Annotated in this window: 32 protein-coding genes, 1 tRNA gene and 1 riboswitch (1 of these 34 running past the window's edge); of the genes, 27 read left to right on the top strand and 6 right to left on the bottom strand. The window is 43.4% G+C overall.

The annotated features are described in order from the left end of the window. Nucleotides 1-47: 47 nt before the first annotated feature. A tRNA-Trp gene (locus tag AB4180_RS17885) sits at nucleotides 48-124 on the top strand. Between the two features lie 722 nt (nucleotides 125-846). Here the strand turns inward: AB4180_RS17885 and AB4180_RS17880 are convergent. Further along, nucleotides 847-2,127, bottom strand: coding sequence for a sodium:proton antiporter (locus tag AB4180_RS17880; RefSeq protein ID WP_102250481.1), 1,281 nt, complete (start codon nucleotides 2,125-2,127; stop codon nucleotides 847-849). A gap of 169 nt (nucleotides 2,128-2,296) precedes the next feature. Here AB4180_RS17880 and metH point away from each other — a divergent pair, with 169 nt between their 5' ends. Next, nucleotides 2,297-5,974 carry a methionine synthase gene (metH, locus tag AB4180_RS17875; RefSeq protein ID WP_102250482.1) on the top strand — a complete coding sequence of 1,226 codons (3,678 nt, stop codon included), beginning with the start codon at nucleotides 2,297-2,299 and terminating at the stop codon, nucleotides 5,972-5,974. Nucleotides 5,975-6,089: 115 nt separating this feature from the next. Here the strand turns inward: metH and lysC are convergent, their stop codons facing one another. Continuing rightward, nucleotides 6,090-7,457: a lysine-sensitive aspartokinase 3 gene (gene lysC / locus AB4180_RS17870; protein WP_102250483.1), complete on the bottom strand. Its 1,368-nt coding sequence runs from the start codon at nucleotides 7,455-7,457 to the stop codon at nucleotides 6,090-6,092. Nucleotides 7,458-7,566: 109 nt separating this feature from the next. Further along, a riboswitch (Lysine riboswitch) is annotated at nucleotides 7,567-7,744 on the bottom strand. A 176-nt stretch (nucleotides 7,745-7,920) separates the two neighbouring features. Here lysC and AB4180_RS17865 point away from each other — a divergent pair. Next, entirely contained in the window at nucleotides 7,921-9,060 is a 1,140-nt protein-coding gene (locus AB4180_RS17865; RefSeq protein WP_017098877.1) for an alanine--glyoxylate aminotransferase family protein, read from the top strand. A gap of 104 nt (nucleotides 9,061-9,164) precedes the next feature. Here the strand turns inward: AB4180_RS17865 and AB4180_RS17860 are convergent, their stop codons facing one another. The 4 genes from AB4180_RS17860 to AB4180_RS17845 form a co-directional block, all read right to left on the bottom strand. Continuing rightward, nucleotides 9,165-10,928: a PglL family O-oligosaccharyltransferase gene (locus AB4180_RS17860; protein ID WP_102250484.1), complete on the bottom strand. Its 1,764-nt coding sequence runs from the start codon at nucleotides 10,926-10,928 to the stop codon at nucleotides 9,165-9,167. A gap of 96 nt (nucleotides 10,929-11,024) precedes the next feature. Continuing rightward, nucleotides 11,025-13,856 (bottom strand): excinuclease ABC subunit UvrA, encoded by a 2,832-nt coding sequence (uvrA, locus tag AB4180_RS17855; RefSeq protein ID WP_017098879.1) that lies wholly within the window; start codon nucleotides 13,854-13,856, stop codon nucleotides 11,025-11,027. A 180-nt stretch (nucleotides 13,857-14,036) separates the two neighbouring features. Further along, nucleotides 14,037-14,909, bottom strand: a complete 873-nt coding sequence (gene galU / locus AB4180_RS17850) for a UTP--glucose-1-phosphate uridylyltransferase GalU (RefSeq protein ID WP_009847870.1) — start codon at nucleotides 14,907-14,909, stop codon at nucleotides 14,037-14,039. 154 nt (nucleotides 14,910-15,063) lie between these two features. After that, entirely contained in the window at nucleotides 15,064-15,711 is a 648-nt protein-coding gene (locus tag AB4180_RS17845; protein WP_009847869.1) for a LuxR C-terminal-related transcriptional regulator, read from the bottom strand. Nucleotides 15,712-15,989: 278 nt separating this feature from the next. On the opposite strand from AB4180_RS17845, the gene AB4180_RS17840 reads away from it, so the two are divergent. The 24 genes from AB4180_RS17840 to AB4180_RS17725 all read left to right on the top strand — a co-directional run. Beyond that, entirely contained in the window at nucleotides 15,990-16,547 is a 558-nt protein-coding gene (locus AB4180_RS17840; protein ID WP_009847868.1) for a single-stranded DNA-binding protein, read from the top strand. A gap of 161 nt (nucleotides 16,548-16,708) precedes the next feature. Further along, complete coding sequence (gene csrD, locus AB4180_RS17835; RefSeq protein ID WP_102250485.1) at nucleotides 16,709-18,724, top strand: RNase E specificity factor CsrD; 2,016 nt, start codon at nucleotides 16,709-16,711, stop codon at nucleotides 18,722-18,724. 2 nt (nucleotides 18,725-18,726) lie between these two features. Continuing rightward, nucleotides 18,727-20,169 (top strand): MSHA biogenesis protein MshI, encoded by a 1,443-nt coding sequence (locus tag AB4180_RS17830; protein WP_102250486.1) that lies wholly within the window; start codon nucleotides 18,727-18,729, stop codon nucleotides 20,167-20,169. Further along, nucleotides 20,169-20,816, top strand: coding sequence for a type 4a pilus biogenesis protein PilO (gene pilO, locus AB4180_RS17825; RefSeq protein ID WP_009847865.1), 648 nt, complete (start codon nucleotides 20,169-20,171; stop codon nucleotides 20,814-20,816). The genes AB4180_RS17830 and pilO overlap by 1 nt, the downstream gene beginning before the upstream one ends. Then, complete coding sequence (locus tag AB4180_RS17820) at nucleotides 20,809-21,141, top strand: hypothetical protein (RefSeq protein ID WP_009847864.1); 333 nt, start codon at nucleotides 20,809-20,811, stop codon at nucleotides 21,139-21,141. The genes pilO and AB4180_RS17820 overlap by 8 nt, the downstream gene beginning before the upstream one ends. A gap of 15 nt (nucleotides 21,142-21,156) precedes the next feature. Continuing rightward, complete coding sequence (gene mshL, locus AB4180_RS17815; RefSeq protein ID WP_017102912.1) at nucleotides 21,157-22,833, top strand: pilus (MSHA type) biogenesis protein MshL; 1,677 nt, start codon at nucleotides 21,157-21,159, stop codon at nucleotides 22,831-22,833. A 56-nt stretch (nucleotides 22,834-22,889) separates the two neighbouring features. Continuing rightward, nucleotides 22,890-23,729, top strand: a complete 840-nt coding sequence (locus tag AB4180_RS17810) for an ExeA family protein (RefSeq protein WP_102250487.1) — start codon at nucleotides 22,890-22,892, stop codon at nucleotides 23,727-23,729. Between the two features lie 2 nt (nucleotides 23,730-23,731). Beyond that, on the top strand, nucleotides 23,732-24,907 hold the full coding sequence (locus tag AB4180_RS17805; protein WP_102250488.1) for a lipopolysaccharide assembly protein LapB: 1,176 nt from the start codon (nucleotides 23,732-23,734) through the stop codon (nucleotides 24,905-24,907). Further along, nucleotides 24,897-26,621, top strand: coding sequence for a GspE/PulE family protein (locus AB4180_RS17800; protein WP_102250489.1), 1,725 nt, complete (start codon nucleotides 24,897-24,899; stop codon nucleotides 26,619-26,621). Before AB4180_RS17805 ends, AB4180_RS17800 begins: the two co-directional genes overlap by 11 nt. A gap of 12 nt (nucleotides 26,622-26,633) precedes the next feature. Beyond that, nucleotides 26,634-27,857 carry a type II secretion system F family protein gene (locus tag AB4180_RS17795; RefSeq protein WP_009847859.1) on the top strand — a complete coding sequence of 408 codons (1,224 nt, stop codon included), beginning with the start codon at nucleotides 26,634-26,636 and terminating at the stop codon, nucleotides 27,855-27,857. 3 nt (nucleotides 27,858-27,860) lie between these two features. Next, complete coding sequence (locus AB4180_RS17790) at nucleotides 27,861-28,316, top strand: MSHA biogenesis protein MshF (protein WP_102250490.1); 456 nt, start codon at nucleotides 27,861-27,863, stop codon at nucleotides 28,314-28,316. Between the two features lie 79 nt (nucleotides 28,317-28,395). Then, nucleotides 28,396-28,971, top strand: coding sequence for a prepilin-type N-terminal cleavage/methylation domain-containing protein (locus tag AB4180_RS17785; RefSeq protein WP_009847857.1), 576 nt, complete (start codon nucleotides 28,396-28,398; stop codon nucleotides 28,969-28,971). Nucleotides 28,972-29,005: 34 nt separating this feature from the next. After that, nucleotides 29,006-29,563, top strand: coding sequence for a type II secretion system protein (locus tag AB4180_RS17780; RefSeq protein WP_017098889.1), 558 nt, complete (start codon nucleotides 29,006-29,008; stop codon nucleotides 29,561-29,563). Nucleotides 29,564-29,702: 139 nt separating this feature from the next. Continuing rightward, nucleotides 29,703-30,254: a prepilin-type N-terminal cleavage/methylation domain-containing protein gene (locus AB4180_RS17775; RefSeq protein WP_102250491.1), complete on the top strand. Its 552-nt coding sequence runs from the start codon at nucleotides 29,703-29,705 to the stop codon at nucleotides 30,252-30,254. Continuing rightward, on the top strand, nucleotides 30,245-30,796 hold the full coding sequence (locus AB4180_RS17770; RefSeq protein ID WP_102250492.1) for a prepilin-type N-terminal cleavage/methylation domain-containing protein: 552 nt from the start codon (nucleotides 30,245-30,247) through the stop codon (nucleotides 30,794-30,796). The genes AB4180_RS17775 and AB4180_RS17770 overlap by 10 nt, the downstream gene beginning before the upstream one ends. Continuing rightward, nucleotides 30,796-31,518 (top strand): PilW family protein, encoded by a 723-nt coding sequence (locus AB4180_RS17765; protein ID WP_102250493.1) that lies wholly within the window; start codon nucleotides 30,796-30,798, stop codon nucleotides 31,516-31,518. Before AB4180_RS17770 ends, AB4180_RS17765 begins: the two co-directional genes overlap by 1 nt. Beyond that, a complete protein-coding gene (locus AB4180_RS17760; RefSeq protein WP_017098893.1) occupies nucleotides 31,508-31,945 on the top strand; it encodes a hypothetical protein in 438 nt (145 codons plus the stop codon). The genes AB4180_RS17765 and AB4180_RS17760 overlap by 11 nt, the downstream gene beginning before the upstream one ends. Beyond that, entirely contained in the window at nucleotides 31,946-36,310 is a 4,365-nt protein-coding gene (locus AB4180_RS17755) for a DUF6701 domain-containing protein (protein ID WP_241909293.1), read from the top strand. Between the two features lie 148 nt (nucleotides 36,311-36,458). Then, nucleotides 36,459-37,502: a rod shape-determining protein gene (locus AB4180_RS17750; RefSeq protein ID WP_009847850.1), complete on the top strand. Its 1,044-nt coding sequence runs from the start codon at nucleotides 36,459-36,461 to the stop codon at nucleotides 37,500-37,502. Nucleotides 37,503-37,596: 94 nt separating this feature from the next. Then, nucleotides 37,597-38,484: a rod shape-determining protein MreC gene (mreC, locus tag AB4180_RS17745; protein ID WP_012603147.1), complete on the top strand. Its 888-nt coding sequence runs from the start codon at nucleotides 37,597-37,599 to the stop codon at nucleotides 38,482-38,484. Then, a complete protein-coding gene (gene mreD, locus AB4180_RS17740; RefSeq protein WP_009847848.1) occupies nucleotides 38,474-38,962 on the top strand; it encodes a rod shape-determining protein MreD in 489 nt (162 codons plus the stop codon). Before mreC ends, mreD begins: the two co-directional genes overlap by 11 nt. 7 nt (nucleotides 38,963-38,969) lie before the next feature. Next, nucleotides 38,970-39,602 carry a nucleoside triphosphate pyrophosphatase gene (locus AB4180_RS17735; protein ID WP_017098896.1) on the top strand — a complete coding sequence of 211 codons (633 nt, stop codon included), beginning with the start codon at nucleotides 38,970-38,972 and terminating at the stop codon, nucleotides 39,600-39,602. Between the two features lie 20 nt (nucleotides 39,603-39,622). Then, the gene (rng, locus tag AB4180_RS17730) at nucleotides 39,623-41,092 is read left to right on the top strand and encodes a ribonuclease G (protein WP_009847846.1); all 1,470 of its coding nucleotides are present in this window, start codon (nucleotides 39,623-39,625) and stop codon (nucleotides 41,090-41,092) included. Nucleotides 41,093-41,102: 10 nt separating this feature from the next. Then, nucleotides 41,103-42,946, top strand: the 5' end (the start) of a protein-coding gene (locus AB4180_RS17725) for a YhdP family protein (protein ID WP_102250496.1). The gene runs 2,029 nt beyond the window's last position; the window shows 1,844 of its 3,873 coding nt (coding positions 1-1,844); the start codon lies at nucleotides 41,103-41,105; its stop codon lies beyond the right edge, outside the window.

Raw genomic sequence — 42,946 nt, 5'->3', positions numbered from 1 at the left:
GTCCACTCCGCCACTTATTCAGAGGTTCAGCTCTTTAAAACTGAAATAGGGGTGTAGCTCCAATTGGCAGAGCAGCGGATTCCAAATCCGCGTGTTGGGAGTTCGAATCTCTCCACCCCTGCCATATTTAAGGCTCTAGCAGAAATGCTAGAGCCTTTTTGCTTTCTGAAGCTAATTATGCGCCATTAGCAAAGCAGCGGATTCTCCGGTTTGCCAAAATAGCGCGTGTTGGGAGTCTAAACTTTCACTCCTGCCACATACAAAGCCTCAGCAGAAATGCTAGGGCTTTTTACGTCTGTTGCTTCTTCGAAGCAATGTTGGGAGAACTAGGCGTCCTCCTAACTTACCAATCTGGTTGAATCTCCGGAGTGCCGACTCAGTCCTCCTCTGGCATATTTAAGGATCTAGACTGCACGCCCCGGTAGAAAGACTAGACCCTTCTTGCTACTGCATCAGATGTTCTATAGAGAAGTTTCGGTTCTAGAACATTGGTGTGCGAAGCTTTAACTCTAATTACAATTCCTCTTCGATCGTGGTTCTCTTTCTACACTTTATTATGCTTTCAATACTTCACTTGAAAAGAAGGCCATGTATCTTTACTTAATTTATTTCCGTAAATGCTTTGTGTTTATCTTCGCTCGAATGCACTCAAACTGGTGGTTGCTTGTTGGCCTGTTTGGAAGCGTTAGGTACGACCAAGAGTCGTGATTGCAGATAGCAATCATGACTAAAGTAGTGGTCAGAGATAAGGGAGCAACTTGTAGGCTAGAGAGGCGTGCTTGTTGATGGACACAGGTACAAAAAAGGCCGCTTCTACTAAGCGACCTTCGTTTATATTTTTAGGTATTAATCCAATTCTTTCTCAGCTTGTTTCGCTTTTTCTATCATTGGAGTGATTGTTGATCCTTGAACCAGAATAGAGAACACAACAACAGCATAGGTCATAACGAGGATTATCTCTTTAACATCTATTGCTTTGTCTTCAATCACCCAGATACCTGAAGGGATTGAAAGTGCCATAGCTAGAGCTAAGCCTCCGCGTAGACCACCCCAAGTTAGAATCTTAGTCGACCATGGGTTGTAAGTTCTAAAGCGTTTAAATCCAATATAAGACAAGAAAACACTTAGATAGCGTGCACTCAATACTAGAGGGACTGCGAACGCCATCAAAATCCAATCTTCTTGGTGGAACTTGAATAGCAGCATAGACATACCAATCAATAAGAATAGTACGCCATTTAAGAACTCATCTATTAATTCCCAGAAATGGTCTAGGTGCTCCTCACTTTCCTTAGAAAATCCGATGAAGCGTGTCCAGTTGCCTATCATGATACCAGATACCACCATTGCTAATGGTCCAGATACATGCAGAACCTCTGCAAAAGCATAACCAGCTGTAGGAATACCGATGGTTAATAGCAACTCCATCGAGTGGTCATCTGTGTTGCTGATTAGATAGTGGAATATCAAACCTAGAACAAATCCGTAGACGATACCGCCAATAGCCTCTTGGACGAATAACATGGTCACGCTACCTACAGTCGGAGCTTCTGTGCCGAACGCAATGGTAAATAGGGTTACGAAGATAACTAGGCCAAAACCATCGTTGAATAGAGATTCTCCCTCGATTTGAGTAGAGATTCGTCTGGGAGCATCGAGCTTCTTCACTATTGCTAATACAGCTATTGGATCGGTTGGAGATATTAGAGAACCAAACAGTAAGCAATAAATTAGGTCAAATTGAATACCGATAAATTGACAGAACCCATAAAGTACAAAGCCAATAAAGAATGTCGAAAATAGCGTAGCACCAAGAGCGAGTACCGTTATTTCCCATTTCTGATCTTTTAGATTAGGTAACTTAATTCCCAAACCACCTGCAAAAAGTAAGAATCCCAGTATTCCTTTTAGGAGGAAGTCTTCAAAGTTGATACTGGCAACGGTTTCTGAGGCGATGTCAGCCAATTGGAACCAATTGTTTTGTCCCGCAATGATAATCAATAGAGATAGCATCATTGAGCCAGCTGTGATGGCGATGGTTGTCTGCATTTTACCAATTTTGGTATTAACGAAAGCAATAAGCATGGCTGCAGCGGACAAGAAGCATAAGGTGTAATAGACCGACATTGGGATTCCAATATGTAACAAAATATGAATTTTAATTCTCGTTCTCTCATGCTCAAATAGCAAACATTTTTTTGTCATGACTTGGTCATTTACTTCATGTTTTAGACGTCTAGACTCCTTTTAAATGTGTGGTAGGATGGAGAGATAATTAAAGGAATGAGGTTGTATCGTGGGAAGTAATGTAAGGCAAAAGATTGACGCTTTGTTGAAGCAACGAATTTTACTGATTGATGGTGGCATGGGTACCATGATTCAGGATTATAAATTGGAAGAGCAAGACTATCGCGGTGAGCGATTTGCTGATTGGCATAGTGACTTAAAAGGTAACAATGACCTTTTGGTACTTACGCAGTCTAAGCTTATCAAAGATATCCATATGGAGTATTTGGAAGCTGGTGCTGATATCCTCGAGACCAATACCTTTAACGCTACAACCATCGCTATGGCCGACTATGATATGGAAAGTCTTAGCGAAGAAATTAACTATGCTGCTGCTAAGTTGGCTCGTGAAGCGGCAGATGAATGGACAGTGAAGACTCCTGATAAACCCCGTTTCGTGGCGGGTGTGTTAGGTCCAACTAACCGAACTTGTTCTCTCTCCCCAGATGTTAATGATCCGGGCTATCGTAATGTGAGTTTTGATGAACTTGTAGTGGCGTATTCTGAGTCGACTCGTGCTCTTATCAAAGGCGGCTCAGACCTTATTCTTATCGAGACTATCTTCGATACACTCAACGCGAAGGCATGCTCTTTTGCTGTTGAATCAGTCTTTGAAGAAATGGGTATCATTTTACCTGTTATGATCTCCGGTACTATCACCGATGCATCTGGTCGGACGCTTTCCGGACAAACAACAGAAGCATTCTATAATGCCCTTCGTCATGTAAAACCTATCTCATTTGGATTGAACTGTGCATTAGGCCCAGATGAATTGCGCGAATATGTCGGTGAGATGTCTCGTATCTCTGAATGTCATGTTTCTGCACACCCTAACGCGGGTTTACCTAATGCATTTGGTGAGTATGACCTTTCTCCCGAAGATATGGCTGAACACGTCAAGGAATGGGCTGAAAGTGGTTTCTTGAACTTAATTGGTGGTTGTTGTGGTACGACGCCAGAACATATACGCCAAATGGCAGAAGCTGTTGAAGGTGTAACTCCGCGCCAATTACCAGATTTACCCGTCTCTTGTCGTCTCTCTGGTTTAGAGCCATTGACGATATCCAAGGAATCTCTATTTGTTAACGTGGGTGAGCGAACTAACGTCACGGGCTCTGCTCGCTTTAAGCGCCTTATCAAAGAAGAGCTATATGATGAAGCTTTGAGTGTGGCTCGAGAGCAAGTTGAGAATGGCGCTCAAATTATCGATATCAACATGGATGAAGGGATGCTAGACGCTGAGGCGTGTATGGTTAAATTCCTTAATCTATGTGCGTCTGAGCCAGAGATCTCGAAAGTACCAGTCATGGTCGACTCTTCAAAATGGGAAGTTATCGAAGCAGGTCTGAAATGTATTCAGGGTAAAGGTATCGTTAACTCGATCTCATTGAAGGAAGGGAAAGAGAAGTTTGTCGAGCAAGCTAAATTAGTTCGTCGTTATGGTGCTGCAGTCATTGTGATGGCATTCGATGAAGTCGGCCAAGCTGATACTCGAGAGCGCAAAGTCGAGATCTGTACTAATGCCTACAATATTCTTGTTGATGAAGTTGGTTTCCCGCCAGAAGATATTATTTTTGACCCGAACATTTTCGCAGTGGCTACTGGTATTGATGAGCATAACAACTATGCGGTCGATTTCATTGAAGCAGTAGGGGACATCAAACGAGACTTACCTCATGCAATGATCTCTGGTGGTGTATCGAATGTTTCATTCTCATTCCGAGGTAATAACTACGTTCGTGAGGCTATCCACGCAGTATTCCTATATCACTGTTTTAAAAACGGTATGGATATGGGTATCGTAAATGCTGGGCAATTAGAGATTTACGATAATGTGCCTGAGGATTTACGTGAAGCCGTAGAAGATGTGGTTCTAAACCGCCGAGATGATTCCACTGAGCGCTTGCTAGATATCGCAACTGAATATCTAGAGCGTGCAGTTGGAAAAGTTGAAGATAAATCTGCTTTAGAGTGGCGTACCTGGCCAGTAGAAAAACGCTTAGAGCATTCCTTAGTTAAAGGTATTACCGACTTTATTGTTGAAGATACCGAAGAAGCACGTGTTAATGCCTCTCGCCCTATCGAGGTGATAGAAGGCCCATTAATGGATGGTATGAATGTAGTTGGTGACCTCTTTGGTGAAGGTAAGATGTTCCTTCCTCAAGTGGTGAAATCTGCACGTGTTATGAAGCAAGCGGTAGCCCATCTAGAGCCATTTATCAATGCAACCAAAGACGTAGGTGCAACTAACGGAAAAATCTTACTTGCGACCGTAAAAGGCGATGTTCACGATATTGGAAAAAATATTGTGGGCGTTGTCTTGCAGTGTAATAACTACGAAATTATCGATTTAGGCGTGATGGTTTCATGTGAAAAAATCCTTAAGGTCGCTAAGGAAGAAAACGTCGATATCATTGGCCTTTCGGGTTTGATCACTCCTTCCCTGGATGAGATGGTGCATGTTGCGAAAGAAATGGAAAGACAAGGCTTTAAACTGCCTCTTCTCATCGGTGGAGCAACCACATCTAAAGCGCATACAGCCGTTAAGATTGAACAGAACTACTCTGAGCCTGTGGTCTACGTAAACAATGCTTCACGTGCGGTGGGTGTGTGTACTTCGTTGCTATCTAACGAATTGAAACCTGCATTTGTTGAGAAGTTGAATATTGATTACGATCGCGTTCGCGATCAGCATAATCGTAAGAAGCCTCGTACTAAACCGGTCACTCTTGAAAGAGCACGTGCTAATAAAGTAGCTATCGATTGGGATGCTTACACGCCACCGGCACCCGCTAAACCGGGAGTTCACATCTTTAATGATTTTGATGTGGCAACTTTGCGTCAGTACATCGACTGGACTCCATTCTTTATGACATGGTCATTGGTCGGTAAATACCCTGCAATTCTTAGTCATGAAGAAGTGGGCGAGGAAGCGAAACGCTTATTCAAAGATGCCAACGATTTATTGGATCGAGTACAGAAAGAGAAATTACTTGAAGCTCGTGGGATGTGTGCGATGTTCCCTGCTAACAGCGTTGGCGATGATATCGAAGTGTATACCGATGAATCTCGTACTGAAGTGTTAAAGGTTTTACACAACCTTCGTCAACAAACCGAGAAGCCAAAAGGTTTTAACTACTGTTTGTCTGATTACATTGCGCCGAAAGATAGCGGTAAAGCGGACTGGATTGGTAGCTTTGCAGTGACTGGTGGTATCGGCGAGCGTGAGCTTGCTGATGAATACAAAGCCAACGGTGATGACTACAACGCGATTATGATTCAGGCGGTTGCTGACCGATTGGCTGAAGCGTTCGCTGAATACCTGCATAAAGAAGTGAGAAAGGACATTTGGGGCTACTCGCCGGACGAGGATCTGTCTAATGACGATTTGATTCGTGAGAAGTACCAAGGTATTCGTCCAGCTCCAGGTTACCCTGCTTGCCCAGAACATACAGAAAAAGGAACGTTGTGGGAGTTGATGGACGTTGAAAAAGCGATCGACATGTCACTAACCACGAGCTACGCGATGTGGCCTGGTGCTTCAGTGTCTGGTATGTATTTTTCACATCCTGATGCCCGATACTTTGCGATTGCACAGATTCAACAGGATCAAGTGGATAGCTATGCCGACCGTAAAGGTTGGGATATGTTGGAAGCTGAGAAGTGGCTAGGCCCAAACATTAACTAGTTTGAATCTATAACGAGCTTTGATTCGTAACGTAAAAAAGAGAAAGGGTTGCTTAATAGCAACCCTTTTTGTATCTGTAATTTAGTTATTTATCTGTCGATGATAAACGGACTATCTACTCAAATAACTCTTGATGAAGTTTTTGAATCGCCAACTTAGACACAGATTCATTTAGTAAGAAGCATAGGTTGTGTGGGCTTGCTCCGTAACAAATCATACGTAGGTTGAAATCTTCTAGAGTGCCGAATACCTGCTTTGCATAGCCTTTGCTTTCGCTCATGTTGTTACCAATAAGAGCAACAAGGCATAGGTCGTGCTCAATATCTACGGAACACAACTCTTCAAGCTCAAGGCGAGCGGCTTCAGGTAACTCAGGAGCACCACCAGAGGTATCGGTTTGATCGAGAGTAAGTGAGACACTGATCTCTGAGGTCGTAATTAGATCGACTGAGATCTTATGTTTAGCCAGGATCTCGAATACCTTTGCCAAAAAACCATAGGCATGGAACATGTTAGCGCTGCGTAGCGTAACCATGGTTTGGTTGCAGCGTAGGGCAAGCGCTCTGAACAGAGGAGAGCTTTCAACTTGTTGACGAATCCATGTTCCACCAAGCTCTGGTGCTTTTGATGAGCCGACAAAAACAGGGATTTGATGGCGTAGTGCAGGAACCAGAGTTGAAGGGTGTAATATTTTCGCGCCAAAGTTTGCCATCTCAGATGCCTCACTGAAGCTGATCTCTGGGATAGGAGATGCTTTCGATGCGATGCGTGGATCTGTGGTGTAGATGCCTGGAACATCAGTCCAAATTTCTAAGCCAATCGCTTGTACCGACTCCGCAATCAGTGCAGCTGAATAATCACTGCCGCCACGACCTAACGTTGTGGTGTTACCTTCGCTGTCGGCACCGATAAAACCTTGGGTAACGACAACTTGTTCTTCGCAAAGTGGAATCAGTTTCTGCTGTGCAAGGGCTGCAATATCTTCCAGTTGTGGTTCTGCTTTACCGAAATCATCATTGGTGCGCATCACTTCTCTGATATCAAAACGAGTCGCTGGTGTACCACGTTCGCGAATGATTTGAGCGAGGATATGTGTCGACATCAGTTCGCCACATGCCACTAGGTGATCGGTGAGTTTGGTACTGGCTTGGAATGATGCAGCTTCTGCAGCGCTCGCAATATCATCCAGAATACAGTGCACATCTTTTTCAATGCTAATTGGGTCAGCTAGCTGAGCAAGAATCGTATTATGAATGTCGGTTAACTGTGTCACTAGTTCTTGGCGACGAGTTTTATCTTGAACACCATTCGCGAGTTCAACAAGCAGGTTAGTCACGCCAGAGCATGCGCTACTCACGACCAGTTTCGTATTTGAGTTGTTTTCAATAATGGCAGCACAACGGCTCATTGCTTCAAAGTTGGCAACACTTGTTCCACCAAACTTAGCGACATTAAAAGAACCAGCTACATTAGATGCACTCACGATATATCTCCCACGATTTCCTAAAATAAAATTACTGTTGGGTAATCCAACGTCCGATGTTTTTCGAAGAGAGTTTTAGAGCAAAAAAGAGAGGAATTATTAGAATAGTAACCTCAGAAGCTCTTCACCATATAGAAATGGCGACAGTTAACGGGATTCAGCCCGCTCAACCGATAATAAAGGTCCTGCATCCTTTTATTATCTCGGCACTGCTCCCCATGAATGTTTTGTATTGGAAATGCGGTTCCACAAAACACCTGCCTGGGCAGTGCTCCTCTTCTGCTAGATAGCCATTTCATTGAACGTGTTTGCGCAAATAATGTCAATCCGTAACGTGAGATAATTGAAAAATAATTTTAACAATTATGTGACACTGGTTTGACCTCAATACTTATGGCTAATTGCTGAGGTAATCAATTTGCTTTAGGGTGGACTGTTCACAACATTAACGTAAGGGATATACATGTCTAATTTAACACTCACTGCTGCTATCGATAGTTTTTATCCGCCACACCGAACGTTAATGGGGCCGGGGCCTTCAGACATTTCTCCTCAAGTTTTACAGGCCTTAAGCCGTCCAACCATTGGTCACCTCGACCCGCTATTTATTGCGATGATGGATGAGCTTAAACAACTTCTTAAGTATGCATTCCAAACAGAGAATGAATTTACGATTGCTGTTTCTGCTCCAGGCAGTGCGGGCATGGAAACCTGTTTTGTTAATTTGATTGAGCCTGGTGAAAAGGTCATTGTTTGTCGTAACGGTGTTTTTGGTGAGCGTATGCGCGAGAATGTTGTTCGCTGCGGTGGTGAAGCGATCCTTGTTGATGACGAGTGGGGTAAGCCCGTTTCAGTTGAAAAGGTAGAAAAGGCATTGGCTGAAAACCCCGATGCTGTTGCTGTCGCATTTGTGCATGCCGAGACGTCTACTGGCGCGTTATCGGATGCTCAAGCTATTTCCGCAGTCGCTCGCCAGTTTGATGCATTGTCGATTGTGGATGCGGTGACATCATTAGGTGGTGTGCCATTGTTGGTTGATGAATGGCAACTCGATGCGGTTTATTCAGGCAGTCAGAAGTGTCTGTCTTGTGTACCTGGTTTATCTCCCGTGACGTTCTCTCAACGTGCTGTCGATAAAATGAAAGCACGTCAAGCTCCCGTACAAAGCTGGTTCTTGGATCAGAGCTTGGTATTAGGTTATTGGAGTGGAGAAGGTAAGCGTAGCTATCACCACACTGCGCCTGTGAACAGCCTATATGCTCTGCATGAGTCGTTGGTTTTATTGAAAAATGAAGGCCTGGATAATGCGTGGTCACGTCACCATGCGATGCACCAAGAGCTTAAAGAAGGCGTAGAAGCACTAGGATTAAAGTTTGTGGTTGATGAAGAGAGTCGCCTACCTCAATTGAATGCGCTTTACTTCCCTGAAGGGATTGATGAAGCCAAAATAAGAACGCAGCTGTTAGAAGAATATAATCTTGAAATCGGTGCAGGCCTTGGCTCTTTAGCTGGCAAGGCTTGGCGTATTGGTTTAATGGGTTATGGCGCTCGAAAAGAGAATGTAGCCTTATGCTTAAAAGCGTTGCAAGACGTTCTAAAATAGTAGCTATAAGCTGAAGTTCAAAAGAAAAGCGCACGAGAGATCGTGCGCTTTTTTGTGCCTAACCGAAAGGTCAGAAATGGTGCTTTAGTTCCGAGATCTAAACATCACTCAGCAGACGACAGGTTATCTTCTTCTTGTGATACTCTTTTATACTGAATCTTGGAAAAGTCTCGATTTGGGAACAAGAAGCTCGCTTCACTGCGAATTTGTTCTGCCTTGCTGTGATCACCTAATCCTTGATACGCGAGAATCAGGTTGCTGTAGAAAGCAGGCCTTGGCTTACTCTTTATGATCTCTAACGACCAATCTATATAAGGCTGGATCAGGCTAGGATCGGCTTTGTAGAGGCCGATATTTAGATAGGTACTGTACACGTCCCAATCATAGCGATCTTTCCATACTACGGGGTTCGTTACCTGCTTAAGAATGTCCGGGTTTTTCGGCTTAGACATTTCAAATTTAGTGAGTACATAATTGGTGTGTAAGGCACTCAGCATGTAAAAACTCACCAAGATAGGAACGACTAAGCTTGACACTCTGAATAGGGTTTTACTGACGATACTAAACGGCTGCTGATAGTGGCGAGAAGTCCGTTGATCGACCCAGTAAATCAAAATGATAAAGGTTATCCAGTGAATCGCCGAGTGGTAAAAAGGATACTCAAGCTGAGAATGTAAGAGTATTGGTATGAACAGCGCAAGTAGTGCTAGACGTGTTCCCTTCGCTGAGTTTGCTATACGTGACATGACTAAGAACGCAGCAATCAATATCCCGATGATTGGTACTATTCCGCCTTCAACCCCCCAAAACAGGAATTCATTGTGCGGGTGATCCATTGAAGGAAGGCCGGGATGATAATTTGGGTTGAGTTGATGCTGGCGAGCTGTGTATAGCGTGTACTCGGATTCGAACTTCCCGTAGCCATACCCTGTAAATGGCTTTTCGATCATCATATCGAGAGCTTGCGGAAAGGTATAAGCTCGTGGGCTTTCTAAGTTAGCCCTTTTGCTTGCGAGGCTATCAGTTGTACTGAGGCTGATCACCGAAAAAGCGACGACGATACCGACTACCACTGATACACACCATCCGTAGAAGCGCTTCTTGGTCGAGAACTTGTAAAGGTAAGGCAGAATGCAGACAAACCCGATTACGGCAGCCAACCATCCTGTACGTGATGCAATGATGATCAGCAAAGGTACGGTTAAGGTTGGTGTCAGGTATAGTAAGAATGACTCGCTAATTTTGCGATTATATTTAGCAGGCTGTCTCGCTAAAAGATAAGCTGAAAGCACAAAACCGGTAGCTAAAAAGCTGGCCATAACATTCGGTTGTTGAAATATCCCATAAGGTCTATTGGCCGCAGTGTTATAACCAAATAGGTTGCCAGGTTCCAGTAAGAAATATTGCACATAGCCAAAAAGTGCTTGTAGGACGACAGCAAGAACAATGAACCACAACATGCGTTGTTTGTGTTTGTTACTGAATTTAAATTGCTGAAGCACCACGAATAAAGCGAAGCCCGCCCACAATCCCAGTAGTCGGCCTGATGCGGCTTGAGGAGAGGCGTTGCTGTAAATAATGGGCAACGTCAGTATCACGCAGCTTATTAGCAAGCCAACGGTTAACTTTGAATATTTGAGTGCTCGGTTAGTGGCAAGCTGGTAGAAGCCAATCGCCAACGTAAAGCTAAGAGCTAACCAAGTGGTTGGATTAAAGGATAAAGCGAGGCCTGAGCCTCCAGGATTGGGCATGAAAAAGTGCATGGCTAATAAGAATATAACAGCTAAAGAGGCAAGGAATGCCTTGTTAAGCGGAAGCTGAGTTCTCTGATTTTCTAGCTGGGTACCGCTAGTATGTATTGTTGCCATAAATCCCTAACCTTATAAAAACAGAGCTTGTTCCTTCTGAAACAAGCTCTGTTACTTTAACATTTTTCTGTCTGATCGCAGGGCGCTATTTTACACCTACTTCAAATTTAACATAGGCTTAAGGAAGCGAGCAGTGTGCGAACCTTCGACTAACGCCACATCTTCAGGTGTACCTTCTGCAACAATTTCACCGCCTCCTTGACCACCTTCAGGGCCAAGATCTAGGATCCAGTCCGCTGTTTTGACGACGTCTAGGTTATGCTCAATCACGACAACCGTATTACCGTGATCACGTAATCTATGTAATACCGTTAACAGTTGCTGGATATCGTGGAAATGTAGGCCTGTTGTTGGCTCATCGAGAATGTATAAGGTTTTCCCCGTGTCTCTTTTAGACAATTCACGCGCTAATTTAACGCGTTGCGCTTCACCACCAGATAAGGTTGTCGCTGCTTGTCCGAGGCGAATGTAGGAAAGGCCAACATCCATTAAGGTTTGCAGCTTACGAGCGATAACGGGCACTGGGCTGAAGTATTCACGAGCATCTTCGACAGTCATATCTAGAACTTCGTCAATGGTTTTACCCTTGTATCGGACCTCTAGGGTCTCACGGTTATAACGCTTACCTTTACACACATCACACGGTACATACACATCTGGCAAGAAATGCATCTCTACTTTGATGACACCGTCTCCCTGACACGCTTCACAGCGACCACCACGAACGTTAAAACTGAATCGACCTGGCTTGTAGCCACGAGATCGTGATTCTTGTGTACCTGCAAATAACTCTCGAATTGGTGTAAAAATACCAGTGTAGGTTGCAGGATTCGATCTTGGTGTTCGACCGATAGGGCTTTGATCAATATCGATTACTTTGTCGAAATGCTCTAAGCCTTTTATCTTTTTGTGTTGCGCCGGAACTGCAGTTGTTGCACCGTTTAATTGAGTGTGGGCGACTTTAAAGAAGGTATCATTGATTAGCGTAGATTTACCTGACCCTGATACACCCGTAATGCAGCTGAACAAGCCAACAGGAATCGTCGCAGTGACATTCTTTAGGTTGTTCCCTGTCGCGCCAACGATCTCGACGACCTTTTTCTTGTTGATAGGCGTTCTTTGTTTTGGTATCGCAATTTCTTTGGCGCCGCTCAGGTATTGCCCAGTTAAAGAGTTCGGATTTTCGATGATGTCTCGCATGGTACCTTCTGCCACCACGTGGCCACCATGAACACCTGCGCCTGGGCCGATATCGATAACATGGTCAGCGCAACGAATCGCATCTTCGTCATGCTCAACAACAAGCACAGTATTTCCTAAATCTCTTAGGTGAACCAGAGTTTGTAGTAGACGTTCATTATCACGCTGGTGGAGGCCAATTGATGGCTCATCTAGCACATACATGACGCCAACTAAACCGGCACCAATTTGACTTGCGAGACGAATCCTTTGCGCTTCACCACCAGACAGTGTTTCTGCACTGCGTGATAGGTTCAGATAATTCAAGCCTACGTTAACCAAGAAGTGCAGTCGGTCATTGATCTCTTTCATCACTTTATCTGCGATTTGTCCACGTTGACCGTCTAGCTTTAATTCTTGGAAAAATTGCAGTGCATCGGCAATGCTGAGCTCAACGATTTCAGGCAGTGTGGTGTCACCAATAAAGACATTTCGAGCTTCTAATCTTAAACGCGTACCATCACAGCTAGAGCATGACTTCGTTGATATGTACTTGGCAAGATCTTCACGCACCGCGCTAGATTCAGTGTCGCGGTAACGGCGTTCCAGCGTATTTAAAATACCTTCAAAGGGGTGACGCTTGACTCGGATATCACCACGATCATTGATGTATTTGAATTCAACTTCAGTTCTACCAGAGCCCTTGAGGATGATCTCTTGAGTTTTCTTTGGTAAAGAGTTGAACGGAGCATAAAGGTCAAAACCATAATGGTCTGATAGCGATGTCAGCATTTGGAAATAGTAATAATTTTTCTGATCCCAGCCTTTTATCGCACCTTCTGCAATGCTTAGGTTCTCATCTAAAATTACTCGAGTTGGGTCAAAATATTGTTGAACACCAAGTCCATCACACGTACCACATGCACCAGCAGGATTGTTGAATGAGAATAGGCGAGGCTCAAGTTCTTGCATGCTGTAGCCACACTTTGGACAAGCAAAATTAGCCGAGAACACGATCTCTTCTTGTTCTTTATCATCCATCCAACCGACAACTGCGATACCACCAGATAGCTCTAATGTAGTCTCGAATGACTCGGCTAAACGTTGTTGAAGATCAGGGCGAACCTTAAAGCGATCAACGACAACTTCAATGGTGTGCTTCTTGTGCAGTTCCAATGTTGGTGGGTCGGACAAATCACAGGTCTCGCCATCAATACGGGCACGAATAAAGCCTTGAGCCGCTAGGTTCTCAAGCGTTTTAACGTGCTCACCTTTACGTTCTTTGACTATTGGAGCCAACAGCATCATCTTTGAACCAGCCGGTAGCTCTAAGACTTTATCGACCATTTGGCTGATGGTTTGTGCTGCAAGAGGGGTATTGTGATCAGGACAGCGCGGCTCACCAACTCGCGCGTACAGTAATCTAAGATAGTCATAGACTTCAGTGATAGTACCCACAGTTGAACGAGGATTGTGAGAAGTTGATTTCTGTTCGATGGAGATGGCTGGAGATAAACCTTCGATGTGGTCGACATCAGGCTTTTCCATGAGAGATAGAAATTGACGAGCATAGGCCGATAAAGACTCAACATAACGACGTTGACCTTCTGCGTAGAGGGTATCAAACGCAAGTGACGATTTTCCTGAACCTGATAATCCAGTGATAACCGTCAGCTTATCACGAGGTATGGTTAGGTTAATGTCTTTGAGGTTATGCGTACGAGCGCCTCTAATTTCTATTTTATCCATCTCAACAGACCATGTAATTTTAAGTGGCTAAAGTATTACATAGAGTGAGATTTGTGCAAAGTTTTACTGGATAAAAAAACAGTAATAAAAAAGGGCGACTCTTTTGAGTCACCCTTGGAATCATTTAATGTGCTGTTAAACAACTCAATAGCTAAACAGCGAGTAAGCCAAAATTAGCGATTAAGCTTCTTTTGTCGTTGAGTGCTTACCTAGCTCGATTTGTTGTTGATCTTTTTTATATAGGTTTTCAAAGCAGTAATTTGTTGCTTCGATGTAGCCTTCAACACTACCGCAGTCAAAACGTTGGCCTTTAAATTTGTAAGCCAATACACAGCCTGCTTTTGCTTGTTTCAGCAATGCATCAGTGATCTGGATCTCACCGCCTTTGCCTGGTTCAGTCTGCTCGATAAGCTCAAAGATATCTGGGGTCAGGATATAACGGCCAATGATCGCTAGGTTGCTTGGAGCAGTGCCTGGCTCTGGCTTTTCTACCATGTCATCGACACGGAACAGGTCATCTTTGATCATCTCGCCAGAGATAACACCGTATTTGTGAGTCTCTTCTTCAGGAACTTCTTGTACTGCCACAATTGAACAGCGGAATTGCTTGTATAATGCAACCATTTGAGTCAGTACACCTTGCTGTTCGTTCACACAAAGGTCATCAGCAAGCACAACGGCGAAAGGCTCATCACCCACAAGTTCACGACCAGTCAAGATAGCATGGCCTAGACCTTTCATTTCGCGTTGACGAATGTAGGTAAAGTTTGCTGCTTCAATCGTCTCACGAATATTGATCAGCAAGTCTTCTTTATTGGTACCGCTAATTTGGTGCTCTAGCTCGTAGTTCTTATCAAAGTGATCCATCAATGAGTGCTTACCACGGCCTGTAACAATGCACATACCATCCATACCTGCTTCGATGGCTTCTTCAACGCCGTATTCAATCAGAGGTTTGTTCACAACAGGCATCATTTCTTTAGGCATTGATTTAGTTGCTGGTAGGAAGCGTGTACCGTAGCCAGCTGCCGGGAAAAGGCACTTTTTGATCATGATAAGACCCTTTATCTATAATAATTATTGATTCAACTGATTTGTTGATATTTCTGAGGGCAACTCTAGCATATGTTATGTCGAAAATTCAGCAACAATACCTATGATTACTCGAGCTTCCCTCATTATTATTGTCAGATTAGAGGCGAAGCGGTTATGCAAGCAAGTTTTGGTTTGCCCATGCAATAGCTTGGACTCTATTTTTCACCGCTAACTTACGGAATATTTGATAGAGGTGGGATTTGACCGTGAATTCGCTAATGAAAAGGTCATCGGCTATTTGAGTATTTGATGATCCTGATTGAAGGCAGCGAATGACTTGGATTTCACGAATAGTTAAATCAACATTGGTTGGGGTCGTATTGGTATTGACCATGTTACGATAATAAAACAGAAGTTGATTAGTCACCTTCCTTGGTAACCAATTATCACCATCGATCACTTCTTGAAGACCACGAGCAATCTTGTCCTTTTGATCTGTGTTGTAAAAGAGTCCTTTTAATACCCCATAGGTCAGCAGTTCTGAGGTAGGAAGTTGCAGAGGAACATTGAATAAAATTATCTCATGATTCTTCCACATCACGGGTAGGTTAGGACAAATAGCCAATAGCTGTGGTACCTCTTTGTAATCAACGAGTAAGATGCGATTGCTCTGCTTTCTATCAACTAGCATCAATTCACTTGGTGTCATTTTGTAGAGAATAATGGATAAGTGTTTTTCGATTTCTTTTACGTGTAGGTAAGTGTCACTCGGATCGATGCACAGAAAGTGTAAAGTGCGAGCGTATCGAGATTTTCTCATTGAAACGTCCTGTTTATATTTAATGAGATTTCACGTTGTCATGCACATTTTTACTTCTCTAGCACCTTTTATGTGACTTGCGTTGAATATCAACTCTCAAAGTAAATGAGTGGTTTGTAAGTGGAGGAAAAAGCAACATCGCTCTGAATATCATGATTTGTTACGTTTTTAATCTTTGTCGTGAGGAGAGAATAGGAATGCGATTTATCACTGCAGAAAAGCATGCTATTCTTGTGCGCTAAAATTTTCTGAGACTATGAATTTAGACGGAGCAAATCATGGCTAGCCGTGGAGTTAACAAAGTTATATTAGTGGGTAACCTAGGTAATGACCCTGAAATTCGTTACATGCCAAATGGCGGTGCAGTAGCGAACATTACCATTGCAACGTCAGAGTCATGGCGTGACAAAGCAACTGGCGAACAGCGCGAAAAAACAGAATGGCACCGTGTTGCTCTGTTTGGCAAGCTGGCGGAAGTTGCTGGTGAGTACCTACGTAAAGGTTCCCAAGTTTACATTGAAGGTCAACTTCAAACGCGTAAATGGCAAGATCAAAGCGGTCAAGATCGCTACACAACAGAAGTCGTTGTTCAAGGCTTCAACGGTGTAATGCAAATGCTTGGCGGTCGTGCTCAAGGCGGTGCTCCTGCCCAAGGTGGTATGGGTAACAACCAACAGCAAGGTAGTTGGGGGCAACCACAGCAGCCACAACAACAGCAGCAACAATACAGTGCGCCAGCTCAACAGCAGCCGAAAGCACCTCAACAAGCTCCTCAGCAGGCTCAACCTCAATATAATGAGCCGCCGATGGATTTTGATGATGACATCCCATTTTAAGCACTGTTTTTAATATATTATAAAAGCAGTATTAAATTGGAAGAAGCCGCGTTCATCGCGGCTTTTTGTTACCTACAATTCTTAACGCTTTATTTACAACGTCAATTTATAGTATAAGTAGCAATACGGTATAATGTGAGTTGAAAAGGATTTCGTTATTCATGAGATATACCCCGACACTAAAATTGAGCACTCGATTGGTCGCATTTGTCACCGTGATAGTGATCAGTGCGATGTTCATCCTTTTTATTGGTGGCACACTCTCCTTTAAGCGTATAGGACAGGAATATTTAGATCATTATTTGGTTGGCATTGTTGACGTCGTAGATAAAGAGATGGAAGATCCAGATGCTGCGTATTCAATGCAACGTTGGATGCCGAAGATGTTGCAGGCAAGCAATATCGTTGAGATGAAGCTTTCAAACAAAACCGGTATCGTTTACCGATTTAAAGATACCTCCCCACAAATTGATCCAAACCGTCTCTATGAAAGAAGCTTCATTTTAGATCGAAATGAAGGCTATCAAATCGAATTTAAAGCACTCCCCCCTTATATTGGTTACAACTACTCGATTGAAGCTATGTGGTCGATTACTTTGGCGGTGGCATTGATCCTTTTTTGTTTGGCTCGTGGTGTTCGTTGGTTAAAAGAACAGTTAATGGGCTCAGAGATTTTGGAAGAGCGAGGGAGAATGATCCTTGCTGGGCAGGTAGAGGCTCATTCAAAAGGGGACGAGCGAGAATGGCCATATACGGCAAGTGAAGCGCTTGATGTACTGATTGAAGAGTTGAAAGATGCACGCCAAGAGCGAAGTCGCTTTGATACTTTTATCCGCACCCATACTTTTCTAGATAAGCTCACTGGTACAGCCAACCGAGTACTATTTGATAACAAACTTGAATCTGTACTGCATGAAAGTGGCGCTCGTGGAGGCGTTTTACTGATACGTATCGACGAGTGGGAACAAGTTCGAGATGCCAATGACAAGCAGCTCACCGACGGATTTATTATTGAAGTGGGCGAAGTATTGTCGAATATTGTTCAGCGTTATCCCGATGTCATTTTTTCTCGCTATTACGAAGCAGACTTTGCCGTGTTTATTCCGCATCAAGGAACAAAGGATATTGCGACGTTGGCTGCTCAATGTTTAAGGCAATTAGATAAATTGACTCCGCCGGAGCCTTTGGAGTCAGATAACTGGTGCCATATTGGCGTGACAATGTATGTCGAAGGTGAACGCCATAGCCAAATCATGGATGAAACGGAAACAGCGTTAAAGAGCGCTCAGTTAGAGCGCATTAATAACTGGAGCCGTTACCCAAAAGAAAATAAAAGTGAGATAGACAGAGGCAGTGTTCGCTGGAGAACATTACTTGATAAAGCCCTACTACCTGAAAATTTAGTAATCTTTGCTCAGCGGTGTTATCTTATGCCGGATTCCGGTCAAGTTAATGAATTGCATAAAGAAATATTTATTAGAATTCAAGATCCAGACAAAGGTCTATTGAAATCTTCTCGTTTTATGTCTGCGGTAGAACAAGTCGGTTATCAAGCTCAAATGGATCAATCGGTTTTGACGGTTTTGTTTAAGTCGCTGAAAGTATCAACACAGCCTGTCAATTATTCGGTGAACTTGAGTGTCACTCCGTTTGCATATAAATCACATTTTAAATGGTTCAGAAGTGAGTTGTTACAGCTCTCTGCTCAGCATCGTTCTCAGCTTGCTTTTGAGTTTTCAGAAGGCCATCTAATTACTCACCTTGATTATATGCGACCAGTGGCGAAGATGTTACGAGGGTTAGGGTGTAAAGTGGTGGTTGGCCAAGCTGGGCGAACCATTGTTAGTACTCATTATATAAAGGATTTGAAGGTTGACTATATTAAGCTTCATCGAAGTTTGGTAAAGAAAATCGATCAAAGGCATGAAAACCAACTGTTTGTTCGAAGTCTGATTGGAGCATGCGGTGATTCTCCAACTGAAGTGATCGCGGTCGGAGTTGAGACAAAGCAAGAAAAGAATACCTTGATAGAGTTAGGCATTAACGGTTATCAAGGGAGATATTTCGACGAAGAACAACAAATCATTCCCTTGCCTACTCAAGGGAAGAAGACAGTGAAAGCTGAATCCGTTGTAAAAGTCGGTCGAAGAAATCGATGGCGTAAGAGTAATAGTTAAGCATGAATTTTAAAGCGATTTTAGACAAAATAAAGCCAACGAATAATAACGGTAGTTCTCAAATTGTCCTTTTGGGTAATGATACCGTTTATATTTCATCGACTGAGTCAAAACCTCAAGTCACCAGTTTCCCTGTGGTTAACGGTGACTGGGAAAGTGCGCTGAAAAAATTGTTGAGCAGTGAGTCGCTTACTAGTGATAGCCTTCAGCTAATTGTATGTGCGAACTACTACCAAACCTATCAAATTGATAAACCGGACATTCCACAGAGTGAATGGTCGGTTGCATTGCCTTTTCTATTGAAAGATCTGATCTCTGAAAGGGTGGCTGATATTACAGCGAGTGCGGTAGCGCTACCGACCTCGAATAAGCTACAAGTGTATGTTTTGCCTAAAAAGCTATTGGACAAGCTTGTAAGCATTACTAATTCAGCACAAGTTGATCTTAAAGGTATTGCTCCCGAAGATGAAGTTTGGGGCTACAGTGCTGGTGAGCTCTCTAATTTCATTCTGTTACAACGCAGCCCCAACTCACATTTTAAGCTTGGTGCATTTGTTGAGAACACGGTTTGCTTCCAAAGAACAATCCGCAGTGTTGCCCCCCCCTTAACTGGTACCGCATCAAGTGCATTGCAGTTGGATGGTCTAGCTTTAGAACTCCAACGATCGATTGATTACCTGTCTTCTCAAATTAAAGGCACTCAACTTCATCAGTTAAAAATATGCTGTGATGATGAAGATGAAGCTGAATTACAGAGTGTGTTAAATAGCACATTGAGTTCGACCGTTTCTTTGCTTGTTGAAGGTGAACGCGAAAATTCAGAGAAATGGTTAGTTACGCTCGCGGCTGAAAAGAATATTTTTAACGTTAATCTCTACCCTGAGCACCTTAAGCCTAAAAAAGAGTATTTCACTCTAGTGAATGTGGTTATGGTTTGGGGGCTTGTGTGTACCTTGTTGCTTGGCAGTTATTGTGTAATGCAGTATCAAGCATCGAGTTTGGATGAAGAGCTAGCAGCTTTACAATATGATTTGAATCAGCTTAACCAAGAAGTTAACCAATTAAATAGTAAGTTGGTTCAACATAAACCGTCTCCAGTGAAAGTAGCTGCGGTTGCTCGTCTCACTAGTGAGATACAAGCGAATAAAGAGGCGTTGAAGGCGGTCGGTCAATACGATGAATCCCAGCAAGTCGGGTATTCTGGCGTCATGAACTCCTTCGCTCAATTAGGCCGAAATGACATCTCGCTTTCGCACATATACATGACTCACGATACCTTAGAGCTTAATGGTTTTGCCCGTGATGCAAGTGTAGTTCCAAATTGGGTTGGTCAATTTAAGAATAAACTTAATTTAGTCGGACGTACCTTTGAAAAGATAAAGATAGGTCGTAATGAGCAAGATGTGGTGACGTTTGAGTTAAGTACTCATAGGGAGGGTGAATAATGCAACTGTGGAATCAGCTTAGCGATAAGTTTCTTGCATTAAGCCTAAGAGAGAAATGGCTACTTTTCGTGTGTGGTCTAGTGGGCTTATCCATGCTTGTATTTACCTTATTGATTGAACCTGCATATCTTGATTTACAAGAAAAGAATGTGAAGTCGATGAGCCTTACGCAGTCAAATCAGAAACAACAAGGTGAATTACTTGTTCTACAAGCCAAGTTGAACAAAGACCCAGATAAAGAAATTGATCTTGAGTTAAAAAAACTATTGGTTGAGAGCCAAGAGCTATCATTTGAGCTCGCTGAAATCGTTGATAGGTTGGTTACGCCTTCTCAAATGGCGCAGTTGTTAGAGAGCGTTCTTAATGCAGGTAATGGGCTGAAGCTTGAGTCTTTAGAATCGTTACAACCAGAAGCAATTTCGGACAATCAAGAGAACAGTGACAATTCAAAGTACTTTCTCCATCCTGTTAGAATGGAGTTGACGGGTAGCTACTTCGATATTTCAATTTATCTTCAAGCACTTGAGTCACTTCCTGTGAGCTATTATTGGCGCACGTTTGAGTATTCAGTAGAAGAATATCCCAAAGCTCGACTTGTGTTCGAGGTTTACACCCTAGGTACCAGACAGGAGTTTATCGGTGGTTAGAACTCTAGTGTTATCTTTGCTGTTTGGTAGTTCAGTGGTATGGGCAGAACAAGACCCAACTGCGCCATTAGGTTGGCTTTCGCCCCAACAGAAATCAGCATCAGCTAAAAAGGCGCCAGTTCAATATCGTTTACCGTCTCTAGAGAGCATTGTTTGCAAGGGCGATACACCTTGCTATGCGATTATGAATGGTCAGATTCTCGAACAAGGAGAAACGATCAGAGGGTACCGAGTTAAGAACATAGATCCAGAGTACGTCACTCTGCAGAGAAGCTCTAAGCAGTGGAAATTAGAGATGTTCTCTTTAGATGTTAAGAATAATTAAGGTTAGAGTGAAGACATGCGTAAACTTGTAGTAGCAATTCTAGTGTCATCTTTAGTCGGTTGTTCGATGGGGCATAGAGATCCTGTTGAGATAAAAGAGTCTTTAAACGAATCTATTAATGAAGCGAATAGCAAAGCACTTCATGACTTACCTTCGTCGGTACAAGATGACCTTATGCCTCAGCTAAGTTCGGACTCTATGTCTCCGAGTGTGGAAACCGTCAAGCGCTTTCGTATTCAAGCAAAAGGTGTTGAAGCGAGAACCTTTTTTGCAAGCCTAGTGAAAGGTACTGAGTACAGTGCCGCGATTCATCCAAGCGTTGCTGGAAAACTCACTCTAAATCTAACAGACGTGACGTTAGATGAAGTACTGGCTGTTGCTCAGGATATGTATGGTTACGATATTGAAAAGCGTGGCAAGGTCATTCAAATTTACCCTGCTGGCCTGCGTACAGTCACGATTCCAGTGGATTACTTGCAAGTAAAGCGTTCTGGTCGTTCTTTAACGACGATTACTACTGGAACAATTTCCACTTCAGACTCTAACTCGAACTCATCTAACTCGAATTCTAATTCGTCTAACTCGAATTCAAACTCATCGAACTCGAACTCTAATTCGTCTAGCTCCACATCTAACGGTGGTACGGAGATTGAAACGATATCTGAAAGTGATTTTTGGCCGCAGCTTGAAGCGGCAGTCGCTCACTTAATTGGTTCTGGTGATGGGCAAAGCGTTGTGGTTACGCCACAAGCGAGTGTGATTACGGTACGTGCTTACCCCGATGAAATCCGAGAGGTTCGTGAGTTCCTTGGTATTTCTCAGAAACGTTTGCAGCGCCAAGTTATCTTGGAAGCCAAAATCATGGAAGTGACACTTAGTGACGGCTATCAACAAGGCATTAACTGGACCAAGATGTTTTCGTCGAACGGTACTAACTACACGCTAGGTATGGGTTCTATCGTTAAAAATGCAGCCGGTACGATCATCCCAGGCAAACTACCAGGCATGGACCCAATCGGTACCGCTTTAGGTGGTCAATCTAACCTCGTTGTTTCTGGTGGTAGCTTTGAAGCAGTATTGAGTTTTATGGATACACAGGGTGACTTGAATGTGTTATCTAGCCCAAGAGTGACAGCAGCTAATAACCAGAAAGCGGTTATAAAAGTGGGTATAGATAAATATTTCGTGACGAATTTATCAAGTTCGGTCGGTAGTGGTGATAACGCGAATGTTGCCCCTGAAGTTGAGCTAACCCCGTTCTTCTCCGGTATTTCTTTGGATGTGACGCCGCAGATCGATGATAAAGGAAATGTGTTCCTGCATGTTCACCCCGCAGTGATTGAGGTGGAAGAGGAAGTGAAAGAGCTTAATCTTGGCTCAACAACAGGTGTTGTGACGCTGCCGTTGGCTAAAAGCTCTATTCGTGAGTCTGACTCCGTGATTCGAGCGCAAGATGGTGATGTGGTTGTTATTGGCGGATTGATGAAATCAAACACCAGTGACATGACTTCAAAAGTTCCATTTCTTGGTGATATCCCGGCACTCGGTCATTTGTTCCGTAATACCAGTCAACTCACTCAAAAAACTGAACTCGTTATTTTATTAAAGCCAACGGTTGTAGGTGTAAATACTTGGCAATCAGAAATGGAGCGTTCTCGAGATCTTTTACAAGAATGGTTCCCTGATGAATAGTAACCACTCACTTTATCAATGCAGATTGGTAGTGAATTACTAAGCTAGGTCGTCTTATGTATCAAGCTCATTTTGATTTTGAACAGTTACCATTTACGTTAACGCCGAATACCGATTTTTTTTATGGTTTAGCACCTCATTTTGAGGCAATTCAAACGGTAATGTCGGCGTTAGAAATGGGCGAGGGGGTAGTTAAGGTTACAGGAGAGGTCGGCACAGGCAAAACCATGGTGTGCCGAATGCTAGTCAATCATCTCAATGATTGTACTGCTTTAATCTACCTGCCTAACCCAGTGCTATCTGGTGCTGACTTACGACAAGCCGTGGCTAAAGAGCTGGGTTTGACTATTGATAATCCAGCAGCTTTAGTTGATAACATTCAACACAAGCTTATTGAATTGCACAACTCAGGTTTACGAGTGGTTGCGATTCTTGATGAGGCCCAGGCGTTGTCAGATGAAGCTCTAGAGACCTTAAGGTTGTTTGGTAACTTAGAAACTGAAGATAAAAAGCTGCTGCAAATTGTTCTATTAGGGCAGCCGGAATTGGATGCTCGATTAGAGGCTTATCATCTAAGGCAATTTCGTCAAAGAATCACATTTAGTTCGACACTGAGGCCACTGACTCTCGATGAAACGGTAGCTTACATTGATAACCGGATCGCTAAATCTGGTGGCAAATATGCTCCCTTTAGCCTGAGCCATAAAAAAGCGATCTGGCGCTCTTCTTTGGGGATCCCAAGGTTGATTAACCAGTTGTGTCATAAAGCTTTGTTGCTTGCTTTTAGTGAAGATAAGCAAAATATAGAAAACCAACATCTCTTTGCTGCAATGCATGAAACATACGATGTGTGTAAACCTAAATTTAAAACGCCAATGCTGTGGGGTTGGAACTAATTATGAGCGTCATTAATAACGCCTTGTCTGAATTGGCAAAAAAAGAGTCAACAGCATCGATTGAAGCTGCGGTGGTACCTAAAGTAAAAACACGCTCTCCATTGGTTTGGGTGGTCGCAGGTTTTACCCTTAGCTTGGCCATGGGGGGCTGGGCTATATCACAAGGCCCAGCTGTCGATAACTCAATATCAACTCGAGATATACAAGTTTCCGTTATTGATACTTCAGAAGGCAATTCAGAGGGTAGTCCTGAAGCGGCCATTACTCAACCTTTATCCTCGCCGACTAAGAAGTTAGTGACGCTAGATTCAGCGAACCTTTCGGCTCACAACACGGCAATACTAAAAAGTACTCAATCTAAATCGGATTCAGTCATTGCTGTATCAACTCAGTCAGTTACAAAGCCTAAAGTAAACCCTGAATCTCAAGCTATACCTAAATCTCAAAGTATACCTAAAGAAAAAGTAGCAAAGCCAATGCTTGTTGCTAGCGTGGCTAAAAAAGATCCCACACCAGTATCGAGTCAACCTGAAACGTCTGGCGATTTAGAAAACAGTGGAATGTTGATTGAGCAGGTAGAATTAACGCCTGAACAACTTTCTATTAATGCTCAAGGCCGAGCTCAGAAAGCTCTTGATGCCAATGACCTTTCTGATGCGTTGAAAGGTTATAACGAAGCGCTTCGTTATGATCCAAGAAATGAAGATGTCCGTCAGAAACTAGCAATTCTCTATTTTGGTAAAGGTGATACTCGCAAAGCGTATGAGTTATTTCAGTCGGGTATCAAACTCAATATCAACAGTGAAAAACTGCGCCTAGGTTTATCGAAGCTACTCGTGAAAGCCAATCAAGCGGAAGCTGCTTTGAGCCCATTAATACACTTACCACCTAGTCCAACTCAAGACTACTTAGCAATGCGCGCTGCATTAAGTCAAAAGTCTCAGCAAGAAGATATTGCGCTAGAGAGCTACCAAAAATTGACTGAGGTCGATTCAGATAATGCTCGCTGGTGGTTAGGTTTAGCGATTCAACAAGAGCGTCAACTTGATTTCACGGCTGCAAAGCAATCATACCAAGGAGCGTTGGTTAGAGTTGGGATCTCATCTCAGTCGCAAGGCTTTGTACGTGATCGTTTAAAAATACTCAATGCTTTAGAGGAGAGTGGCGATGCAAATTAGATTAAGAAAAAGGCTCGGTGATTTGCTCGTAGAAGAGGGCATCATTACTGAAGATCAAGTTGAACAAGCTCTGGCCGCTCAAAAAAGGACAGGCCGCAAGCTTGGTGATGCACTGATCGAGCTTGGCTTTTTATCAGAGCAGCAAATGCTCAGTTTCTTGTCGCAACAGCTTGCTATTCCTCTTATTGATATTAGCCGAGCTAATGTTGACGTCGAAGCTGTGCAGCTTTTACCTGAGGTTCATGCTCGCCGCCTTCGAGCTTTGGTCATTGGGCGTCAAGGTGACACATTACGTGTTGCAATGAGTGATCCTGCTGATCTGTTTGCCCAAGAATCTTTGCTTAGCCAATTAGGCGACTACGCACTCGAATTTGTCGTCGCACAAGAGAGACAATTAGTTGATGGTTTCGACCGTTATTACCGAAGAACCAAAGAGATTGCCTCATTTGCTGAGCAGCTTCATGCTGAGCATAAAGTTAATGAAGCCTTTGACTTTGATATCGCTGAAGAAGACAGCGACGAAGTTACGGTCGTTAAGCTAGTAAACTCGCTGTTTGAAGATGCTATTCAAGTTGGTGCGTCTGATATTCATATTGAACCAGATTCAAACGTATTACGTTTACGTCAGCGTATTGATGGTGTCCTGCATGAAACGTTGTTGAATGAAGTGAATATTGCTTCTGCACTGGTTTTGCGTTTGAAGCTGATGGCTAACCTCGACATTTCAGAGAAACGACTGCCTCAAGATGGTCGCTTTAATATTCGCGTTAAAGGTCAATCGGTCGATATTCGTATGTCGACTATGCCAGTACAGCACGGTGAGTCAGTGGTTATGCGTTTGCTTAATCAATCGGCTGGCCTACGTAAATTGGAGTTGTCAGGCATTCCGAGTGATTTGCTCGTTCGTCTTCGTCATCAATTACGCCGCCCACATGGCATGATTCTCGTAACCGGGCCTACGGGCTCAGGTAAAACAACGACTCTATACGGTGCGTTAAGTGAATTAAACGAACCGGGTAAAAAGATCATTACCGCTGAAGACCCTGTAGAATACCGTCTTCCTCGTGTGAATCAGGTTCAGGTAAACCCTAAGATTAACCTCAATTTCTCAACGATTTTGAGAACCTTCCTACGTCAGGACCCGGATATCATTCTTATTGGTGAGATGCGAGATCACGAAACCGTTGAAATTGGTTTGAGAGCGGCACTTACTGGTCACTTAGTGTTAAGTACTCTGCATACCAACGATGCAGTAGACAGTGCACTGCGTATGATGGACATGGGGGCTCCGGGTTATCTGGTAGCAAGTGCTGTTCGAGCCGTGGTCGCACAGCGGTTAGTTCGTAAGGTATGTACTGATTGCAAGGTTGATGATGAGCTGGATGAAGCGCGTAAGCAATGGTTGAGTGTTCGTTTCCCAAACCAGCGAGGTACGCCATTTATGAAAGGGCGTGGTTGTCAAAATTGTAATTTGACAGGCTACAGTGGTCGTATTGGTGTGTTTGAAATGTTGGAGCTCGATCAGCCTATGATGGATGCGCTTAGAGCCAATGATGCCGTTGGTTTTGCTCAAACGGCAAGGCAGTCTGAAAACTACAAACCGCTGTTAGCTTCTGCGATGGAATTGGCCATGCAGGGTGTTGTGAGCTTCGATGAGGTAATGAACCTTGGCGAAGGCGATGCTTCTGGTGCCACTGATCCAATTTATCTGTAGGGGTAGAGTGAAATGCCAACTTATCGTTATGTAGGTCGCAGTTCTGATGGCAGTCAAGTGACAGGTCAGTTGGATGCGAATAACGAAGATCTTGCTGCTGACAGTTTGATGAGTAAAGGGATCATTCCAACTTCGATTAAACTTGGAAAAAGTGGCGGTTCAATCCTGGATATGGATGTATCCAGTCTGTTCTCCCCGAATGTGCCTTTAGAGGTGTTGGTTCTGTTTTGCCGACAGTTGTATAGCTTAACTAAGGCGGGCGTTCCGCTATTAAGATCGATGAAAGGGTTAACTCAGCATTGTGAAAATAAGCAACTGAAAGTAGCACTTGAAGAAGTGGTCGCTGAGCTTACAAATGGTCGTGGATTAGCGGCGTCGATGCAAATGCACCCTAAGGTATTTAGTTCATTGTTTGTATCGATGATCAGTGTTGGTGAGAATACAGGTCGTTTAGATCAGGCATTGTTACAACTGGCTGGATACTACGAACAAGAGGTTGAAACTCGAAAGCGAATCAAAACGGCAATGCGTTACCCAACGTTCGTGATTACTTTTATTACAATCGCTATGTTTGTCTTGAATATATTCGTGATTCCTCAGTTTTCGAGTATGTTCGCGCGTTTTGGGGTCGATTTACCACTTCCAACTCGTATTTTAATGGGGATGTCTGAGTTCTTTGTTAATTACTGGGGGTTAATGCTTGGATTAATCTTTGGTCTTGTTTTTGCTTTTAAAGCATGGGTTAAGACAGATAAAGGGTGGGAAAAGTGGGATCGGCTGCGCTTAAAAATGCCAGTGATTGGTGGGGTGGTCAATCGAGCTCTATTGTCGCGCTTCTCACGTACTTTTGCTTTGATGCTAAAAGCAGGTGTACCGCTTAACCAATCGTTATCGCTATCGGCTGAAGCTTTGGACAATCGTTTTTTAGAACTTCGTGTTCAAGGTATGAAATCGGCAATAGAAGCGGGAAGTACCGTTTCTTCTACCGCGATTAACAGCGAAATTTTCACACCACTCGTGATACAAATGATTTCTGTGGGTGAAGAAACGGGTCGTATTGATGAATTGCTGCTCGAAGTCGCGGATTTTTACGACCGAGAGGTTGATTACGATCTAAAAACGTTAACCGCTAGAATTGAACCTATTCTGTTGACCATCGTTGCGGGAATGGTGCTGGTTTTAGCTCTGGGTATTTTCTTGCCAATGTGGGGAATGCTGGATGCAATCAAAGGTTAGGGGATGCTGAATAACCTACAGCGCTCACGTTTTGTTATTTGGGTTGCGGTTATTCTTTTTCTCGTTATGGGATTGCTTTCTGTATGGAAAACAGTAGAAGAAGAAGCAACGAACACGGCATTAATCGTTGCGAGCAAGCGAATTCTTGAGCAAGCGAATTTGTTCAAACAGCAGTATTTGTTATCTGGTGTGGAGCAAAAGAATGATGCGAAACCGCCAAAGACTTACAGCAGAACGGGGTGGGTTATGCCAATTCAAGACTCGGCTCGAAATTGCGGTTATTGGTTGGAGCAATTGTATCCAAAGGGGCGTATTTTAGGTCTAAGTTCTCCAAGTATTGAAGACAAAAGTGATAACATACACTTTCATTGTCGTTATCATTATAGTGATAAGTATCAGATAGATATATTACTTAAAAAAGAAAGATTTAGTGTCAAAGTCAATATATTGGCCTTGTGAACGTATTGGCGCTGTTTTTATGGTTTTATGCATGGTCAAATGTATAATGCGCATTAGCAATTAGATGAGTAGGTAGAAAGTGCTTAAAAATCAAAAGGGTTTCTCCCTAGTCGAGTTAGTCATAGTGATTGTTGTTGTGGGTTTATTAGCTGTTGCTGCTTTACCCCGTTTCTTGGATGTGACAGACGAAGCCAAGAAAGCCAGTATTGAAGGTGTCGCGGGTGGCTTTGCGACAGGCGTACTTTCAGCAAGAGCGCAATGGGAAGCAGAAGCTCGTCCATCAGAAAGAATTGGTGTTGAAACATACAATACTGTAAATTACGATGGTGTTGATTTTTGGCTAACTAGGTCAACAAGTAGCAATGGAAGTACTAATTTTAGAGACGGCTACCCATGGTCTATAAACACAAATTCAGCTTCAGCTCCGTCTAATGATGTGACTGATGCTTCGTGTGTCGATTTAATGGAAAATCTACTTCAGAACCCTCCTAAGGTTGGAACATTAACCAATGTGGCTAATGGTTCGAATTACAAATATTCAGCGCAAGCGGATAATAGCAATGACTACTGCACTTACATTCAACTGGAAGGCGGTACTCAGCATCAATTCGTTTACGAGATTAGAACTGGTCGTGTGACCGTAACACTGCAGTAAACCTGCGTTTAAATATACATAGAGAGAAAAGACTATGAAAAAACAAAGCGGTTTCACCCTAATCGAACTAGTGGTGGTAATTGTTATTCTAGGTATTCTTGCAGTTACTGCAGCACCTCGTTTCTTAAACTTACAAGGCGATGCTCGTACATCGTCGATGCAAGGTTTGCGTGGGGCAATGGCGGGTGCGACGGGTATCGTTTACGGCCGTGCAGCAGTAGATGGCCGTGAAGCTCAAATTAAAACAGGTGATGCGGGAACAACGCCGCAAACTACAGATAACATTGCGATCAATTTTGGTTATCCGACAGCTACGGCAATCGGCGTATTACCTCGTGGCATTGAAACTGCTGTAGTTGGTTTACCTGGTACCGATTGGGTTGTAGTGAATGTGACCGAAACTGGTGTTGTTCCAGACGCTGTCGCTTATTCATTTGCGGGGACTGACCCACTACAAGCGAACAATGGTTTTGTATACGATGCAACTACACCTGCTAATAACAATGGCTGTTTTGTCATTTATGTTGAAGCTGCCAATGCCACAACACCTGCATTTGTTGATGTTGTCACTACTGGTGCGAATGGCTGTTAATAGTATTGTCATGGAATATCAAGGCCAGCATTGCTGGCCTTTTTTCTATCTGAAATTTAGGTAAGCGACAAAGACAACTTCCTTTCCCTGAGTTACACTTAATCTTCAAACTATCAAATATTTAGCGGATTGGATTTCGGTGAATCAATTCAATAGAACATACAGAAACATCGGATTTCAGCAACAAGGTTTTACTTTAGTCGAGTTAATCATTGTGATCTTGTTGATCGCGATTGTCTCTGCCTACGCTGCTAGCCGTCTTTCTGGAAGGGATAGCTTTTCTGCCTTTGCAGCTCAAGAGCAAGTAACTTCTGTTGTCCGCCAAGTTCAAGTGAATCGTATGCAGTCCAATGTGGACCTTGGGGCCGTCGTTGGAGAGAGCAATTTTATTCTCGCTATCGTTGGGAATTGTATCGGCTCGGAAGTGAGCTGTACCGCGCGAAGCCAAGCGCGGAGTGATTGGGTTATGCTCAACGGAGTTAACTTTACGGCTGCATCTGATACCACTCCCGCTATTCCTCTATCTCTAGTTAACTTTGATTTATTAGGTAACCCTACAACAGGTGAAACACCTGCAGGCGTTGTCGTTAACGTTGCAGCTGGTGTGGTGATTACGATTACTTCAAATGTGAATACCTGCCGTGTGGAAATTAACGCGCAAGGTTATGTCGAAAATGGGGTGTGCTCATGAATAGTATTCATAAATCACCTGTAAAAGAACGTGGTTTTACATTAATTGAAAGTGTGATTGTGATTGTGGTTATGGGGCTCGCGATGATGACCATCATAAACTTTTTAGCGCCTCAGGTTAGTCGATCTGGTGATCCTCATTATCAGACTCGTTCAGCCGCGCTAGGGCAAAGCGTGATGTCGATGATTCTTGCTCGAGGGTTCGACGAGAATAGTGATTTTGATGGTGGGGAATTTAGATGCGGTGAGGGGGCGTCTGGTGTGAATTGCACTGCTGAGGCTAACTTTGGCCCAGAAGAGGCTGACATTGCTCTATACAATGATGTCGATGACTATGATGGGTGTTGGGAACCCGGTGCAACTAACGGGTGTCGAGACCTTAATCTATTACTGGATGAAAATGGCGCAACAACCTACAGAAACTACCGCCTAGATGTTGATGTGACGTACCAAATGGTCGATCAACTGAAAAGAATCAACCTAACGATCTCGGCCTCAAATTATCCTCCTATCGTGCTGGATGCCTATCGAGGGAATTACTAATGAGAAGGCAAGGTTTCACTCTTATTGAAATGATTATCACCATGATTGTTGGTAGCATTTTAGTTGTAGGCATTGCTGGGTTTGTTGAATTGGGTGCGCGTGGCTATGCGGACACCGTAGATAGGCAGCGTTTACAAACTCAAGCCAAGTTTGTCTTGGAAAGAATCACTCGTGAAGTGCGTCATGCTGTACCGAATATGTTCAATCAGAATGCTGTCGTCCCGGGAGCTCGCTGTGTTTCATTTTTCCCTATCGTTACCTCTGGGATTTATGCGGTGTCGGGCGATGATATTCAATTTGTTACGGCTGATAATACACTGACGACAGCTGCGCTAACCCCATTATCTTTAGTGATAAACCCTACAGAGGCGGCGCCGACCAATAATATTTTCCCCTTAGCTACTGTAACTGCAACCAATAATACTTTCTTGCTTGCTAATGAGTCTGTAAACCTTGTGGGTAATTCGGTTTCAAATCGACATTATATTTACAATCCTAATGGCCGCGTCACCTATTGCATTGTGAATGGCCGAGTATGGAGAAGTGAAGGTAATGGCGCGTTAATCCCAATTTCGGATACGGGAGTGACTGGGGATTTAGACTATCAACCCGCAAATGTTCAGCGTAATGGTATCGTCCATCTTGAGTTTGAATTTAGAAACCAAGTCGGGGATGAACTGACCAATTTCCAGCAAGACATACAGGTGATCAATGTTCCTTAAAAAAAGACAAGTCGGAAGCCTGTATATTGTCGTTATTTTTGTATTGGTGGTGATGGGGTTTCTTGCTACAACCTTAAGCCGCATAGAGTGGTCCAATAATGACGCACATACAAAAGATGTGATTGGTACTCAAGCCCATCTTTTAGCTCATTCGGCAATAGAGCGAGCCTTAATGCAGATATATCCACCTAGAGCCAACACAACGGTTTCATTTGATGTGGCTGCAGAGTGTACAAACTTGAATGGAACAGCAATGAACTTCGCAACGACAATTACATGTGCAGATGTTCAAATAACGTGCTCACCAACAGGTGGTCAACTTGTCGATAGTTCTCAGTTATACACAGTAAGAGCGGTCGCAATGTGCGGAACGGGTGTGAATTTAATGCAACGTAGTCAAGATGTGTGGGTGAGGGGAGTAATATAAATGCGCCTACTTAGTAGAGTTAGCCTCGTATTTTTTATTCTTTTTAGTGTGTTGTTTCAAACTAATGCATTGGCTAATCAGTGTTTATCTAAAGGGGCATGGGTAGATGCTCGAAATGGTTTTTGTTTCACTTTTCAAATTGATTCTGATGGAAAAAATCGTGCTCGTTTGGAAGGAATTTACTATTTCCCAATTTGGACCGATGATACTGTTTATCAAGGTTATAGCTCTAATGTTTATGAAAGAGACTATGTATCAGAAAGAAAACAAAGAACTTTCCAAGTTAAATTTACACGAACTTCAAATTATAATGCTAGGCATATTAAAGGCATAATTACCTACTCTGTTGATGGAGTAGTAAAAGGTTCTCCTTTTGCGATCAATTTGTCTCAAAAAACAGGTGTTGATAAATTTTACCCATATTTGAGATTGAACTTAAAAGGAACACAATTTTACGATAGCGATAAATATTGTATTAGTAGTGGTAGCTGTGGAGCATTACCTCCTCCACCCGTAACAAAATTTGATGATGCTCGCTTTGAGTTCGGTCGTTTGGACTCAGCCAACTGTAAAGCTAGCGATTGCACGATCACCTTCAATAAAACCTATAGAACGACTCCATTGGTATTTCTTATGCCAACGATTGATCCTGTTAATCCTGATAGTGATGCGCCTGCAACACTTTCTATAAAAAACATCAGTTCAACGCAAGCGACATTCCACCAAGAAGTTGCTCCTCAACACTGGAATTACAATCTTGCTTCAAAACCAATGTCTTCGATTAGTTACCTTGTGGTTGAACCCGGCACTATAACATTCAGTGATGGACATAAGGCAATTGCAGGTTACCTCGATACCAAAGCGTATCAAGCGCATGGAAAAAAAAGCGATCCTAAGTGGGAGTCAGTCCCTTATTCAAGGTTTAGCTCACATCGAATAGGGGATGATGATCCCGTTGTATTTGCTCAGATTAATAGCTCGACGAACCGATGGTTAACTGCCGGCATTGATGACGTAAATCAAACGAGTGCCAAATTCTATTTAGAGCTGACTCGTGTGGATACAAATAACCCGCCTTCTCAGCCAGAAAAAATAGCGTTTTTAATTTCAGATGAACATGATGGCACGTCAAACGGAATTAATTATGAGTTTGGCCGCATTTCTCTTGATGATGACAGCGGATCCTCAAAACCTATCCTTAAATCTTGTAATGATATGCATGATCTTGAAAACGAATATCAGTCCCTACCTGGAATTGTCGCAAGTAAAGTCACCCGTAAAGGAGGCCAAGGTGGTTGGTTGAGACTTTGTAGCGTGAAGCATAACGGCAGTGACGATAATGACTATCAAGTAGGACTTGTTGTTGATGAAGATCTGTCTCTGAGTGGTTCAAAAGGATGGAGGTCTCATACTGACGAAAAGATCGGGTACTTTGCTTTTCAAGTCAATAAGCTCCCTAAGTTTACGAAAAACTACTGTTCGGCTTTTCCTTCTGCAGTTCAAGGTTGGAGAAACTCGTCAGGTAGCAGTATTGAGATGTGGAACCAATCTAAAATTACCAATGCGTTATTGGAGGCTGGCCAAAGAAAGGTCGGGTTTGGAAGTGCTCAATTTGGGAATGCAGTGAAATGTGATGGGATATCGTGTACTAACGATCCCACAAAGCAAATCGTCCAATCTAAACTGGATGATTTCCTGATAACAAATTCAGGTAGTGATATCTGGAATACAACAAAAACGTTAACACCTTTATCTCAAAAGAGCTTATCAATTGGTCAGTCAACCGTGACACTGACTGCTGGCGACTACTATTTTAATTCTTTGAATATCAATACCCACTCTTCCTTGAATATTCAAGGGAAGGTGATTATTCATACTCGATACTTAAATTTATCGAATAATTCAAGGATTAATAATTCAGGTAATGCAGATAACCTTGTAATAGTTGGGTATGACCCTACTAAAGGTTCATCTGGACAAACGTGCCCTGCATATGGTTGTGAAATGGATTTATCCAGTCAATCACAAATCAAAGCATTGATTTACAGCGAGGGGGAGGTTCGGTTATCTAATGGATCACATGTGTACGGTGCGGTTACCGTTCGTGACCTTCATATGAGTGGAGCATCTCAGATTACCGGGGAAAGCCAATGTTTTTCTGAGCCAGAGTTGGTTATTACTCCAGGCTCTAGCTCTGGGTTAGCTTGTACCGGTATTCCTATAAACTTTAAGTTGGTCGATAAAATAACCAAGCAACCTGTTAATAATTATACGGGAACTCTTGATGTGACAATTCCAAATAATAGTTCGAGGGATGCGTGTTGGTTAAATTCAGATGGAACCTGTTCTGCATCCTTGAGTCACGATTTCGTAGCAGGGCAGACAGCTACTTACACCAAGTCACTGTCAAGTATTGGCCTATCTCCGGTTTCAATCTCTGCTTCTATTCGGGGGCAAAGTAACATCAGTGCAACCGGTGGACCGTATCAGTTTGTGCCTTACGGATTTAAAATTGAAGATAAACAAAGGGTTGATGGAGGTAAGGGGCAGGTTGCTTTCCGAACATTTGAGACCGAAGTTACTGCAGTAGCATCAGGGGCTTCTAACCCAAGGGCATGTCAGAAAATATCGGATTATGATGGAACTAAATCACTTTATGCTTCCTATGAGCAGATAACTCAAGGCAATAGTGGTTGGAATAATGAGCTATTTCTCAATTCGTATAGCATTAAGATCGGCAGTTCACCTTTAAATGGAACTAAAGTGAACAATATTGTTTTTCAGAATGGTGTTGCAAAACTGACTTCTCAATACTGGTCGGCTGGTCATATAAAACTTCATTTGGCAGATGCTGACTGGCAACCCACGAATCAATCTATACCCAATTGGAAAGGCTTACAGAGTTCTACTGATGTGTATGTTAGGCCATTTGCTTTGGTGAGTTGCCAAGATAACTCCGGTGTACCAAATGCCCCATTCCCTTCCGGTAGCTCAACAGGAGGAGCTTCATTTATCGCCGCAGGTAATACTGCTTACTTAGCGGTTAGTGCGATAGCTTGGGAGCCTAGTGCTGATCGTAATAATGACGGTCTCATTGACAGTTCATTTTCGGGGGATTTATGTAGGGCTCTTTCAGTATCTGGCTTTGATGATGAAGTTGTGTATGTCAATTATGCTCTTGAAAGCCCGAGTAATGGCCATAATGGCGTATTAAGCGTTGGTAATAAAAACAGTGGTGATGAATTGTCACCGCAACCTATCCCTGCTGATATGTGGTTGAATGGCTACGCGTATAAGAGCTTAGCTTGGTCTGAAGTAGGTAGCATTAAACTATGGGCAGACAAACCGGACTACCTGAATGGGATGACGGTGCCAGGTTATAAAACAACCGCTGGTCGTTTTTATCCTAAATATTTTCAAGTGGTGAACAATGCGGTGTGGGATTACCCGGGAAATCAATCATATGCATACATGAATCAGCCTTTTGACGGCGTTACATTTGATGTGGAAGCACTGAGTCTACAACTCACTGCGGTGAAGAACTATGGATATTTTAATCCAACAATTACCGCTAACTTTGCTTTGTATGAGGCTAACCCTGTTTTTGTCAGTCGTTTTCATTCTGGGACTCCGAGTAAGTCGTGGGCTTCCGCCTCGGATAAGAGTATTGGCACATTTACGCTATATGAGAATTCGCCTTCTACTAACTGTGCTAGCGAGTTGTGTTGGGCTAAAGCAGCACCTGCTGATGGCTATGAGGATGGACCATTCAATACCGCGGTAAGTGCAACCTCGACGATTTCAATTGATGCTGTGGGGAACAACGTCGATCCTATTAGCTATCACTATAATGGTACTCCTCGATTACTAACGGTTCAGCCTACTATTCGATTTGGTCGCGCTGTAATAGATAGCGTTGGTGGAGTTGCTGGTGGTGGTATGAATATACCGCTCCGCATAGAGCATTGGACCGGAACAAGTTTTGCCACTCATGAAGGTGATAACTCGACGAATTTAGCCGGTATAAATACGGAAGGTGACAACCGAGATATCTGGGTTGAAACGGGAGCTACGGCCGCTGATGTAAATCTTTTAGGGGGCGGTGGTGTTGTGAATGGTATATCTAACTCTATACAGGTTGTTCAAGCGCCAATAGATCCAGAGGTTAGGCAACAAACACAGGTTTGGTTGGAGCTAAATAGCGGTGTAAATGCCGCTCCTTGGCTCCGTTATCGCTGGCAAGATCCTAACCGGGTGGAAGTTGCTGGTGAAGAAGATCCCTCAACAGTAGTCACCTTTGGCATCCATCGCGGGAACGATCGTGTGATCTACCGAGGTGAAAGTGGCTTAATAGGTCAGCAATAATATGATTTTTTGGCTGTTAAGTTAGGAATCTGTAAGAAATTGTGGGTTTCAGTCCATGTTTATACTTCAATGCCTTGCCGTGACAGCAAGGCATTGGTACATTTAGTGCAATTTTTGTCTTCTAATTCTTGCAGGATGAGCGAAGAATATGTTTAAAAAGCTTCGTGGCATGTTTTCAAACGACCTATCGATTGATTTAGGTACTGCCAATACCCTTATATATGTAAAAGGCCAAGGCATTGTTCTTGATGAGCCTTCAGTTGTAGCTATCCGCCAAGATCGTGCGGGTTCTGCAAAGAGTGTCGCTGCGGTTGGTCACGCTGCTAAGCAAATGCTTGGCCGTACGCCTGGTAATATCTCAGCAATCCGTCCAATGAAAGACGGCGTAATTGCTGACTTTTACGTAACGGAAAAAATGCTTCAGCACTTCATTAAGCAAGTGCATGATAACAGTGTTCTTAAACCAAGCCCTCGCGTATTGGTTTGTGTTCCTTGTGGTTCAACGCAAGTTGAGCGCCGTGCAATCCGTGAATCAGCACTGGGTGCTGGTGCTCGTGAGGTTTACCTAATCGATGAGCCTATGGCTGCTGCGATTGGTGCAGGCCTACGTGTATCTGAGCCAACAGGTTCAATGGTGGTTGATATCGGTGGTGGTACGACTGAAGTTGCCGTTATCTCACTAAACGGCGTGGTTTACTCGTCTTCTGTACGTATCGGTGGTGACCGTTTTGATGAAGCTATCATCAACTACGTTCGTCGTAACTACGGCAGCTTGATCGGTGAAGCAACAGCCGAAAAGATCAAACACGAAATCGGTTCTGCTTACCCAGGCGATGAAGTCGATGAGATTGAAGTACGTGGTCGTAACCTTGCTGAAGGTGTTCCTCGTAGCTTTAGCCTGAACTCAAATGAAATCCTTGAAGCGCTTCAAGAACCTTTATCTGGCATCGTATCTGCAGTAATGGTTGCACTTGAACAGTGTCCACCAGAGCTTGCCTCTGATATCTCAGAAAACGGTATGGTACTGACAGGTGGTGGTGCACTGCTTAAAGACCTTGATCGCCTGCTAACTGAAGAAACGGGTATCCCTGTTGTTGTGGCGGAAGAGCCATTAACGTGTGTTGCTCTAGGCGGTGGTAAAGCTCTAGAGATGATCGACATGCACGGCGGTGATCTTTTCAGCGAAGAATAGTATCTAGTGTTAGGCTCTTTTCTTATCTAGTTTTATGTAAAGAGCCTAACACCTTGTCTATAGGATCAAATGTCGCTCTAGGACCAAATATAGAATGAAGCCAATTTTTGGTAGAGGTCCCTCTCTACAATTGCGCCTGTTTTTTGCTGTAACATTATCAGCCAGCCTTATGCTGGCTGATAGTCGTTTAGATGCATTCTCAAATGTCCGCTATCTATTAAACAGCATGGTTGCGCCAATTCAGTATGCCGCTAATTTGCCTCGCACCATGTTTGATGGCGTATACGACCGTTTTAGTACTCGTAAAGGGCTCATTGAATCCAACCATAATATTAAACGAGAAGTCTTGCGACTGAAGAGCGAGTTGATTCTGCTTGAGCAATATCAAGAAGAAAACAAGCGCCTTCGCAAGCTATTAGGCTCTCCGTTTATTCGTGATGAGAAGAAGGTCGTCACAGAGGTTATGGCGGTGGATACTTCACCATACCGACATCAAGTCGTGATCGACAAAGGTCAGATTGATGGAGTGTACGAAGGTCAGCCTGTGATCAATGAAAAAGGCATTGTTGGTCAAGTCACTTTTGTTGCTGCTCATAATAGTCGTGTTTTGCTACTGACTGATGCAAATAACGCAATTCCTGTTCAGGTTATTCGTAACGATATACGTGTTATTGCTTCTGGTAATGGCATGATTGATGAGATCCAGTTAGAGCACATTCCAACCAGTACAGATATCCAAGAAGAAGATCTGCTGGTGACATCTGGACTTGGTGGTGTATATCCAGAGGGTTACCCAGTCGCTTATGTGACTGCCGTTGATTATGATCCGAAGCGTGAGTTCGCCGTTATTAAAGCAGAACCTGTAGTTGAGTTTGATAAGCTCAGATACTTGTTGCTTGTGTGGCCTGATGAAAATAAACAGATGCAAGCAGAACAATCCAGTATCGAACAAGCATTGTTAGAAGGTGAAAATGGCCAATAGCGTTTTAAGAAGCAAAGTCGTAATTGGCTGCTCATTTTTGATAGCACTTATTCTACAAACGATCCCTTGGCCGGGTAGTTTAGACCTATTCAGGCCATCTTGGTTATTACTGGTTACCTGCTATTGGGTTTTAGCGTTACCTTACAGAGTTAACGTTGGTAGTGCTCTAGTACTGGGCTTATTGTGGGACCTTTTGATCGGTTCGACTCTCGGTATTAGAGGCATGATGATGGCAATAGTAATGTACATTATTGCAATGAACTTCCTCGTGATTCGAAATATGGCGCTATGGCAGCAAGCGATAATCATTGCAGCCTTAACAGTGTTGTTTGAAGTGCTGATATTCTTTGGTGAATATTTGATCCAAGATGTCGTTTTCAATCCGTTATCGCTATGGAGCGCATTGATAAACTGTATACTTTGGCCTTGGATGTTTTTATTAATGAGACGTGTACGTCGCCATTGGCATGTAAGGTAGAGTGACGATGGAAAAGAAACATTTAGTTTTGGCATCCGGCTCTCCACGCCGCAAAGAATTGTTATCTCAACTCGGTTATGAGTTTTCTGTCCTTGTAACTGATGTCGAAGAATGTAAACACGCTCAAGAAACCGCCGAAGAGTACGTTAAGCGACTATCTTTAGATAAAGCCTTAGCTGCGTTGTCTTTATTGAAAGGTAACCCTTCTGAAAAACAGCATGTTGCTTCTGGTTCTGATACTGTAGTTGCTAGTTCTCTTGATTCTGAAACAGTGGTTCTGGGCTCTGACACAGTCGTCGTAAGCCAAGGGCAAGTGCTCGAGAAGCCAATAGACCTTGCTGACTCTAAGCGTATGCTTACTCAGTTAGCGAATGATCGTCACCAAGTGATGACGGCAGTTTCTGTTGTATCGGAAGAAAAACAAAAGACAGAAATCATTATTACCGACGTATGGTTTAAACCCCTCAGTGAAAAAGAAATAGAACAATACTGGCAAACAGGGGAGCCATGCGATAAAGCTGGTAGCTATGGGATCCAAGGTTTGGGCGGACGCTTTGTTACCCGAATCGAAGGTAGTTATTACGCCGTTGTCGGCTTACCTTTATTTGAAACGGACCAGCTACTGCAAGAATTCTTATAATTACTAATCTGAGGTGCACCATGAGTGCTGAATTGTTGCTGAACGTGACCCCGAGTGAGACTCGTGTGGCCATGATTGAAGGGGGAGCTCTTCAAGAGATCCATGTCGAACGAGATGCTCGACGCGGGATCGTAGGAAATATCTACAAAGGACGTGTAAGCCGTGTTTTGCCTGGAATGCAGGCGGCATTTGTGGATATTGGCCTTGATAAAGCAGCTTTTTTGCACGCCTCTGATATTGTCCCCCACACTGAATGTGTTGCTGAGAATGAAAAGAAGCAATTTCAGGTTCGTGATATTTCAGAGCTTGTTCGCCAAGGGCAAGATATTGTCGTTCAAGTGGTCAAAGATCCTCTTGGTACCAAAGGTGCCCGTCTAACCACAGACATTACTTTGCCATCTCGTTATCTGGTATTCATGCCGGGCGCAAGCCACGTTGGTGTTTCTCAGAGAATTGATAGTGAGTCAGAACGCAACCGCCTAAAAAAAGTCGTGTCTCGTTACTGTGACGAGCACGGTGGCTTTATCATCCGCACGGCAGCAGAAGGCGCAGATTCAAATGAGTTGGCGCAAGATGCCGCATTCTTGAAGCGATTATGGCTAAAGGTGTTAGAACGTCGTGGTAAGCACAAAGCTCGTACTCGCTTGTATGGTGAGTTGTGCTTAAGCCAACGTATCTTACGTGATTTTGTCGGTACTGAGCTGAGCAAGATTCAGGTCGATTCTCGTCTAGAATATGAAAATCTAAAAGAGTTTACTTCTGAATACGTGCCTGAGCTAACAGACAAGCTTGAGTTGTATGAAGGTGATAAGCCTATCTTTGATATGTACGATACCGAGAACGAAATTCAACGTTCATTGGATCGCAAAGTCGAATTGAAGTCTGGTGGGTATCTGATTATCGACCAAACAGAAGCGATGACAACCGTCGACATCAATACTGGTGCCTTTGTTGGTCGTCGTAATCTAGAAGAGACGATTTTCAATACTAACGTCGAAGCGACACAAGCTATTGCTCGTCAACTTCGCCTTCGTAACTTAGGCGGCATCATCATTATCGATTTTATTGATATGCTGTCTGAAGAACACCGTAAGCGAGTACTAACTTCTTTAGAAGCTGCATTAGACAAAGACCGTGTGAAAACCAACATTAATGGCTTCACACAGCTTGGTTTGGTTGAGATGACTCGTAAACGTACTCGTGAAAGTATTGAGCATATTCTGTGTTCTAGCTGCCCTGCTTGTGAAGGTCGCGGTAGCGTGAAGACAGTTGAAACCGTTTGTTATGAAATTCTTCGAGAGATCACACGAGTGAATCGCGCGTATGACGCCGATAAGTTTGTTGTTTATGCGGCGGCTGCCGTTGCCGAGGCGTTAGAAGGCGAGGAATCTCACGCGCTTGCTGAGCTTGAAGTGTTTATTGGTAAGCAAGTTAAAATCCAGGCTGAGCCTCTGTACATACAAGAGCAGTTTGATGTTGTTATGATGTAATGGATATTTTGTGAGTTCAAGCGTTACTCTGATTCTTCGTACATGTTTATGGTTAGTGGTTACTCTCTTAGTAACACTAGCCATTGCTGTCACTACACTGCGTGTAGCCTTACCCAATTTAAATAAGTATCAATCTGAAATTGAGCTTTGGGTAAACCAACATTCCGGTTTTGAGTTTTCTATTCAAGATGTGGGTGGTTTTTGGCGTAACACTCATCCCTCTATTGCTCTGCAAGGTGTTAAGGCTAGCCTTCCCAACGCAGAAGATGTAGCTTTCTCTGTTGAGCGTGTTGAAGTTGAGTTTGACTTGATTCAATCGGTCGTGCAGATGCGTCCTGTCGTGGCCGATTTGGTCATGAATCAAATGTACCTCGACATCCGCTCAATTGATCTATTTGCCGGGCAAAACGGTAAAGATGTACCTAAAGACCCCGGCTCTTCCAAGCGAGTGATGCAGGAGCTGGACAATTTACTTTTAAAAACTTTGGTGGATGTGACCGCTAAAGATTCCTCTCTTCTATATCGAACTATCTCTGGTGAAGAACGTCAGCTTGATCTCGAAACTTTAAAATGGCAAAACTCAGGTAAACATCACCTTGCGGAGGGTGTAGTAAGTATTAAAGACGCTAACCTCAACTCTTTGTCAGTAAGTGCTAACTTTGTTGATGGTGGTTCTTTAACTGATATGACGGGCGAGTTTTATGTCAGCGCGGATAGTATCTCAGTAATGCCTTGGTTAACTCGTTATATGCAGGCAGAATCCGGCATTGAGACGGGCACGGTGAGCTTGAATAGCTGGCTAACGCTACGAAATAGCAAGCCAGTTAGCGCTTATGTTGAGGTATTACCTTCAGAACTGACTTGGAATGAAGGTGGTCAACATGACTTGATGCTTGAGTCGGGTGTTTTTAAATTATCACCAATTGATGGTGGGTGGCAGGTAAATGGTCACTCACTAAATCTAAGAACGGATGACAGGCCTTGGCCTGAGCTTGATGTCGCTTTCAAGTGGAATAAAGGCCCGTGGGAACTTAATGTTTCTGAACTTGATGTTGAAACCATTACTCCGTTGATCAAGTTGATGCCAGATTCTTCGCAATCTACCCAAATGATCAATGCATTGGCTCCGGGCGGTATCGTTTCAGACATTCGCGTTGCGATGGGCTCTGGAATTGAAAGCTTGCGTTACTCTGCGAACTTTTCCGATTTGGCGATCGAACAATGGGAGTTAGTCCCTGGCTTTAGCCAAGTATCAGGGCATGTGTTTGGCTCGGCTTCGGAAGCGAAAGCCAGCTTATATGTTATTGATGATGTGTTTCCTTATGGTGATGTTTTCCAAGCACCTCTGAATATCAAACAAGGTCAGGTTGATATTGTTTGGCAGCAAGATGAAAACGGCTGGAAACTGTGGTCGGACAAAATCACTGCAGCCACGCCAGATTTACAAGTACTAGGCGCATTTCGCTTGGACTTTCCAAATAACGCTAGCCCTTATCTTTCTTTCTATGGTGAAGCGGACGCTTACAACGTCGGTGAGACATGGCGCTATTTGCCGACATTGGCACTTGGCCAAGACTTAACCGATTACCTTTCAACAGCGATTCAAGCGGGTAAGGCCGACACCGTTAAATTACTTTGGCATGGTGAGTTAGCCCAATACCCGTACACCAATCATGATGGTATTTTCCAAGTTTGGGTTGGCTTAGAAGACGCTAAGTTCAGCTTCGATACCGCGTGGCCATTGATAACCGACCTTCAACTTGACCTGTTATTTGAAAATGATGCGATGTATTTAGACTCTCGCTCCGCTCAATTGATGGATGTGGCGGCAGATCGAATCACTGGTCGTATTCC

Origin of the sequence: Vibrio sp. 10N.286.49.C3 (genome assembly GCF_041469545.1) — a bacterium.
In the GTDB taxonomy this organism is placed as follows: domain Bacteria; phylum Pseudomonadota; class Gammaproteobacteria; order Enterobacterales; family Vibrionaceae; genus Vibrio; species Vibrio tasmaniensis_A.
The sequence above is the reverse complement of the archived record's forward strand: the minus strand, read 5'-3'. Positions and strand labels throughout refer to the sequence as shown.

Excerpts from the sequence above, each read along its gene's own strand:
- AB4180_RS17880 (WP_102250481.1), bottom strand. The coding sequence starts at position 2,127 with ATGTCGGTCTATTACACCTTATGCTTCTTGTCCGCTGCAGCCATGCTT.
- AB4180_RS17865 (WP_017098877.1), top strand. The coding sequence starts at position 7,921 with ATGTCTAATTTAACACTCACTGCTGCTATCGATAGTTTTTATCCGCCA.
- AB4180_RS17860 (WP_102250484.1), bottom strand. The coding sequence starts at position 10,928 with ATGGCAACAATACATACTAGCGGTACCCAGCTAGAAAATCAGAGAACT.
- uvrA (WP_017098879.1), bottom strand. The coding sequence starts at position 13,856 with ATGGATAAAATAGAAATTAGAGGCGCTCGTACGCATAACCTCAAAGAC.
- galU (WP_009847870.1), bottom strand. The coding sequence starts at position 14,909 with ATGATCAAAAAGTGCCTTTTCCCGGCAGCTGGCTACGGTACACGCTTC.
- AB4180_RS17845 (WP_009847869.1), bottom strand. The coding sequence starts at position 15,711 with ATGAGAAAATCTCGATACGCTCGCACTTTACACTTTCTGTGCATCGAT.
- AB4180_RS17840 (WP_009847868.1), top strand. The coding sequence starts at position 15,990 with ATGGCTAGCCGTGGAGTTAACAAAGTTATATTAGTGGGTAACCTAGGT.
- csrD (WP_102250485.1), top strand. The coding sequence starts at position 16,709 with ATGAGATATACCCCGACACTAAAATTGAGCACTCGATTGGTCGCATTT.
- AB4180_RS17830 (WP_102250486.1), top strand. The coding sequence starts at position 18,727 with ATGAATTTTAAAGCGATTTTAGACAAAATAAAGCCAACGAATAATAAC.
- pilO (WP_009847865.1), top strand. The coding sequence starts at position 20,169 with ATGCAACTGTGGAATCAGCTTAGCGATAAGTTTCTTGCATTAAGCCTA.
- mshL (WP_017102912.1), top strand. The coding sequence starts at position 21,157 with ATGCGTAAACTTGTAGTAGCAATTCTAGTGTCATCTTTAGTCGGTTGT.
- AB4180_RS17810 (WP_102250487.1), top strand. The coding sequence starts at position 22,890 with ATGTATCAAGCTCATTTTGATTTTGAACAGTTACCATTTACGTTAACG.
- AB4180_RS17805 (WP_102250488.1), top strand. The coding sequence starts at position 23,732 with ATGAGCGTCATTAATAACGCCTTGTCTGAATTGGCAAAAAAAGAGTCA.
- AB4180_RS17800 (WP_102250489.1), top strand. The coding sequence starts at position 24,897 with ATGCAAATTAGATTAAGAAAAAGGCTCGGTGATTTGCTCGTAGAAGAG.
- AB4180_RS17795 (WP_009847859.1), top strand. The coding sequence starts at position 26,634 with ATGCCAACTTATCGTTATGTAGGTCGCAGTTCTGATGGCAGTCAAGTG.
- AB4180_RS17790 (WP_102250490.1), top strand. The coding sequence starts at position 27,861 with ATGCTGAATAACCTACAGCGCTCACGTTTTGTTATTTGGGTTGCGGTT.
- AB4180_RS17780 (WP_017098889.1), top strand. The coding sequence starts at position 29,006 with ATGAAAAAACAAAGCGGTTTCACCCTAATCGAACTAGTGGTGGTAATT.
- AB4180_RS17765 (WP_102250493.1), top strand. The coding sequence starts at position 30,796 with ATGAGAAGGCAAGGTTTCACTCTTATTGAAATGATTATCACCATGATT.
- AB4180_RS17760 (WP_017098893.1), top strand. The coding sequence starts at position 31,508 with ATGTTCCTTAAAAAAAGACAAGTCGGAAGCCTGTATATTGTCGTTATT.
- AB4180_RS17755 (WP_241909293.1), top strand. The coding sequence starts at position 31,946 with ATGCGCCTACTTAGTAGAGTTAGCCTCGTATTTTTTATTCTTTTTAGT.
- AB4180_RS17750 (WP_009847850.1), top strand. The coding sequence starts at position 36,459 with ATGTTTAAAAAGCTTCGTGGCATGTTTTCAAACGACCTATCGATTGAT.
- mreC (WP_012603147.1), top strand. The coding sequence starts at position 37,597 with ATGAAGCCAATTTTTGGTAGAGGTCCCTCTCTACAATTGCGCCTGTTT.
- mreD (WP_009847848.1), top strand. The coding sequence starts at position 38,474 with ATGGCCAATAGCGTTTTAAGAAGCAAAGTCGTAATTGGCTGCTCATTT.
- AB4180_RS17735 (WP_017098896.1), top strand. The coding sequence starts at position 38,970 with ATGGAAAAGAAACATTTAGTTTTGGCATCCGGCTCTCCACGCCGCAAA.
- rng (WP_009847846.1), top strand. The coding sequence starts at position 39,623 with ATGAGTGCTGAATTGTTGCTGAACGTGACCCCGAGTGAGACTCGTGTG.